The organism is Pseudophaeobacter sp. 1A16562, from assembly GCF_041008785.1.
Classification (GTDB): domain Bacteria; phylum Pseudomonadota; class Alphaproteobacteria; order Rhodobacterales; family Rhodobacteraceae; genus Phycobacter; species Phycobacter gallaeciensis_A.
In genome coordinates this window covers 56,567-112,295 of the sequence record NZ_JAXGFT010000009.1, presented here as the reverse complement: position 1 = coordinate 112,295, position 55,729 = coordinate 56,567, and the positions used below count along the sequence as shown (strand labels likewise).

The window sequence follows — 55,729 nt, the reverse complement described above, 5'->3', positions numbered from 1 at the left end:
GGGCGATATAGGACGAGAAGTCGGTCGCTGCCAGCGGTGTGCGCACCTTGTTGACGGTGGTCCAGCCCAGAGCCTCGGTCGCGGCTGCGATCGATTCTTCCTGGGTCCAGCCCCAGGTGTAGTCGGCGGTCAGGTGATAGGCGTGACGGTCGGTGCCATAGAGGTTCTTCAGCACCGGCGCCAGGGCGGCACCCGACATGTAACCGTTAAAGAAGTGACGGAAGCCGTTGGCTTTCTTGTCTTTACCGGTGGTGTCGTTGGAGTGGGTCAGACCCGCCATAAAGATCACGCCGGCTTCCTGGCATAGGCCCTGAACCGCGATGGCAACGCCCGAGGACGAGCCGCCGGTGATCATCACCGCGCCGTCTTTTTCGATCATCGACTTGGCCGATGCACGGGCGGCGTCGGATTTGGTCTGGGTGTCACCGGTGACGAATTTGACTTCCTTGCCCAGGATGCCGTTCCCTTTCAGCGCCTTGGAGCTGAAGGTGTTCATCATGCCGCCGTCGCCGCCACCGTTCAGGTGCTCGACTGCCAGCTGGTATGCGCGCAGCTCGTCTGCGCCCTCATCGGCGTAGGGGCCGGTCTGCGGCACGTTGAAGCCGAGGGTGACGGTGCTGCCGGTCGGCTCGTTGGTGTAAGCGGCTGCGGACGACGCAGTGAAGATCGTCGGAAGCGCAACGCCAGCGCCCATCATGGCACCGGACTTCAGTACCCCGCGACGCGAGACATCAGATTTGGACATGTAATCCTCCCTTAAGATTTTAACGCCTAGCAGCTCCTCACTTCCGCTCGGCGTCGGCACGGTTTTCGTGCAAAATCAGTATGAGGGCAGCTTGTAAAATCGCGCAATAAATCCCTTGTAAAGCAGGCTTATTCTGTAAATAAATGAACAGTATTCCACGGCATTCTGTAAAGAAACTTATGCCGCGCCGCGGAAAGCCCTTGAAATAGCGGCCTTTTGGGAAAGACCTGTAAAATGGCACGTGACACTCTGACCGGCAGCAGAATCCGCGAACGGCGGCTCATCCTCGGGATGCGTCAGGCGGAACTTGCCCGCGCCGCCGGTATTTCGGCCTCATATCTCAATCTGATCGAACACAACAGGCGCAGAATCGGCGGCAAACTGCTGGTCGGGATCGCGCAGGTTCTGGGGGTTGAACCTTCGATGTTGAGCGAGGGCGCCGAAGCGGCGCTGATCGCCAGCCTGCGCGAAGCGGCAGCAGACAGCGGCGTGCCGGTGGCAGAACTCGACCGCGCCGATGAATTCGCGGGCCGTTTCCCCGGCTGGGCCGAGGTGCTGGCGACAAGTCATCGCCGCATCGCCACGCTTGAGAGGACGGTGCAAACCCTGTCGGACCGGCTGACCCACGATCCGCATCTGGCGGCCTCGCTGCACGAGGTTCTGTCGACGGCTGCTGCGATCCGCTCGACCGCGTCGATCCTGGCAGAAACCGGCGAGCTGGAACCGGAATGGAGTGACCGGTTCCACAAGAACCTGAACGAGGATTCCCTGCGTCTGGCCGAAAGCAGCCGCGCCTTGGTGAGTTTCCTTGACGAAAGTAACACAAGCGCTGATCGGCGCGGGGTGCCGCATGAAGAGGCCGAGGCTTTCTTCCTCGCGCAGGGTTATCATTTCCCGGGGCTGGAAACCGGCACCGCCAGCCCGGAGGAGCTGGTGGCCCGGGCGCCTGAGCTGGTCAGCGATGCGGCAAGGCTGATCGCCCGCAGCGCGCTGGAGCAATATCAGCGCGACGCGGTTGCACTGCCGCTGGATCCATTGCGGTCGGCGCTGGACAAGGGGGGCATTCGTCCCTCGGCCCTGGCCGCGCAGTTTGACTGCGATCTGCCCACGGTGCTGCGCCGTATCGGTCTGTTGCCATTCGAAGTGCTGGGTCAGGAGGCCGGGCTGGTGATCTGCGATGCCTCGGGCTCGATCTTGGTGCGCAAACCGGTGACCGGATTTGCACTGCCGCGTTTTGGCGCCTCATGCCCGCTCTGGCCGATTTATACCGCGTTGGCGCGCCCGCACGTGCCGGTACGCCGCAACGTGGTGCAGCAGGGGCGCTCGGCGCTGGCGTTTAAATGTTTGGCGGTGGCATGGGATCACGTGACACCGGATTTCGACAGCGATCCGCTCTATCACGCGGTGATGCTGATCCTGCCGCAAAGCGAAGTGCCGGAAGGCGCGCAACCTGTGGGCGCCAGCTGCCGGATCTGCCCGCGCCGGGGATGTCCGGCCCGCCGCGAGCCGTCGATCCTGAAGGAAGAGTTTTGACAGCAGCGGGGCTGCGCGGCTACTCTAACGTGAAACGGGCATGTGCGCCGGGACCGTTATGGGTCCGGGGAGCGGCGCTGGGAGGACCTTCTGCCAATGAGCAGACACGTAATTCTGATCGAGGATGAGCCGAATATCACTGAGGCGATCCGCTTTCTTCTGACGCGCGATGGCTGGCAGGTTGATGCCTACGCCGATGGGACCGGCGCTGTCGAGGTGATCCGCGAGGCGCAACCGGATCTGGTGATTCTGGACCTGATGCTACCGGGCAAAAGCGGGCTGGAGATCATCCGCGAGCTGCGTGAGGTTGACGGGTTTGCCTCCTTACCGGTTCTGATGCTGACCGCCCGCGGCCAGATGAAGGACCGGGAAATGGCTGAACGCGCTGGCGTGACCCGGTTCATGACCAAGCCCTTTTCCAACTCCGAGGTTCTGACAGCCGTGCGGGACCTGCACGCTCAGGCCAGCCAGGGATGACCCCGAGCGGTCGGATTTGGCCCCCAGCAGGAGGCAGCCTTGGCTGCCGCCCTGACCGGGGGCGATCATGATCCGGGGCGACGGGGCCGGGCGGCAGGATGAGATCTCTGCTCCCTTTGTCGAGCGGCGCACCTATCGCCGTCGCCGCCTGATGGATATTGCCCGACTGTTGCCCATCCTGGGCGCCTTGCTGTTCCTGATGCCTTTGATGTGGCCCGACCCCGATCCCTATCCTGCGCCGGGCAGCCATGGGGGTATGGCGATGTCCTCGGCCATCATCTATATCTTTGTGGTCTGGGCGATTCTGATCGCGGTCAGCCTTGCCTTTGGAGAAGCGGTGCGCCGCTGGGCCGAACACTGGACCGCAGGCGGGCATTCCGAAGCTGAGCCCTATCAGGCACAGGACGCGGCGGTTGGTTCTGGGACAGAGCAGGGCAGCGCAGAGGCTCCGCGCGACTGATGGCCTCACTCAATGTTCTGGTCCTGGTCTGTTTTACCTATGTTGCGCTGCTATTCCTTGTGGCCTTTCTTGCGGACCGGATGGCCAGCCGGGGGCGCAGCGCCGCCTGGATGCGCTCGCCGCTGACCTATACGCTGTCACTGTCGATCTATTGCACCGCCTGGACCTTTTATGGCGCGGTGGGATACGCAGCGCGCTCGGGGCTGGAATTCATCACCATCTATCTGGGGCCGACGCTGGTCATGCTGGGCTGGTGGTGGGGTTTGCGCAAACTGGTGCGGGTCGGGCGCAGTCAGCGCGTCACCTCCATCGCCGACCTTCTATCGGCGCGCTATGGCAAGTCCAACACGCTGGCCATCGGCGTGACCATCTTGGCCGTGATCGGGGTGACGCCATATATTTCACTGCAATTGCAGTCCATTACCCTGTCTTTTTCAATCTTCGCCGAGGCTGATCCCCTGCGCGGATATAACGAGACCAAGACGGTATTCTGGGTCTCGGCGGGCCTTGCCGTCTTTGCCATCCTGTTCGGCACCCGTAACCTCAATGCCAACGAGCGCCACCACGGGGTGGTGACGGCGATTGCGCTGGAGGCGGTGGTCAAGCTGGTCGCCCTGCTGGCAGTGGGGATCTTCGTGGTCTGGGGCATCGCTGGCGGGCTGCCCGAGACCTTTGCGCGGATTGATGCCTCGCGTATTGGCCAGTGGCAGGTGGACGGGGGCCGCTGGGCCACCATTACCTTCCTTGCCGCTGCCGCCTTTGTCTGCCTGCCGCGCATGTTTCAGGTCATGGTCGTCGAAAACGAGGACGAGCGTCATCTGCGCATAGCGGCCTGGGCATTTCCGACCTACCTGCTGCTCATGTCGATGTTCGTGGTGCCCATCGCCGCCATCGGGCTTGAGCTGCTGCCGACGGGGGCGAACCCGGATCTTTTCGTTCTGACGCTGCCGCTGCATCAGGGGCAGCAGAACCTTGCGATGCTGTCTTTCCTTGGCGGTTTTTCCTCGGCAACCTCGATGGTGATCGTCGCGGCGATGGCCCTGTCGACCATGGTGTCGAACCATATCGTGATGCCGATCTGGCTGCGGCTGCAGGGCGCGGCGGGGGCCTCGGTCTCCGGGGATGTGCGTGATGTGGTGTTGTTTACCCGCCGTGTGACCATCGCGGTGATCATGGCGCTGGGGTACTTCTATTACACGCTGTCCGGCGGCGGCGCGGCTTTGGCAGCGATCGGCCTGATTTCCTTTGCCGGGGTGGCGCAGATGCTGCCGGCGCTGGTGGGCGGCTTGTTCTGGCGCGGCGCCACCCGCAGCGGCGCGCTGGCTGGGCTGACCGTCGGCTTTGGCATCTGGGCCTATACCATGCTGCTGCCGACCCTTGGCGGCGGTGTTCTACCCGATGCGGTGCTCGCCGAAGGTCTGTTCGGCCTGTCATGGCTGCGCCCGCACGCCCTTTTCGGGATAGAGGCGCTCGACCCCACGGTGCATGCCGTCCTTTGGTCCATTGGGCTCAATGCCGTGGTGTTCTGCATCGTGTCGCTGGCCAGTTTCCCGAGCCCGATGGAGCGGCTGCAGGGCGCGCAATTCGTCAATGTCTTCGATCATTCATCCGGCCCGCGCGGCTGGACCGGCTCGGTGGCGCAGAGCGAAGACCTGATGGTGATGTCGCAAAGGATTCTGGGCGCCACCGAGGCACAGGCATTCTTCCAGCGCGAACTGGCCCGGCAGGGCGGTCGGGGCAGCCTTCCAGAGCCGACGCCGGTGTTCCTTGAACGGCTGGAACGCGAGCTGAGCGCGTCGATCGGGGCGGCCGCAGCGCACGCTATGATCGGTCAGATCGTTGGTGGCTCTTCCGTTTCGGTTGAGGATCTTTTGGCGGTGGCGGATGAGACGGCGCAGATGCTGGAATATTCGAACCGTTTGGAAATGCAGTCTGCCGAATTGTCCAGGACGGCGCGCAAGCTGCGGGAAACCAACGAAAAACTAACGCAGATTTCGCGCCAGAAGGATGCTTTCCTCAGCCAGGTCAGCCACGAATTGCGCACGCCGATGACCTCGATCCGGGCCTTTTCCGAAATCCTGCGGGACGATGATACCCTGGCGCAGGAGGGTAAGGCCCGATATGCGACCATCATCCATGACGAGGCGTTGCGGCTAACGCGCCTGCTGAACGATCTGCTGGATCTCAGCGTGCTGGAAAGCGGTCAGGTCAGCCTCAACATGACCCGTGGCACGCTTAAAGAGGTGCTGGATCATGCGGTTTCCACAGCCGTAGCGGGATTTGATACCCCAATGCGGGTGCTGCGGGATCCTGCAAGTGAAGATATTAAGATTTCATCGGATCTGGACCGGCTGGCGCAGGTCTTTATCAACCTGATCGCCAATGCCCAGAAATACTGCGATGCGGAACATCCGGAGCTGAGCATCCACGTGTCCCGCGAGGGCTCGCAGGTGCTGATCGATTTCATCGACAACGGCAGCGGCATTCCGCCCGAGTTCCAGCAGATGATTTTCGAGAAGTTTTCGAGGGTTAGCCCGGAGCGGGCTGGCGGAGCCGGACTGGGACTGGCGATCTGCCGCGAGATTGTGCAGCGGCTGGATGGCGATATTTCCTATCTTGCAGGCGCCTCTGGTGGTGCCTTCCGGGTAACCCTTTCCGGTATCCGTGAAAAAGCCGCATAAAGCCCAGAAATAAAGATCTTGGTAACCCTCCGTAGTCTAAAACAGAGACAACAGGCGCTAAGGGTTCAGGTTCACGACGTATGTCTGACACGACGACACAGGATTCGACAGGAAGCAAGCCAGGGGTTCTTGCCCGCAAGCTGGCGGCAACCAAAGAGGGGTCGGGAGCATTCAGCAGTTCGCTGACGCTCAAGGCGCTGCGGCGGTCGCTTGCGCGCGCAGCGGCCGAGCTGTGCGAACTGCCGCTTGCGGTTCTGGCCGCACGCCAGGTGAACCGTGCGTCGGATGAACTGCCCGAGATGCTGTCTGACAAGCATCTGTTGGTTGTTCTGGACGGCCCTGATGGCCGTCTTGGCGCTGCGACAATGGACGCCGCCCTCGTCACTGCTCTGATCCAGAAGCAGACCATTGGTCAGGTCATGGGGAAAACCCCTACAGAGCGGCATTACACACCGACCGATGCTGCGATGACGGCCGATTTCCTCGAAAGCGCCTTGAAAAAGGTGGTCGTGATGTTGGAAGGCCAATCCGACCAAGCCATCTTCTCTGGCTATCAGTTTGGCGCCCAGGTCGAGGACCTGCGCAGTCTGGCCCTGGGGCTTGAAGCCGACGATTATCGCGTTCTGACCCTGACTGTTGATCTGGCCATCGGCGCCATGCAGGGCGAATTGAACCTGATCCTGCCCGAACCCACGCCCGAGGAACTGGGCAAGGGGGGCGGCTCCGGTCCGTCCCTTGGGCGCAACCTTGGGGCCATGCGGGCCGAATTGTCCGCCGTTCTTTGCAAGATGCGGGTGCCGCTCAACGAATTTTCCGGATTGAAGACTGGCGATCTCCTGCCGCTGGATCAGGCATTCCTTTATGAAACGGATCTTCAGGCGGTGAGCGGTCAGTCGATCGCTCAAGGGCGCCTTGGGCAGTTGAATGGAGCGCGCGCGGTGCGCCTCAATCAGCCGCGCACCAAGCTGGTGAATGACATGGAAGCGGATCAAGCCGGGTTTGCAGATGGTGTCGGGGCTGACGCCATGCCTGCCGCCGCTGACGAAATGCCCACGCTTGATCTTGGCATTGCAGCCGAGGATCTGCAGGACCCCCTGGACAGCGGCATGGGCGGCGGTGGTCTCGGTTCCGGTCTGGGTGGTGATTTCGATACCGGCGGTCTGGGCGATATGAACAACCTTGGTGGTGACCTCGGCTCCGATATGGGGGGAGATCTGGGTGCGGACCTGGAGAACGATTTTGCGGCAGCCCTTGGTGGAGGGGATCTTGGCGGCAACTTCGGCGGGGATCTGGGCGGTGGCCTCGGAGGCGATTTGCCCGCGTTGCCGGACACCGGGATGGATGAGTTCAACCCGGATGATGCTGCGGCGGAAATCTCCAAACTGGCTGGACTTGGCTCTGGCTGACAAGGCGATCACGGCAGGCGCAGCTGAACTGCGGTCTCCCGATCCGTTCGCAACAGGATGAGCGAAACATGAGCCCGGCATATTTAGATGCCGGGTTTTGCTATTTGGGGGCACTCCTCGCAAATGCCAGAGGGGGGCATGATCCGCAGTTCGCCCCTCGATGTCAGAGCAATGAAAAAGACCCCAGCCGTAGGGCTGAGGTCTTTGAGTGTTGTGAGTGATGGTCTTAATAGTTGGGGGTGGGAAATAATTCTTTGATCTGTCTCGCGTCGGCTCAGGACTTGCCCGCAGCCTCAAGCGCAGGACGCAAACCATCCAGCGCGTAGCCCGCTGCTGCGGTTTTGCCGAGGATCTCATCCGCCGACATCTCCTGCGCCTGACCCAGCGCCCAGACTACCGAAGAGCGGGTGCCCGATGCGCAATAGGCTAGCACCTGACCCTCGGCGCCTTCGTAGAGTTCACGCTGGCGCGCGACGTTTTCCGGCGTCATGGTCTGGTGGGTCAGCGGCAATTCTTCAAAGCGCAGCCCGGCAGCCTCGGCCGCAGCGCGGATGGCGGCGGCCTGATGGCTCGGCTGAACCTCGGAATCGGGGCGATTGCAGATCACCAGTTTGAAACCGGCTTCGGCGATTGCGGGAATGTCTTCGACCGAAATTTGCGGCGAGACGGCGTAGCGGGGCGTTATGTCACGAGCTTGCATGGGCAATCCTTTACGCCTTTGCGGCCATCCGGTCCAGTTGCACGCCGATCGGCGCCGAAGCCAGCATACCGGCCGACATGGCAGCAAGGAAAATCAGCCCACCCCAGCCGTTGTAGGTCAAAGACGCGAGTGCCGGACCCGGGCACAGACCGGCCAAGCCCCAGCCCATGCCGAACAGAACCGAGCCGGTGATCAGCCGGTGATCCAGTTCCGGACGCGGAAGGGTCGGGAAATCGCCGCCCACCAGCGGTTTGCGGCCATGGGTCAGACGCCAGGCAAAGAACATCGGAATAACGGCGCCGCCCATCACGAAGGCCAGTGTCGGGTCCCAATTGCCAAAGACGTCCAGCCAGCCCTGCACCTTGGTGGTGTCGGTCATGCCGGAAATGAAAAGTCCGCCGCCAAACAGGCTGCCTGCGATAAGAGAAAGAAGAATACGCATCAGATCAGCCCCAGAACGTGACGGAAAATGGCCAGGGTCAGACCACCGGCCAGAATGTAGAAAACGGTGGCAACGATGCCGCGCAGGGACAGTCGGGAAATTCCGCATACCCCGTGGCCGGAGGTGCAGCCATTTGCGATACGGGTTCCGACGCCAACCAGAAGGCCGGCCGCAATGATCACACCAACATTGGTGGTCATATGGGTGTCGATCTCAACGTTATAGATCGGCCAGAGGATCAGCGGGGTGACGATCACGCCGACCAGAAAAGCCAGCCGTTCCCACAGGGTGTTCCAGCCGCTGCCATCGATGAGCCCGCCGAAAATACCGCTGGCGCCCATGATCCGGCCATTACCCAAAAGGTAGACGGCACCGCCGAGGCCGATAATACCGCCTCCGACGAGGCCCCAGATCCAGTCTGTTTCCATTGTTCGCGTTTCCTTGGTCTTTGCGCTGCGGATATTCGTGCTGACAGCGCGTGTTTTGAAGCTGCAGCGCCGGGCCAACAGGGGCGCGGCGCTGCAACCGGGTTTCTGGTGTTAGATCTTGTTGACCGGGATTTTCAGGAAGACATCGCCCTGATCGTCCGGCTCGGGCATCTGGCCTGCGCGCATATTGACCTGCAGCGACGGCAGGATCAGCCGGGGCATACCCAGCGTCGCGTCGCGGGCGTCGCGCATCGACACGAAGTCTTCGATGCTTTTGCCCTGACCAATGTGAATGTTCAGCGCTTTCTGCTCTCCGACCGTGGTTTCCCAGGCGTATTCGTCCCGGCCCGGCGCCTTGTAGTCGTGGCCGACGAAAATGCGAGTTTCATCGGGCAGGGCCAGAATCTTCTGGATCGAGTTGAACAGCGTTTCGGAAGAGCCGCCGGGGAAGTCGCAGCGTGCGGTACCGAAATCGGGCATGAACAGCGTATCGCCGACAAAGGCGGCATCGCCGATGACATAGGTCAGGCAGGCCGGTGTGTGACCGGGGGTGTGCAGCACTTCGCCGCGCAGCTGGCCGATCATGAAGGTATCACCTTCCTTGAACAGCTGATCGAACTGGCTGCCGTCGCGCTGGAATTCGGTGCCTTCGTTGAAGACCTTGCCGAAGGTATCCTGTACGATGGTGATTTTCTCGCCGATACCGATCTTGCCGCCCAGGCGCTCTTGCAGATAGGGCGCGGCCGACAGGTGGTCGGCGTGCACGTGGCTTTCCAGGATCCACTCGGTTTTCAAACCTTCCGCGGTGATCCAGTCGATGATTTCATCCGCTGAGCTGGTGTCGGTCCGGCCCGCCGCATGATCGAAATCCAGAACCGAATCGATAATGGCACAGGCGCTGCCGTTGGGATCGCGGACAACATAGGAAACAGTATTGGTCGCTTCGTCGAAGAAGGCTTTGACGATAGGATTCATGATGGGGCTCTCCCTTGCGTTTCACTATACATATGTTGAAATCAGAATGTGTTTCAACCCTTCGCGTGTGGTTAACTTAGCTGTCCCGGCGGCAGGGCGGTGTTGATCTGGCTCAATCGCGTCCCGAACCGGGTCCTGTAGGGGCGCAAAACATCTATCCGGGACTGCTGTTTTTGCCGGTATTTTGGCCGGTATTTTGCCTGTCTGCTGTGCAATTTGCCCGATATTGCGCCAACCTCCGCCGATGATGACTCAAATCAAGGAGTTTTGCTGTATTTCTGTTTCAAACCCCTGCCAGAATGTTCCGCACGACAGGGAGGATGAAACATGACAGACGCAGTTTTGCTGCAGAATGCGCAGCATCTTGAAAAACAGATTCGCACCGCATCGGGGCCGGCACGTGAACGGCTGGTGGATGAATTCTTCAGCGCGCTGACCCGGCTGCGCGCTTCGGGCTCGGCCATTCCAGGCACCCTGCGCCGGGTTAAGGCCAAGCTGGAAGAAGAAGCGGTGGAAAATCAGTTCGACAATATGCCGGTCTGAGCTGCCACCACGCGGAGCGGTCATTTCAAAACTTGTAAGCAACGAAAAAGCGGATCCTTGGTAGGGTCCGCTTCAGGTGTTTTGCAGGTTCTATTGCAGGGGGCCTTAGAATGCGTGCAGGGAGTGCACGCAGGGCAGGCGTCAGGATAGGAAAATTCCGACCATGACCAGCATCAGCCCGATCACCGACAGCAGCAAAGCGCCAAGGTTCAGCGGTAGCACTGATTGAACCACGGCGCGCAGCGCCTCGTCGTCCAGTTTCTGTCGCCGCGCCTTTGTGACGCGCAGGATGCACCAGACCAGCCCCAAGAGACCGCCTACGGACAGGGCCGCACCTACCCAGACAAGGATTTCAAACATGCCAGTCTCCTGCGGTTTGCATGCTGCTGCGGGTAGCGGATTGGCCTTGTGGATGCAAGATGCTTGCAGGCTGAGACAGGTATCAGGGGCCCGCGCAGCGCGCAAAACATCGCCCGAAGGCACAATGGCGGGCTTTCCCGGCTTGCGGTGATCAGGCCGGACCGCTATCCCCTTTTATCGACCGCAATGACATGCCTTGCTGACGGAGCCGCACATGGATCTGACCGAAGACGAAAAGAGTGAAAACTACCGGGTGACCGCCGGGGAACTGCGCCAGTTCATCGAACGTTTCGAACGTCTGGACGCAGAAAAGAAGGACATCGCCGAACAGCAGAAAGAGGTGATGGCCGAAGCCAAGGCGCGCGGCTATGACACCAAGGTCATGCGCAAAGTTATCGCCCTGCGCAAGCGGGACAAGGACGACATCGCCGAAGAAGAGGCGGTGCTGGACATGTATAAAGAAGCGCTTGGCATGTAACTGCCAGCCGCTTTGCAGATTGAATTCTACCGCGCATCTCCTTTGGGTGCGCGGTTTTTCTTTGGTCCCTGGTATCAGCGCCGCAGGGCGCCGCACGGAAGCCGCCCGCAATGCAAATCGCTTCAGGTATGAAATTTTAAGCTTGAAATACTTTGCGCGCTGGCGGATATTGCCAGCAGCACTGCAAACAGAACCGAATTGAGGAGACAGGCAATGCCCGCAATCAATGTGCACCCCGAAGGCTGGAAGCCGGCCAAGGGCTATGCCAATGGCATGGTCGCCGAGGGCAAACTGCTGTTCGTCGGTGGGCAGATCGGCTGGACCGCAGATCAGGTCTTTGAGGCAAAAGACTTTATCGGTCAGATGAGCCAGGCGCTGCGCAATATCCTCGATGTGGTCGAGACTGCGGGCGGCGCGGCCAGCGATATCACCCGGCTGACATGGTATGTCACCGACAAGGCGGAATATATGGCGCATCAGGCCGAAGTGGGCAAAGCCTACCGTGACGTGATGGGCTATCACTTCCCAGCCATGACGATGGTTGTGGTCTCGGCGCTGGTCGAGGATGAAGCCAAGGTCGAGATCGAAGCCACCGCGGTTCTTTCGAACTGATCTCTCTGCCGGGCCAGATGCCTTTGGTTTTTGGCCCGCCGACACACAATTTGGTGAATTCGGTTGGAAATTCGCCCGGGATACCCCAGATCTGTCCCCGACAGATGAGGGGAGTCACAGATGCGGATCAATGCCGATTTTTCACAGCGTGTCGCGGTTCATTTTGACGATATTCCCTGGGTGCAAAGCCCGGCTGCCGGGGTCGAGCGGAAGATGCTTGACCGGATCGGCGAGGAAGTTGCCCGCGCCACGACCATCGTGCGCTTTGCGCCGGGCTCATCCTTTTCTGCGCATACTCATGACGGCGGCGAGGAATACCTCGTGCTGGACGGCGTATTTCAGGACGAAGCGGGGGACTTCCCGGTTGGTTCCTACGTGCGCAACCCGCCCACATCCCGCCACGCGCCAGCAGCTGCAGATGGCGCGATGATCCTGGTGAAACTGCACCAGTTCGCCCCCGAAGATCGCCAGACTGTTCATGTCGACACCACTGAGGCGCAGGATCCGCATCTGCCGCTTTACTCCGATCCGCACGAGGATGTGTGTTTGGTGAACTGGGCCCCCGGGCTGGAAGTCTCCTTCACGGCCGAGGGCGGCGCTGAGCTGTTCGTGCTGGAAGGAAGCTATCAGGACGGGGATGAAACCTTTGGCCGCTGGGACTGGCTGCGCCTGCCTCCGGGCGGGCAACTGGATGCCAAAGCGGGTCCAGATGGAGCGCGTGTCTGGATCAAATCAGGGCATCTGACCGAGATGGTGAAAAACTAAGCAAGCGTCTTTCGTAATATAAATCAACAGCATGTCGGCCATTTCTCAGAATTGGCCGATATTTTTTGGCCCGTCAAAAATTTTACCAGTTGATAAAAAAACAAACTGTGGCACTCTGACTTGCAGAAAAATAACAGTCAGGGAGACACCCAATGGCGAGTAGCCATCAGGCATCCGGGATCCAGGCTGGACGTTTGTCCGCCCCAGAGATCGCCGAGAATTTCGGGGATCTGCATGCCCCCTATGATCAGCACGAAGCCGCCGTTGCCGCGGATCGTTGCTATTTCTGCTATGACGCGCCCTGCATGACGGCCTGTCCGACCTCGATCGATATTCCGCAGTTCATTCGCGAAATTCAGGCTGGGCATCCGACGTCAGCGGCCAAGACCATTCTGGATCAGAACATCCTTGGCGGCATGTGCGCTCGCGTTTGCCCGACCGAGACCCTGTGCGAAGAGGTTTGCGTGCGCGAAACTGCCGAAGGCAAGCCGGTCGAGATTGGCCGTCTGCAGCGCTATGCCACCGATACGCTTATGGCCAAGGGCGAGCATCCCTTCACCCGCGCCGAGGCGACGGGCAAGCGTGTTGCGGTTGTCGGCGCTGGTCCTGCGGGCCTGTCGGCCGCGCACCGTCTGGCGATGCTCGGTCACGACGTCACCGTCTATGACAGCAAGGACAAGGCCGGCGGTCTGAACGAATTCGGTATTGCCGCCTACAAGTCCACCAATGATTTCGCCGCGCGCGAAGTCGATTGGCTGCTGCAGATCGGCGGTATTTCAATGGAATACGGCAAAAAGCTCGGGTCGGAGCTGTCGCTTGAGGCGCTGAAAGGCGACTTTGACGCGGTGTTCCTGTCCATCGGTCTTGGCGGCGTCAACGCGCTGCGCAGCGAAGGCGAAGACAAGGATGGCGTGCGCGATGCAGTGGACTTCATCGCCGATCTGCGTCAGGCTGACGATCTGACCACGCTGCCCGTGGGTCGTAATGTCGTGGTCATTGGTGGCGGCATGACAGCGGTCGATGCCGCTGTGCAGTCGAAACTTCTGGGCGCCGAAAACGTCACCATCGCCTATCGCCGTGGCCGCGATGCCATGGGCGCCAGCCGGTTTGAACAGGATCTGGCGGCCTCCAAGGGCGTCAAGCTGATGTTCAACGTGATGCCCAAGGCGATCCATGGCAACGGTGCCGCTGCCGAGATTGAGCTGGAATACACAGAGGTCAAGGATGGCCGCGTAACCGGCACTGGCGAGACCCTGCGCCTGGCAGCGGATCAGATCTACAAGGCGATTGGTCAGACCCTTGAGGGCCAGCCCGACGGGCTGGAGATCGACGGTGGCAAGATCAAGGTCTCGGAAACCGGGCGCACCTCGGTTGCCGGTGTCTGGGCCGGGGGCGACTGTGCCTCGGGTGGCGAAGACCTGACCGTGACCGCCGTGGCCGAGGGCCGCGATGCCGCAATGGACATTCATTCCAGCCTGATGGGCTAAGCCAGCCCGCTGTCGCGGTAGGGACAGCAGGCGAGCATGAAAAGGAACAGATAAATGGCTGATCTGACAACTGAATTTCTGGGGATCAAATCTCCGAACCCGTTCTGGCTGGCCTCGGCGCCGCCGACCGACAAGGAATACAACGTCCGCCGCGCCTTTGAGGCTGGCTGGGGCGGTGTGGTCTGGAAGACCCTCGGTTCCGAAGGCCCGCCAGTGGTCAACGTCAACGGGCCGCGTTATGGCGCGATCTGGGGCGCGGACCGGCGTCTGCTAGGTCTCAACAATATCGAGCTGATCACCGACCGCAGCCTTGAAACCAACCTTGAGGAAATCACCCGGGTCAAGAAGGACTACCCGGATCGTGCGGTGATCGTCTCCATCATGGTGCCTTGCGAGGAAGAAGCCTGGAAGGCGATCCTGCCCAAGGTCGAAGCCACCGGTGCGGATGGGATCGAGCTGAACTTCGGCTGCCCGCACGGTATGGCCGAACGTGGCATGGGCTCTGCTGTGGGGCAGGTGCCGGAATACATCCAGATGGTCACGGAATGGTGCAAGAAATACTATTCCAAGCCGGTGATCGTGAAGCTGACGCCGAACATCACCGATGTGCGCTTCCCGGCCCGTGCGGCCAAGGCAGGCGGCGGCGATGCGGTGAGTCTGATCAACACCATCAACTCCATCGTCTCGGTTGACCTCGACAACATGGCGCCCGAGCCGACCATCGGCGGCAAGGGCACCCACGGTGGCTATTGCGGCCCGGCGGTAAAGCCGATTGCCATGAACATGGTTGCGGAAATCGCCCGCGACCCGCAGACACATGGCCTGCCAATCTCGGCCATCGGTGGCGTCACCACCTGGAAAGATGCGGCTGAATTCATGGCGCTTGGCGCGGGCAACGTTCAGGTCTGCACCGCGGCGATGACCTATGGCTTCAACGTGGTGAAAGAGATGATCTCGGGCCTGTCCACCTGGATGGATGAAAAGGGCTACACCTCGACCCAGGACTTCATCGGCATGGCGGTTCCGAACGTGACCGACTGGCAGTATCTGGATCTGAACTATGTCGCCAAGGCGAAGATCAGCCAGGATGACTGCATCAAATGCGGTCGCTGTTTTGCCGCCTGCGAAGATACCTCGCACCAGGCCATCGAGATGAGCGAAGACCGCACATTCACGGTGAAAGATGACGAATGCGTCGCCTGTAACCTGTGTGTCAACGTCTGCCCGGTCGAAGGCTGCATCACCATGGAAGAGGTGCCCGCCGGTCAGGTCGATCTGCGCACGGGCAAGGTGGTGTCGGATCAATACGCCAACTGGACGACGCATCCGAACAACCCCTCGGCCACGGCTGCTGAGTGAGCTTTCGCTCTTAACAATCTGATAACAAATAAGGAGGGGCGTCCGGTGCGGGCGCCCCTTTTGCTGTTTCGGGTGGTGCGACGTGGTTTAACCCGTTGGCGTCAGCATGCGTCGATAGAAGGTATCCAGAAACGCAGGTGCTGCCTCGAACGGATCTTCTTCTCCCATCAGGGTGCGGACCTGAACGTCGAAATCCGCATAGTGCTGGGTCAGCGACCAGATCGAAAAAATCAGATGTTTGGGGTGGCTTGGTTGCAGTTTACCTTCGTCCATCCAGCCTTGGATCACGGCGGCTTTTTCCTCGACCAACTGTTTCAGATCGGTCGAAAGCGCCTCCAGCATACGCGGCGCGCCTTGCACGATTTCATTGGCAAACAGGCGGCTTTCGCGGGGGAAGTCCTGGCTCATCTGCAATTTGCGCTGCACATAGGCCAGCATTTCCTCCAGCGGCTCACCCTCGGGATCCAGTTCCCGCAAGGGATCCAGCCAGGTATCCAGAAGTTCCGAGAGCAGCGCGGTAAAAATCGCCTCTTTCGAGGGGAAATAGTACAGCAGATTTGGCTTCGACAGCCCGGCCTCACCCGCGATCTGATCCACGGTGGCGCCACGGAAACCATGGGTGGAAAACACCTCAAGCGCGGCGTCGAGGATGGCGGCGCGATTCTTTTTCTGAATGCGGGTTGGGGATCTGTCCTTGGGCATTGGCGGGTTTTCTGTCCTTGGGTGTCCGGGCGTCGGAAGAACGCCTCTATTTCACACATTTCACCTGTAAACCAAGTGTTTTCCCAGTCCTTGTGACGCAATTTCTTGACTGACTGCGCCCTCATGGTAGCTTGAGTTTGACCAGTTGGTCAAATCCGGTCCGAAAAGACTTTGACCAACGCTTCAAAGCCACCAAAATGGCGCCAAGCCAAAAATAGCCCGCAAAACAGACGGGACCAACAGGAAGGAAGCTGCGATGACGTCGCTTGGACAGAATCTGAAGATCAATGGCGATCGGCTGTGGGACAGTCTGATGGAGATGGCCAAGATCGGCCCCGGCGTTGCGGGCGGCAACAACCGTCAGACCCTGACCGATGAAGATGCCGAAGGGCGCGCCCTGTTCCAGAAATGGTGCGAGGATGCCGGATGCACCATGGGGCTCGATCAGATGGGCAATATGTTTGCCCGCCGCGAAGGCACCGATCCCGATGCGCTGCCGGTCTATGTGGGTTCGCACCTTGATACCCAGCCAACGGGCGGCAAATACGACGGCGTGCTTGGTGTTCTGGGCGGCCTCGAATTAATCCGCTCGCTCAACGATATGAATATCAAGACAAAACACCCCATTGTGGTGACCAATTTCACCAATGAGGAAGGCACCCGTTACGCCCCGGCGATGCTGTCGTCCGGGGTTTTTGCGGGCATCCATACGCAGGACTGGGCTTATGACCGCGAAGACGCGGAAGGCAAGAAATTCGGCGATGAGCTGAAGCGGATCGGCTGGCGCGGCGACGAAGAAGTTGGTGCCCGCAAGATGCACGCCTTCTTTGAACTGCATATCGAACAGGGCCCGATCCTTGAGGCCGAAGGCAAGGATATTGGCGTTGTCACCCATGGGCAGGGGCTCAGCTGGACGCAGGTGACGATCACCGGCAAGGATGCGCACACCGGGTCGACCCCGATGCCGATGCGCCGCAATGCCGGCCTTGCCATGGCGCGGGTGCTGGATGCGGTGGACGAAATCGCATGGTCCCATGCGCCGCATGCGGTTGGCGCGGCAGGTCATATCGATGTCTTCCCCAATTCGCGCAACGTGATCCCCGGCAAAGTGGTTTTCACTGTCGATTTCCGCAGCCCCGAGCTGGAGGTGATCGAGGATATGGAACTCCGCCTGCGGGAGCAGGGACAGGAAATCGCTGATGCCATGGGCGTTGAGATCGAATTCGAGAAGGTCGGCGGCTTTGATCCGGTGAAATTCGATGATGCCTGCGTGACGGCAGTGCGCAGCGCCGCCGAGCGGCTGGGCTATTCCCACCTCGACATTATCTCGGGCGCCGGCCATGATGCCTGCTGGATCAACCGCGTGGCACCGACCGCAATGGTCATGTGCCCCTGTGTCGACGGGCTAAGCCACAATGAAGCCGAAGAGATCAGCAAGGACTGGGCCGAAGCAGGGGCAAACGTCCTGTTCCACGCCGTGGTCGAAACTGCTGAGATCGTGGAATAATCCGGTGACCCTCAAGCCCATGTTCCGGACCCTGCTGTTGCGGCGGATGGTCCTACGGTGATCGGCGCCGACCTCTCCATCCCCGATCGGATCAAACATCTGATCGAGACGGAGGTCGCCGAATTCCCGATCACCAGTAACGTGGGCTTTGAAACCCTTGCCGCCTTTCGCAGCGCGCTGTGCGAGCCGGAAGAGGTCACCGTCAATTTTTCCGGCGGCCTGACACAGGACTGTTGGGCCGTCACCCAGCCGAATGGCGACTACCGGGTGATATATCTGCCGCTGGCGGGCTACTTCTCGCTTTGCGTTGAATCTGTTTTCGGCCCGCTCGACATCGGCGTACACGGACATGCAATCGGTTGTTTCAGTTCAGTCTGAAACGGATCGAACATATAAATAACAGGGAGTTAGAAACCATGAGTAAAGTCATCAAGAACGGGACCATCGTCACGGCTGACCTCACCTACAAGGCCGACGTGCTGATCGAAAACGGTGTGATCACCGAAATCGGCCCCGATCTGAAGGGTGACGAGCAGTTGGACGCGACCGGCTGTTACGTGATGCCGGGCGGGATCGACCCGCACACCCATCTGGAAATGCCTTTCATGGGGACCTATTCCTCGGATGATTTCGAAAGCGGCACCCGCGCAGGTCTGGCGGGCGGCACCACCATGGTTGTCGACTTTGCCCTGCCGAACCCGGGCGAAAGCCTGCTGGATGCGCTGAAACGCTGGGACAACAAATCGACCCGCGCCAACTGCGACTATTCCTTCCACATGGCCGTGACATGGTGGGGCGAGCAGGTCTTTGACGAGATGAAGACCGTGATCGAAACCCGCGGCATCAACACCTTCAAGCATTTCATGGCCTATAAAGGCGCGCTGATGGTGAACGATGATGAGCTGTACTCCTCGTTCCAGCGCCTGTCGGAACTGGGCGGTATCGCCATGGTGCACGCTGAAAACGGCGATGTGGTGGCCGAGCTGAGCGCCAAACTGCTGGCCGAGGGCAACAACGGCCCCGAGGGGCACGCTTATTCCCGCCCGCCGCAAGTCGAGGGCGAGGCCACCAACCGTGCCATCATGATCGCCGATATGGCCGGTGTGCCGCTTTACGTGGTGCATACCTCCTGCGAGGACAGCCACGAGGCCATCCGCCGCGCCCGCATGCAGGGCAAACGCGTCTGGGGTGAGCCGCTGATCCAGCACCTGACGCTGGATGAAAGCGAGTATTTCAACCAGGACTGGGATCACGCCGCCCGCCGGGTGATGTCGCCGCCGTTCCGCAACAAAAAGCATCAGGACAGCCTCTGGGCGGGCCTTCAGTCCGGCTCGCTGTCGGTGGTGGCCACCGACCACTGCGCCTTCTCGACCGAGCAGAAACGCTATGGCGTGGGCGATTTCACCAAGATCCCGAATGGCACCGGCGGCCTTGAAGACCGTATGCCGATGCTGTGGACCCATGGTGTTGAAACCGGCCGCCTGACGCCGAATGAATTCGTGGCTGTCACCTCGACCAACATCGCCAAGATCCTGAATTGCTATCCGAAAAAAGGTGCGGTTCTGGTGGGCGCCGATGCCGATCTGGTGGTTCTGGACCCGAACAAGACCAAGACCATCAGCGCCGAAACACAGCAGTCCTCCATCGACTACAACGTCTTCGAAGGCAAGGAGGTCAAAGGTCTGCCGCGCTTTACCCTGACGCGCGGCCATGTCGCCGTCTACGACGGGGAGATCCGCACGCAGGAAGGCCACGGCAAATTCGTCGAACGTGAGGCCAACACCACCGTCAACAAGGCGCTGTCGACCTGGAAAGAGCTGTCCGCGCCGCGTCCGGTGGAACGGTCCGGTATTCCGGCAACCGGCGTGTAATTGGTATCAAACAGGAGACGGGCCTCCGCACATGGTGGCCCGGCCTCCCGTCCTATTAAGGCAACGACATGAACAACGAAACGACTACCCAGGCCGGATCCCCCCAGGCCGTCGTCGAAGCGCGCAACCTGGACCTGGTGTTTGAAACCAACGACGGGCCGGTGCAGGCGCTGAAGGATGTAAACCTCACCATCAACAAGGGCGATTTCGTCAGCTTCATCGGCCCCTCGGGCTGCGGCAAGACCACCTTTCTGCGGGTGATGGCGGCGCTGGAACACCCGACCGGTGGCAGCATCACGGTTAACGGCATGACCCCGGATGAGGCGCGCCAGAAACGCGCCTATGGCTATGTGTTTCAGGCGGCGGGTCTTTATCCCTGGCGCACCATCGCCAAGAACATCAAACTGCCGCTTGAGATCATGGGATACTCAAGGGAAGAGCAGGACAAACGCGTCGCGCAGGTTCTGGAACTGGTGGAACTTTCCGGTTTTGGCGGCAAATACCCCTGGCAATTGTCCGGCGGGATGCAGCAGCGGGCCAGTATCGCCCGGGCGCTGGCCTTTGATGCCGATATACTGTTGATGGACGAACCCTTTGGTGCGCTGGATGAGATCGTGCGCGATCACCTCAACGAACAGCTGCTGAAGCTTTGGGCGCGTACGGACAAGACCATCGGTTTTGTCACCCACTCGATCCCCGAGGCGGTGTACCTCAGCACCAAGATCGTGGTGATGTCGCCGCGTCCGGGCCGGATCACCGATGTGATCGAAAGCACCCTGCCAAAGGAACGGCCGCTCGATATTCGTGACAGTCAGGAATTTATCGACATCGCGCACCGGGTGCGCGAGGGTCTGCGCGCGGGGCATTCCGATGACGCATGACCGCACGTTGATCCCGAATGGGGAGGGCAGGGCATGAAAAGCTTTTTTGCCGTTCTCACCGTTGTCGCCGCTATCATTGCCTTCTGGTATGCAGCCTGCGTTCCGATGAACATCAAGGGCGTTCTGGATCAGGCAGAACGGGCAGGGGCCGAAATCACCCCGGCGACTGCCAAGGAACGCCGTGACATGGGCACCTTTGGCCTGGTGGCGCAGAACACTTTTGCCATTGGTGACACCTGGGCGCAGGACCGCCCGCGCCTGCCCGCGCCACATCAGGTCGCGGTGGAGCTGTGGAAAACCACGGTGCAGAAAAAGGTCACCTCAAAACGCAGCCTGATCTACCACGGGCAGGTGACGCTCTCCGCGACGCTGCTTGGTTTTGCCATCGGCACGGGCCTGGGGATCCTTCTCGCCGTGGGTATCGTGCATTCCAAGGTGATGGATATGTCAGTGATGCCTTGGGCCATTGTCAGCCAGACCATTCCGATTATCGCTCTGGCACCAATGATTATCGTGGTGCTTTATTCCATAGGGGTGCAGGGGATCTTGCCAAAAGCGATCATCTCGGCCTATCTCAGTTTCTTCCCGGTCGTTGTTGGCATGGTAAAGGGCCTGCGCAGCCCCGATAGCATGCAACTCGACCTGTTGAAGACCTACAGCGCGAGCACATCGCAGGGCTTCTGGAAGCTCCGGTTGCCGTCCTCGCTGCCGTATCTCTTTGCTTCGCTCAAGATCGGCATCGCGGCCTCGCTGGTGGGTGCCATCGTCGGGGAACTGCCGACTGGTGCGGTTGCGGGCCTTGGCGCGCGGCTTCTAGCGGGCAGCTACTATGGGCAAACAGTGCAGATCTGGTCGGCGCTGTTCGCAGCGGCCATTCTTGCGGCGCTTCTGGTGGCGCTTCTGGGTCTGATCGAACGGGTTGTTCTTAAACGCATGGGGATGAGCGCATGATCGAAGTTGTTTTTGCTGCTCTGGTCTGGATTGCGGGCTGGTGGATCAACAGCCGTTTGGCCAATAGTCCCGCGGCCAAGACGCAAGCTGTGAAGCTGGCCGTTCCGCTGATCTTTGGCGTGACCGTGCTGATCGTCTGGGAACTGCTGGTACGAGGGCTTGAGGTTTCCATGGTGATCCTGCCTGCGCCTTCGCTGATCGCGGCGCGTTTTGCCACCTCGATCCCGATCCTGTGGCAGGATTTCTCCCAGACCTTCATCAAGGGGGCTTTGTCCGGCTACATCATGGGCTGCGTGGCTGCGCTGCTGATGGCGGTGGCTGTGGATCGCAGCGACTTCCTGCGCCGGGGGCTGCTGCCCGTGGGCAACTTTGTCGCGGCCCTGCCGATTGTCGGTACCGCGCCCATTCTGGTGATGTGGTTCGGTTTTGACTGGCAGTCCAAGGCGGCGGTTGTCGTGGTCATGGTCTTTTTCCCGATGCTGGTGAACACGGTTGCCGGTCTTCGGGAAACCTCGGCCATGCAGCGCGACCTGATGCAGACCTACGCGGCGAGCTATTGGCAGAGCTTTTTCAAGCTGCGCCTGCCGGCCGCGCTGCCCTTCATCTTCAACGGGTTGAAGATTTCCACGACGCTGGCGCTGGTGGGGGCAATCGTTGCGGAGTTCTTCGGCTCGCCCACCGTGGGCATGGGCTTCCGGATTTCCACCAGCGTCGGCCAACTGGCGCTGGATATGGTCTGGGCCGAAATCCTGGTGGCCGCGCTGGCCGGGTCCGCCTTTTACGGCGTGATCGCACTGGTCGAGAAAACACTGACCTTCTGGCACCCTTCGCAGCGGGGCTGAAGAGTGATCCACCACCCGGAAATACGTCTTCGGGTGGTGGCAAAAACGGCGCTGCGGCCCATGGTTGAACGGTAAAAATGCCGTGGATAGCATGGGCGCAGCGCGCTGCTTAATCCTTGCGCGCGGGCAGCGATGCCCAAGTTTGATATAGAAAAAAACTTTGAACAAATGGTCAAATTCGCGCAAGCTCTATCCATAACAACAGGGAGAACCTACCAATGAAACACATTCTGACAGCCGCCGCGCTGGCGCTTGGCGCAGCCGGAGCCGCGCAGGCAGCCGACGACGTTAAGCTGCAGTTGAAATGGGTGACACAGGCACAGTTCGCTGGCTATTACGTGGCGCTCGACAAAGGGTTTTACGAAGAAGAAGACCTGAACGTCACCATCCTGCCTGGCGGCCCGGATATCGCTCCGACGCAGGTGATCGCAGGTGGTGGCGCTGATGTGACCGTCGAATGGATGCCTGCCGCGCTGGCAGCCCGCGAAAAGGGCCTGCCGCTGGTCAATATCGCACAGCCGTTCAAGTCCTCGGGCATGATGCTGACCTGCTGGAAAGACACCGGCATTTCCGAGCCTGCGGACCTGGCCAACAGGACCCTGGGCGTGTGGTTCTTCGGCAATGAATTCCCCTTCATGAGCTGGATGAGCAAGCTGGGCATCTCCACCGAAGGTAAGGGTGAGATGGGCGTCGAAGTGCTGAAGCAGGGTTTCAATGTGGACCCGCTGCTGCAGCGTCAGGCCGACTGCATCTCGACCATGACCTATAACGAATACTGGCAGGTCATTGACGCAGGCGTCTCCCCGGATGAGCTGGTGACCTTCAAGTACGAAGATCAGGGCGTCGCGACGCTGGAAGACGGTCTTTATGTGCTCGAGGAAAACCTCAGCGACGAAGCCTTCACCGACAAGATGGAGCGTTTCGTGCGCGCCTCGATGAAAGGCTGGAAATACGCCGAGTCGAACCCGGATGAAGCGGCCGAGATCGTGCTGGACAACGACGCCTCGGGCGCACAGACCGAAATGCACCAGAAGCGCATGATGAGCGAAGTTGCCAAGCTGACCGCAGGTAGCAACGGCGCGCTGGATGTGGCCGACTATGAGCGTACGGTTGAAACCCTGCTGACAGGCGGTTCTGCCCCGGTGATCACCAAGACGCCCGAAGGCGCCTGGACCCATGCCATCACCGATGCAGCCCTGAAATAAGGCTTTTCGGGCACGGCCCGGATTAAAATGACCCGCCGCTGCGCTCTGCAGTGGCGGGTTTTTTCATGCCTGTTTGGTTGAAGCCTGGGCTGGCGCCTCAGGATTGTTCCAGGAACCCGCCGTAAAGCCCCTGTTTGAAAACCAGCCCTTTGCCCGCCTGCCTGGTGAAGCCGATCACTTGGCCGAGGATGATCGTGTGATCGCCCGCGTGATGGGCGCTGTGGGCGGCGCAGTCAAACCGCGCAATCACTCCATCAAGGTGTGGTGTCCCATCCTCGGCGGCTTGCCAGTCAACCGGGGCAAAATCATCGCCGCTGCGGGCGAAATGGATCGCCAGATCCAGCTGGTCCTGCGCCATGACATGAATGGAAAACCGCTGCGCCGAGACAAAGGCATCGTGCCGCAGGGAACTGCGCGCCGGGCACCAGAGCAGCAGGGGCGGATCCATCGACACCGAGGTGAAACTGTTGGCGGTGATCGCCAGCGGCCCGTTTTCCGTCAAGGTGGTGATCACGGTGACGCCAGTCGCGAAACATCCCAGTGCGTCGCGATAGGCCCGGAGGGTCTCCGGGCCGGGGGTGATTGTGGTTTCCGGCATGTCGCGCGCCTTCTGTCAGGTCTTGCTCCCGACCTGCCATGCGTCGCCCTGTTTGTCCACAGGGTTCAGGTCCTGCAAAAGGCGACCGTGCTGGCGTGTCTGCGCGACCACATCCCTCAGCGTGGTAAACCCGCGTGCCTCCAGCATCGGCAGCATCCGGCACAGGACCTCGGCCGTGGCGCGGGCATCGCCAAGCGCGGTATGCCGCAGCGCCGCCGGGATGGTCACATCCAGCCTCTCACAGAGTGCATCCAGCGTATGCGGCACCGAGGCGCCGAACAGGACCGCGCTCAGCAGCACCGTATCCAGTACCGGGTGATCCCATGTCAGGCCGCTTTTCTTGGCGGCGCGGCGCAGGAATGCCATGTCAAAGGGCGCATTATGCGCGACGATTACCGCGTCCGTCGCGAAATGATGGAAGGTGGCAGAAACGCTTGTGATGTCGGAGGCGTCTTTCACCATGGCATCGGTGACACCGTGCACCCGGGTGGAGGCCGCCGGGATCGGCGCGCCGGGATTGACCAGAAGGTCCAGAGTTTCACCTTCGACGATGCGGCCGCGCAGAACCCGCAGCGCACCCAACTGCACAACGTGGTCCTTATGCGGCAGCAGACCGGTGGTTTCGGTGTCAAACACGGCAAAAGACAGATCGGACAGGGGCCTGTCCTCGATCCTGCGCGTCGCGGGATTGAGCAGGGCAAAGTCATAGATTAGCGGGCGGGCGGCCTCGGGTGGGATTTCCGCCTCGGCGCTGTCAAAGATCACGACATAGCCATGCGAATCCCCGAGCGGTTTCAGCTGTACGCCATAGGTCTGGCGTCCATCGGTGCCGGTGATACGGGCGCTGACCTCCTTGCCGGTGCGGATCATCTTCTTATGGGCGGCCTCCAGCAGGTCGCGTTCGAGGTAGTCACCCAGCGAGGCGCCAAGGCGGGCAGGGGCGATCTGGGACAGAACCGCCGCGGCCTGCGCGTCATATAGAACGATCCGGTGATCGGGCGCCGCCATCACGGTAGCAACGGGAACCTCGGAGAGTAGCGTTGTCAGCCGGGCCTTTTCCGCCTCCAGCCGCGCGGTCTCGCGGGCGATGGCCTCGGCGGTGGATAGGGTCGCAGCGCCCAGCTGCCCAGCCAGATCCGAGGCCGCCGGGGCCAGATCGCCAAGGTAGCGTGCGGTGTTTTGATCCAGCGCGGAGGTGACGCCACCATGGGCCCGTGCGCGCAGATGCGCGGCCAGCCGTTCGATCGGCTTGGCGACGTTTTCATCAAACAGCAGCCAGATCCCGGCGCAGATCCCAAGGATGGCAAAGAGGCTGAGCGCGCCGGAAAACATGAAGGCATCCAAAAGCTCTGGCGCGGCGGCCCGGGTATAACCGATCCACAGGGCGACCACGACGGCGGCGATTGCGGCAAGCGCGATCAGGCAGAAAAACAGGAAGATCCGCAGTCTGAGGCTCAGCCGTGTCAGCATCAGACCGCTCCGCAGAATGTGGTCAGAAGACCGTCGTTTTCGGGCGGGGTGATCCAGTCAACTGCCGCATCATTGGTCCCAAAGGCGCTGCCCGAGGCCACCACGGCGCGGCGCCAGCCGGTGCAGTCCAGCCGCGCGGTCAGGGTGCTGACAGGGGACCAGCGGCCAAAGAAATAGACCTCGGCCAGGTATTGTCCGGGCAGCTCGGCATGGCTTTTCGCGCTGGCCACATCAACCGCGGCGAACCGTTCAGTATAGGGCACAAGATAGGTCCAGGGCCGGTAAAGGCTGCGGTTCTGACCGGTTTCAGCCACCACGACCCCATCGGGCAGGGACGCGCGGGTGCGATCGTACCAGCCGTATTCCGAAGCAATGGTAACGCCGATCATTGCCAGGGCAGCGGCTACAGGCGCCAGCCATTTTGGCAGCCGTCCACCGCTGATCCGTCCCGCCAGCATGACGACGCCTGCCACGGCAATACCGGCAAAAATCACCGCGATCAGTTCCAGAAACATCCGTGTTCCTCCCTCGTTGCTGGCCTCAGCCCAGCATCCCCTTGCCGTGTCCCAGCGCCGATTGCATGGTCTTTACCACAACAAAGGCATCGCGCAGATGACTTCGCTCAAAATCCGACAGATCGGAGGGCGCCAGGAAGTTGTCGGGCGCTGTACCGCTGCGAATCTGGTCCGCCTGATGGGTCAGCCGGGTTTCGGCAATCAGATCATAGGCATCCAGCAGATCCCGCGCGCCGGAAGGGCTAAGAACCGAGGTCAGCGCCGCCGCCTCCAACCGGGCGCGGGTGTTCACCGGGGTGAGCCGCGCCTGCAAGGCATAGATCCGCCCTAGGTCCACCACCGGCACCACGCCGTTGTGTTTCAGGTCCAGCGTATTGCGATGCTCACCCGAGCGGATAGTGGCAATCCCGCGCAAGAGACCAAGCGGCGGCGTGTGTTTCAGCGAATTCGAAATCATATGGGCGGTAAAGATGGAGTTGGCACTGGCCGCCTGTAGCACTTCCTCTTGCAGGCCGTCGAACAGATCACGGCTGCCGCCGATGGGGCGCAGGTCGAACATCACCGAGGCCAGCATCTGCGCCATGGGATCGGGGGTCTTGATCCAGCCCTCGAAATATTGCCGCCATATGCGCAGGGGCTGACGCCAGCGCGGGGTGGTCGCCATCATGTCGCCGGGGCAATAGACATAGCCGCAGGTATTGAGCCCGTCGCAGACGAAACGCGCCAGCGCCTCGAAATAGGGGGAGTCATCCTCTTGCATGGCATCATCGATCATCAGGCAGTTGTCCTGATCGGATACGCCGGTCTGTTCCTGCCGCCCCTGCGATCCGCAGGCCAGCCACAGGTAAGGCACGGGCGGCGGGCCAAGGCGCTCTTCGGCCAGCGCCAGCAGGCGCCGGGTGGCGGCATCGGCGATATCGGTGATCAGGCGGGTGACCACCTCGTGCCGGTTGCCGCCAGCCACCAGTTGCAGCAGCAGGGCCGGAATGCGGTCGCTGACCCTGGCCATGGCAGCGGCATCCGGAGCGCTGGCGATTTCGGCAATCATCTCGGCCGAGCTCATCGCCTGAAGGCGCGTCAGGTCGGTCTGGGTGACGATCCCCGACAGCTTGCCCGCATCCACCACGGGAACATGGCCGATCCGATGCTCCATCATCGCGTGCAGCACATCGGATGCGATGGCTGAGGAAGGCAGCGTCAGTGGATCGCGCGTCATGATCCGCGCAACGGGGGTGGAGATGGGCAGGCCCTCTGCCAGAACCTTTTCGGTCAGGTCGCGGTTGGTGAGAATGCCTTCCAGCGTGTCTCCATCGGTCACGCAGACTGAAGAGATATGATGCTCCCGCATCAATTGCGCGGCGCTTTGACAGGTGAGGCCGCTGGAGCAGGTGATCGGCTGAGTGGCCATGAAATCAGCAACCCGGCGGGTGGCAAGGCTGCTTTGCGCAGGTCCGCCCGGGCGGCGACGGTCGAAAAAGCGCGCCACCTTGGGTTCGGCCTGCATCAGCGCATCGAAATCGGCGCGCGGCAGGAGCAAAAGCGCGCTCTCGGCGTTGGCAGAGGCGGTGGTAACAGCGATGCCGTCCCGGGTGAGACCACGCTCGCCAAAGGAATTGCGTGGCCCCAGGATGGAGACGGCCATACCGTTCTCGTCAAAGACTTCCACCTCGCCGTGATGCACGAGGTAGAGACCCTGCATTGGCGCACCAAGGGCATAGATCTCTTCGCCCGCATTGGCGTGGATCACCTCGAACTTCGGCGCAAGCTGCGCAAGGCGCGCGGCATCTAGGCTGTCATAGGGGTGCACCGTCTTCAGGAACTGGATCAGACCGTCTGGGGAAAGGGGCATGTCAAAAGCCTGTTGGATAAGCCGGGATAAAAGTCATCCTGCCCGAGTGTGCCCGGACAGGATGGTGAGGAAAAGAGGGCGGGCCAGAATACCGAGGGAGGCGGCCCGCCCGGGGAGGAAACCCTCGATCAGTGGTCCTGGGCAGCCCCTGCACCGCGCGGGATGCGGACGCTTTCCACCAGCTCTTCGATCTCGGCCGGGATGGCGTCGGTCGATTTGGACACGAAATAGGCCACCGCAAAGTTCACCATCGCGCCAACCGCACCAAAGGAGGTGGATTTGATGGTGCCCAGCAGCGGATCTGCATCCGTGAAGCTGTTGGTGCCAGGGATGAAGAACCAGCCCTTATGCAGGAAGATATAGATCAGCGTGACCAGCAGACCTGCGATCATGCCTGCAACCGCGCCTTTGTTGTTCACCTTGGTGAAGATGCCCATCATCAGCGCCGGGAAGATCGAGGCCGCCGCCAGACCAAAGGCCAGCGCCACGGTCTGCGCTGCAAAGCCCGGAGGGTTGAGGCCCAGATAGGTGGCCACCGCGATGGCAACCGCCATGGCAACACGGGCCGAAAGAAGCTCGCCTTTTTCCGAGATGTTCGGATTGATCGAGCCCTTGATCAGGTCGTGCGACACCGCCGAAGAGATCGCCAACAGCAGACCCGCCGCAGTAGACAGCGCCGCCGCCAGACCGCCTGCAGCCACCAGACCGATCACCCAAGAGGGCAGGTTGGCGATTTCGGGGTTGGCCAGCACCAGGATATCCCGGTTGAACTTGGTCAGCTCATTACCCTGCCAGCCGTTCTCCTCGGCTTTGGCCTGCATCTCGGCGTTCTTGTCGTTGTAATACTGGATCTTGCCGTCGCCGTTCTTGTCTTCCCAGTCCAGCAGGCCGGTTTTCTGCCAGGTGGCCATCCAGTCATAGCGGGCGTCATTCTCGATCTGCTCGACCGAGACCGCTTCGCTGTTTGTGCCATTGGGCCACATCATGTCGGTGATGTTGAGACGGGCCATGGCGCCAACAGCCGGGGCAGTCAGATACAGCAGCGCGATGAAGACCAGCGCCCAGCCTGCGGACCAGCGTGCATCGGACACCTTGGGAACGGTGAAGAAGCGCATGATCACGTGCGGCAGACCGGCTGTACCGATCATCAGCGACAGGGTGAACAGCACCATGTTCAGCGTATCGGCGTGGTGGGCGGTATATTCATTGAAACCCAGCTCGCGCACGATGGCGTCGAGTTTCGCCAGAAGAGGCTCACCCGAGGCAACGTGATCGCCAAAGAGACCCAACGCCGGGATCGGGTTGCCGGTCAGTTGCAGCGAGATGAAGATGGCCGGAATTGTATAGGCCATGATCAGCACGACATATTGCGCGACCTGCGTATAGGTCACGCCCTTCATGCCGCCGAAGACCGCATAGGCGAAGACCACACAGGCACCGATCAAGAGACCGGCGGTGTTGGAGACCTCAAGGAAGCGACCAAAAGCGACGCCCACGCCAGTCATCTGACCGATCACGTAGGTGGTGGAGGCGACGATCAGGCAAATCACCGCCACGATACGCGCGGTCGGGCTATAGAAGCGATCGCCGATGAATTCCGACACGGTGAACTTGCCGAACTTGCGCAGGTAAGGCGCCAGCAGCAGCGCCAGCAGCACGTAGCCACCGGTCCAGCCCATCAGGAAGGAGGAATTGTCATAGCCGGTAAAGGCGATGAGGCCCGCCATCGAGATGAAGGAGGCTGCCGACATCCAGTCCGCTGCCGTGGCCATGCCGTTGGTGACGGGATGCACACCCCGGCCGGCCGCATAGAATTCAGATGTGGAGCCAGCACGGGCCCAGATCGCGATGCCGATGTAGAGCGCAAAGGACGCGCCCACGAACAGCAGGTTGATGGTAAACTGATCCATGATCATTCCTCCTCGACGCCGAATTCACGGTCGAGACGGTTCATCCGCCAGGCGTAGAAAAAGATCAGGCCCAGGAAGACCAGGATCGATCCCTGCTGGGCAAACCAGAAGCCCAGGTCGGTGCCGCCGACGGCGATGCCCGAGAGCATCGGGCGCAGCAGAATGCCGAAACCGAATGAAACGACAGCCCAGATCACCAGGCTGATGAGAATGATGCGCACATTGGCCTGCCAATAGCCCTTGTCGGCCTCGGCTGCCTTTGCGGCATTGGTTGTGTGGTCCGCCATGGCGGCTCCTCCTTGCTACGGGTTCTGCCTGCCTTGCGCCGGGCGCTGGGCAAGCCTTCTCTGTTTGCCTGCGTTGCCCGCGTTGAAACGGGCAGCCATCAGGCATTAGTCCTTTGGTCGCCAAAGCGAGCTTTGGCGGGTCCATCGGGTATTTCAGGGTTTGGGATGGCCCCCCGGCGGCCGCAGAGCCGACCGGGGATCCGGTTATTGGCCGGGCCTAGGGCGCGGCGGTCTTTACAATCTTTGCCAACCCTTCGGCGACCGCATCGATCTGGCCCATGGCGTCGATCTTCTGCAGCACGCCCTTGCCGTCGTAATAGGCGATCAGCGGGGCTGTCTGTTCGTGATAGGCCGCAAGACGGCTTGCCACGGTTTCGGCATTGTCATCGGCGCGCCGCTTCATCTCGGTGCCGCCGCATTTGTCGCAGGTGCCAGCAACTTTCGGCTGTTTGAACGTGTCGTGATAGCCTTCGCCGCAGCCGCCGCAGGTGTAGCGCCCGGCGACGCGGGTCACCATGGCATCGTCGTCGACCTCGAGGCTGATGGCAGCGTTGATCTTCTGACCGGTTTCGGACAGCAGCGCATCCAGCGCCTCGGCCTGAACGGCGGTGCGGGGGAAACCATCCAGAATCACGCCCTTGGCGCAGTCGGGTTCGCCCAGACGGTCGCGCAGGATGGCGATCACGATCTCATCAGAGACCAGACCACCGGATTCCATCACGGATTTCGCGGCTTTGCCGGCCTCGGTGCCTGCAGCCACGGCGGCGCGCAGCAGATCACCGGTCGACAGCTGCACCAGACCAAAGCTGTCTTCCAGCATGCGGGCCTGTGTGCCCTTCCCGGCGCCCGGAGGGCCGAGAAGGATCAGAACGGCAGGGCGGGTCATCACATTCGTCGACATGCGGTTACCCCTTGTTTGCGCGGTTGGCGATGAGATCGTCCACCACCGACGGATCGGCGAGGGTCGAGGTATCACCCAGCGAGGCAAAGTCGTTTTCGGCGATCTTGCGCAGGATGCGGCGCATGATCTTGCCCGAGCGGGTTTTCGGCAGGCCGGGTGCCCATTGGATCACGTCCGGGCTGGCAATCGGGCCGATCTCGGTCCGAACCCAGGTGCGCAGCTCCTTCAGCAGTTCGTCCGAAGGTTCGCGGTCGTTCATCAGGGTGACATAGCAATAGATGCCCTGTCCCTTGATCTCATGCGGGTAGCCCACCACGGCGGCCTCGGCCACTGCGGCATGCGCCACCAGCGCACTTTCGACCTCGGCGGTGCCCATGCGGTGACCGGAGACGTTGATCACATCATCGACGCGGCCGGTGATCCAGTAATCGCCATCTGCGTCGCGGCGGCAGCCGTCACCGGTGAAGTAATAACCCTTGTAGTCGGCGAAATAGGTTTTCTCGAACCGTTCGTGATCGCCCCAGACGGTGCGCATCTGACCGGGCCAGCTGTCCTTGATGCACAGTACACCTTCGACACCGTTGCCTTCGATCTCTTCTCCGGACTGCGGATCCAGAACCACCGGTTTGACGCCAAAGAAGGGCTTCATCGCCGCGCCGGGTTTCAGCGCATGGGCGCCGGGCAGGGGGGTCATCAGATGGCCGCCAGTCTCGGTCTGCCACCAGGTGTCGACGATGGGGCATTTGCCCTTGCCGACGACATCATTGTACCAGTTCCAGGCTTCCGGGTTGATCGGCTCACCCACTGTGCCCAGCAGGCGCAGCGAGGACAGATCGCATTTCTCGACCCATTCGTTGCCCTGACCCATCAGCGCGCGCAGAGCGGTGGGAGCGGTGTAGAACTGGTTGACCTTGTGCTTTTCGCAGACCTGCCAGAAGCGGCTGGCGTCGGGGTAGGTCGGCACGCCTTCAAACATCAGAGTGGTGGCGCCATTGGCTAGCGGACCATAGACGATATAGCTGTGGCCGGTAACCCAGCCCACGTCGGCGGTGCACCAGTAGATATCGCCATCGTGGTAATCAAAGGTGATCTCATGCGTCATCGCCGCATAGACCAGATAGCCGCCGGTGGTGTGCACCACGCCCTTGGGCTGACCGGTCGAGCCGGAGGTATAGAGGATGAACAGCGGATCCTCAGCGTTCATCTCGGCAGGCTTGCAGTAGTCGTTCGCCTCGATCGCCATCTCGTTGTAATCGAAATCGCGCCCGTCGATCCAGGTGGTCTGGCCGCCGGTGCGTTTCACCACGAGGCATTTCACCGTGTCCTTGCAATGCAGCAGTGCCGCATCTGCGTTGGATTTCAGCGGCGTCTTGCGGCCTCCACGGGGGGCTTCGTCGGCGGTGATGACAACCTTGGCGTCCGAGCCGTTGATCCGGGCCGCCAGCGCATCGGGGCTGAAGCCGGCAAAGACGATGGAGTGGATGGCGCCGATCCGGGCGCAGGCCAGCATGGCATAGGCGGCCTCGGGGATCATCGGCATATAGATCACGACCCGGTCGCCTTTGCGCACACCCATGGTTTCCAGGATGTTGGCCATCCGGCAGGTGCGGCGGTGCAGTTCCTTGTAGGTGATGTGCTGAGCGGCCTCGTTCGGGTCGTCCGGCTCGAAAATGATGGCGGTCTGGTCGCCGCGGGTCTCCAGATGGCGGTCGATGCAGTTGGCGGCCACGTTGAGCGTGCCATCGGCATACCAATTGATCGACACGTTGCCGAAGTTGTAGTTCACATCCTTCACCGAGGTGAAAGGCTTGATCCAGTCGATCCGTTTGCCCTGTTCACTCCAGAACCCTTCGGGATCTGCGATCGAGGCCGCATACATCTCTTCGTATTTGGCGGCGTCCACATGGGCGCGCGCAACAACGTCGTCCGACGGCGGATACACTTTGCCTTCAGGCTGCGTGGTCATCTGGTGTCCTCCCTGACTTCCCTTCAGTTTGTCACCGGACAGCCACGGGGGCCGGGTGTCAAACCGTTTCCTTCCTCGATGGCCATAATAGGGAAAGTTGAAAATTTGTGAATAAGGGGCCGGAAAGTAACGATTTGTTTGTGAATGAATTTCCTGTGCGCCTTGCGCCTGTAAATTTTCAGGGCAAAATCCCTGCAAAACCCAATTTTTACGGGTGATTGGGAGTCAACGATACCGGCACTCTGCCTGGGCGGGTATGGGGCTTCTGTGCAAGATTTCCGAAGGGAGGGGGTGGTTGCTGTCGATGCGGACATGCGGCAAATCGCGCGCGGATCCGCACGCCGTACCTTTTGCCGGGTTCTGAGGTGGGCTCACGGAGCTGTCAGCAAAACGTCCGGGCCGGGGCTTGGCAGTGCGCCGCCTTACAGGTAGCTTACTGCGCAAGCGTTCCAAAGGACAATGTCCACGACTGCAAGGAACGCAGAATGGGAGAGATACAACATGAATAAACTTCTGACTGCCGCCGTGGCGGCTGCCGCGGGATTTGCAATTGCCGGTGAGGCCGCTGCGACCGAATGGAACGTGTCGGTCTGGGGCAAACGCCGCGCCTTTACTGAGCATGTCGAGAAACTGGCCGAACTGGTCAGCGAAAAGACCGATGGCGCCTTTACCATGAACGTCAGCTATGGCGGCCTGTCGAAACCGCGTGAGAACCTGGACGGGATCTCCATCGGTGCCTTCGAAATGGCACAGTTCTGCGCCGGCTATCACCGCGACAAGAACCCGTCGATCACCGTGCTGGAGCTGCCGTTCCTGGGCGTGAACAACCTGGCCGAAGAAGTTGCCGTCAGCCACGCTGTCTATGCACATCCCGCCGCTGCCAAGGATCTGGCGCGCTGGAATGCCAAGCTGCTGATGACTTCGCCCATGCCCCAGTACAACCTGGTCGGCACCGGCGAGCCCCGCGACGAGCTGGCTGAATTCGACGGCATGCGTGTGCGCGCAACCGGTGGTTTGGGCAAGGCCTTCGAAGCCGTGGGCGGGGTCCCGACCTCGGTGCCCGCGACCGAAGCCTATAACGCGATGGAATCGGGCGTTGTTGATACGGTTGCCTTTGCGCAGCACGCGCATCTGTCCTTTGGCACCATCAACAAGGCAGACTGGTGGACCGCGAACCTGAACCCCGGCACCGTGAACTGCCCGGTTGTGGTCAACACCGATGCCTACGACATGCTGAGCGATGCCGAGCGTGAGGCGCTGGACAGCTCGGTTGACGAGGCGATTGCGCATTACCTCGACAACTACGGCAAGCTGCTGACCAAATGGGACAGCGTGCTGGAAGAAAAAGGCGTTGAGAAAGTCATGATTTCGGAAGAACAGCTGGCCGCGTTCCGCGCCAAGGCTGCCGACCCGATCCGTGAACAGTGGATCAAGGACATGACCGCTCAGGGCATTCCGGGCCAGGAACTCTATGACCTGGTGATGAAAACTCTGGAAGACACACGCGCGGGCAACTAAATCCCGCGTTGCAGGGGCAGGCCGGGACCACTCTCCCGGCCTGTTTTTGTTTCCGTTCTCTTGAAATGAAAGGTGGGGGCCATGGCGGGAAACGCCGCGGTATTGGAAGACGACAGTCTTGTCAGTCGTCTTGACAGACGTTTGTTGCAGGTCGAACAGGTGCTGGCGCTGATCAGCGGTCTGGCGGTCTTTTCTCTTATGGTGCTGGCAGTGGTTTCTGTGGGCGGGCGGAATGCCTTTAACGCCCCGCTGCCGGGGTATGTCGACTGGATCGAACAGGCGATGCCGCTGATCGCCTTCATGGGCATTGCCTATGTGCAGCGCGAAGGTGGTCATATCCGTATGGATATCGTGATTGGTGCCCTGCGCGGCCGGGCCCTGTGGCTGTTCGAACTGTTCTCGGTGCTGTTGATCCTTGCGTTGATGATCTGCCTCGTCTGGGGCAGCTGGGCGCATTTTGCGCGTTCGTTCGATTTCGCCGCGCCCCTGTGGAGCCGTGACAGCTCGATCGACATCGGTATTCCACTCTGGCCGGCCAAATTGCTGGCGCCGGTGGCCTTCTCGGTTCTGTGCTTGCGTCTTGTGCTGCAGGTTTGGGCCTATGGGCGGGCGCTGGTTCTGGGGCTGGACGCTCCGGCAGCAGTGCCGCTGATTCAGGATGCCGCCGCGCAGGCCGCCCATGAGGCAGAGATGCTGACCGGCCATGACGACGCGCCCGGCGACGGCGCCGACAGCCGAAACTCTCAAGGATAGGAAAAGCACATGGAACCGATTGAAATCGGCCTGTGGGTCACGGGTTTTCTGTTGATCCTGGTCGTCACCGGCATGCGCGTTGCCTTTGCCGCAGCTCTGGCCGGTCTGGTGGGGCTGACATGGATCTTCTGGGCCAAGTTTGGCTATGATCCCTCCCGCTTTACAAAGGCGCTGACCATTGCCGTTAAAACCGCCGGGCAGGTGCCGCATTCCAAGGTCTCAAGCCAGGCATTGTCGCTGATCCCGACCTTCATCCTGATCGGCTATCTGGCCTATTACGCAGGTCTGACCAAGGCGCTGTTTGAGGCAGCCAAACGCTGGATCGCCTGGTTGCCGGGCGGGCTTGCGGTTTCGACCGTTTTTGCGACCGCCGGCTTCGCCGCCGTGTCTGGCGCCTCTGTTGCGACTTCGGCGGTGTTCGCACGGATCGCGATCCCGGAAATGCTGGCCATCGGATATAACAAGCAGTTCGCGGCTGGCGTTGTGGCAGCAGGGGGCACGCTGGCCTCGCTAATCCCGCCCTCGGCGATCTTGGTGATCTACGCCATCATCGTTGAACAGGACGTGGGCAAGCTGTTGCTCGCGGGCTTTATCCCCGGCGCCTTCTCCGCAGTGATCTACGGGCTGCTGATCGTCGGCATCGCGATGATCTTCAAAACCGTCGGCCCACCGGTCAAAGGCTTCACTTGGAAGCAGCGGTTTGCGGCCCTGCCGGGCGCGCTGCCGATCATGTTCGTGGTCGTGATCATCATCTTCTTTGTCTACAATCCCTTTGGCGAAGCCTGGGGCACCCCGACAGAAGGGGGCGCACTCGGCGCCTTTGTGGTCTTCCTGATGGCGCTGTGGCGCGGCATGAAATGGGCCGAGCTCAAGTCGGCGCTGCTGGAAACTGCGAAACTGGCGGTGATGATCTTCTCGATTATCTGGGGCGTTCTGATCTACGTGCGCTTCCTCGGTTTTGCCGATCTGCCGGGCGCGTTTTCGGACTGGATCACCTCGCTTGAGATGTCGCCGATGCTGATCCTGATCTGCATCCTCTTGGCCTATGCGGTGCTGGGGATGTTCATGGACGCCATCGGGATGCTGCTGCTGACCTTGCCGGTTGTCTACCCGGCGGTGATGGCGCTGAACGGCGGCGAAGCCGTGTCGGCTGCGGATAGTGCATTCGGCATGAACGGCACCATGTGTGCGATCTGGTTCGGCATTCTGGTTGTGAAGATGGCTGAGTTCTGCCTGATTACACCGCCAATCGGGCTCAACTGCTTTGTTGTGGCCGGTGTGCGGGATGACCTGACGGTGCAGGACGTGTTCAAGGGCGTGACACCCTTCTTCATCGCCGATGCCATCACCATCGCGCTGCTGGTCGCCTTCCCGGGGATTGTGCTCTACCTGCCATCGCTGGCTGGATAAACGCAAACCGCAGCACAAAGAAAGCATGCCGTCCCTCATTCTGTGAGGGGCGGTTTTTTGTTTGAAAGCCGGAAAATGGGTAGCGGGTATGCCTTGGGGTACTGGCTTTTCCTGATTCGAAACGCCGGTGCGATCGTTAAATGTACGATAAATGAAACTGCGGTCGCAATGCGATCACTTTGCTGCCTGCTCATTTTTTGAGCGTTATCCTTTTGAAAAGTAAGTAGACATCCCAATCCACATGCGAAAGCGCGCTTGATTACGCCTTTTGGATGTTACAGCCACGCATCTGCACTTTTGATCGGAGAAACACAATTGTCTAAATCTTAAATATTGAAGGCGCTAATTCCGCAAATTCATCGTGAAAAATTGTATCACGATGAGATCTTGTAAATTGTAGTGAGGACAAACAATGGTGCGTGACACTCAGGATACCCTTGCAAAGTTTGCTTTGACGGGGAACGACCACGAACAATTGGTTCGGGCTGGCAAGATGGTCATGCCGATCCTTGATGATGCCCTCGAACATTTTTATTCGTTCGCGGTCGCAGATCCCGAGATCGCGCAATTCTTTCCGGACGACAGCGTGATGGACCACGCCCGGTCCGCGCAAAAAAAGCACTGGCAGCGGCTTCTGTCCGGTACCTTTGACGAGGCCTACTTCGCCTCAGCGGAACGTGTCGGCACGGTGCATTTCAAGATCCAGTTGCCCTTTTCGATGTACCTCTCCGGCTATTCGCGGGCCAATGCATATATCCAGCAGCGCTTGCTGGAACGCTCTGGGGCGCTTTTGGGTAAATTCGCCAAGCGTAAACATGGGGAAATCCTTGGCACATTGACCCGTGCCTTTGCCTTTGACACCTATCAGGTGATTGAGGCCTATTTCGCGGCGCAGAAGGCAGAACAGGACACGGCGTTTAAGTATCTGAGTGACGGAATTAAGCGGATGTCGGAACGGGATCTGTCGCAGAGCATCCCCGGCCCGGATGAAAGCGATTACCCCGCGCGGTATGATCAGGTGCGCCAGTCGTTCAACGAGTTGATGGGCTCTATGCGGGATATCATCGTTACCATTCAGGATTCGACCGGCAATCTGAACCGCGTAGCCAGCGAGGTGAGCCAGTCTGCTGGGGATCTGTCCCGCCGGACCGAAACCCAGGCGGCGACGCTGGAGGAAACCGCCGCGGCGGTGGAAGAGATCAACAACAGCATGCGGTCCTCAACAGAATCGACGTCAAAGACCGAAGAGGTGGTTCTCGTCACCCGGAACAACGCCGCAACAGGAAATGAGGTCGCCGAACAGGCGGTCCTGAAAATGCGCGAGATTTCGGAGTCATCGGTGCAGATTTCCCAGATCATCAGCGTCATCGACGACATCGCCTTCCAGACCAACCTGCTGGCGCTGAATGCCGGGGTCGAGGCGGCCCGTGCAGGCGATGCCGGTCGTGGCTTTGCCGTGGTAGCCTCCGAGGTGCGGGGACTGGCGCAGCGTGCCGCCAATTCCGCAAAAGAGATCAAAAGCCTCGTGACGTCCAGCACGCAGCATGTCGATGCAGGCGTCGCGATGGTGGATCAGGCGGGGGCCGCGCTTACCAGTATCGTTCAGGAGATTGAGACGGTTTCGGGGCTGACGGCAGATATCGTCAACTCGGCGCGGGCTCAATCGACAGGCCTGTCTGAGATTTCGGTTGGCGTCTCGCAGCTTGATACCGTGACGCAGCAGAATGCGGCCATGGTCGAGGAAACGGCTGCCGCCATCATGTCCCTGCAGCAGGATACACAGGTCCTGTCGGATCTGGTCGGAACCTTCCGGGTGTCAGGGAACGCACCAGTGCCTATCGGAGTCTCCAGGGCGGGCCTGTCGGAGGCTCCGTTGGAGTTGCTGCCGCGCGCAGTCGGGTACTGAGGCTCATGCCCGGCCTGTAGACCGTGGGGGGCGGAGAACAGCCCGAAAGAGGGCGCCCGTCAACCTGCGACGCTTGATCGGCGCGAACTCTGCGGACAAGCCTCGCAGGTTGACGGCGCTTGCCTCAGCGCAACGCGGCACGGCTGCGGTCCGGGACGAAGGCCAGGCATAACACTGCGAGTGCGCAGGCCAGCATCATGTAAAGCCCGGGGGCGGTTGCGATCCCGGTGCTGGCGATCAAGCTGGTTGCGATCATTGGCGTGAGGCCCCCGAACACGCCGACCCCCAGGTTGAACGCAACCGAATATCCAGACAGGCGATCCTCTTCGGGGAACATCTCTACGAACAACGCCGGGCCAGAGCCAAGCGGAACCGACAGCAGGGCGAAGGCAAGCACATGGAACAGCACGACCGGCAGCATCGCGCCACCAGATCGCAGCATCCAAAGGTGCATTGGCCAGCTCAAGAGACCCAGCCCCAATAGTGCCACGGCGATCCACGTGCGCCGGGCGAGGAACCTGTCCCCGACGATGGCGCCAAGCGGCATCAGGGGGATGACCAGAATCGTCATGGCGGTGTTGATGGTCAAGGCTGTGCTGCGCTCCACCAAGTTCTGACCTGACAGCCATTCCGGCAGGTAGACGAAGGTGATGTAAAAGCACGTCCCATAGCTGGCAGCAAAACCCAGCGCGAGGAGGGTTTCTTTCAGGTTGGTGGTGAAGGCCTGCAAGAGGGGAGAGGTTTCCTCGCGTGCGGCGTCATGTTGGCCGAAACGTTCGGATCCATGCAGGTTGCGCCGCATCAGGATGGCGGTAACGCCAAGCAATGCTCCGCCCAGAAACGGAAGGCGCCAGGCGCCGTCCTGCATGGTTTGCGCATCAAACAGGGTAGTGACCAGCGCGGCCGCGCCGACACCCAGGAGCGATCCAGTCATGGAGCCGATATTCGCCCAGCTGCCGGTAAGACCGCGCCGTCCCGTCGGTGCGGTTTCAACCAGATAGGTCGCAGAGGAGGAAAACTCGCCTCCGACAGAAATGCCCTGCAGGATCCGCACCAGAACCAGCAGCACCGGTGCCAGAACGCCGACCTGCGCATAGGTTGGCAGCAAGCCGAGCAACAGGGTCGGAAGCGCCATCATAGCTACCGAGATCTGCATGGTGCGTGCGCGCCCATAGCGATCTCCGAACCAGCCAAAGACCGCCGCCCCGAGTGGCCGCATCAGAAAGCCGGCCGCGAAGATACCGTAGGTAGCGATCAGGCCTGCGGTCGGGTCTTGGGATGGAAAGAACACCGGCGCGATAATGCCCGCCAGGTAGCCGTAAAGCGCAAAGTCGTACCATTCCACGACGTTGCCGATAAAGCCCGCCATAATGCGGTGCCTGAGTTCGGGGTCTTGAATTGCGCCGGTCTGTTGCTGCACGATCATCGGCCTTGATCCGCTCCTTTGGCGTGTTTCGACATCGCCCTTCTCTGCGGTGTCATGTTTCCAAGCATCTGCATTCAATCAAGCCTTTTCCTGAACCGCAGCGATGCAATGGTCATTCCCAGCACCGCAAAGCCGATCAACCAGGCCGCGTCGGGCAGAACGTCGGCCAATCCGGCATCGCGTAGAAAGACGCCGCGGATGATCCGCAGAAAATGCGTGACCGGCAGCAGATCGGCCAGGCGCTGCGCGCCTTCCGGCATGCCCTCGTAGGGAAACATGAACCCCGACAAAAGGATCGAGGGCAGCAGCACGAAAATCGTCATCTGCATCGCCTGAAGCTGGTTCTTGGCAATCGTGGAGATGACCAGCCCAAGCGACAGACTCGCGATGATGAAAAGCAGGGTCACCACCAGCAAGGTCCAGACCGACGCGGTGGTGGTGACCGAAAACAAGGCCCATCCAAGCCCGAGGATGATGGTAACCTGTATCAGGCCGATCCCGACGAAGGGCACGATCTTCCCGATCATCAGCTCCAGCGGACGGATGGGGGTCGCGATGAGCATCTCCATATTGCCCCGTTCGGATTCGCGTACGATTGCCGCGGCGGTGAACATGATCATCGTCATCGTCAGGATGATCCCGACCAGACCGGGCACGATATTGACCACGGTTCGTTGCTCGGGGTTGTAAAACAAGGCGACTTCAAAGGTGGGGGTGGGACGGGTCGATGGTTGGCGCAGCAGCGCCTCAAGCGGCATGGTGCGCAGGGACCGGATCGCGCCGGCCACCAGCGTGTCCGACCCATCCGCGATCCATTGGGCGACGGGGCGCGCGGTGGTGTCCGTTGCGCCCTGGGAAAACCGTGCGCCCACCGCCGGATTGCGGACAAGGCGCTGGCTGACGTCCTTCGGAATGATGAAGGCCGCTCGGACTTCGGCCCGCATGATCGCGCCTTCGGCCTCGGCCACCGTGGCGAACCGGCTTTCAAAGCGGACCACCTGCGTGGCCTCTACCATCTGCACCAGCGCGCGGCTGACGTCCGTATTGCTCTGATCGACGATGGCGGCGGGGATGTGGCGCACCTCCGTGTTGATCGCATAGCCGAACAGGACCAGCTGGATCAGCGGGATCATCACAATCATGCCAAAGGTCAGCCGGTCCCGACGCAGTTGCAGTAACTCCTTGCGGATGATGGCGAGGATATGTCGGTAGGAGATCACGCCGCCCTCTCCGCGGCTCTTTCCCCTGTGGCCAGCACGAACACGTCCTCAAGGTTGGGGCGCGTGAGCTGCGTTTGGATCTCCGCAAACTCCGCAACGGCCGCTGCCACCGTCGCTTGCGGATCATCGGTTTCCGGGGCGACAAGCACACGCAGCCGCGATCCGACCTGCGCCACCGACAAAATACCTGTGGTGGTCGAAAGATGGCGGCGAACGGGCCTCAGGTCCGGACCCGAGACTTCGATGACGCGCCCCTGCACACGCGCCATCAGATTACGCGGTGCACCTTCAGCCCGTTTTCGTCCCTGATCCAGGATCGCGATTTGGTGGCAGCGTTCGGCTTCATCCATCAGGTGGGTGGACACGATGATCGTGGTTCCGCCTTCGACCAGATCAAACAGCTGTTCCCAGAAACTGCGCCGTGTTTCCGGATCGACCGCGGCAGTGGGCTCATCCAGAAACAACAACTCGGGCCGGTGCAGAACCGTCGCGGCCAGCGCAAGACGCTGGCGCTGCCCCCCGCTCATCTCACCGGCAAATTTATCGGCCTGCGCGGCCAGATCGTAGGTATCCAGCAGCTCTTTGATCCGGGCGCGTTTTCGGCGGCCGCCGAAATCGTGGATATCGGCGATGAAGCCGAGGTTCTCCAGAACGGTCAGGTCGCGGTAATGCGTGAAACCCTGCGTCATATATCCGATGTGGCGTTTGAGCGGTTCTGCATTGCCCGGAAGCCGCGTACCCAGAACCAGAGCCTCACCGGCGGTGGGTTTCAGCAAACCAAGCAGCATGCGCATGGCGGTCGTTTTGCCCGATCCGTTTGGGCCCAGCAGGCCGTAGACCGTACCTTTGGTGATCTTCAAATCAACCTTGTCGACCGCCGTCTTGGTCCCGAACATGCGGGTCAGCCCATGGGTTTCCACGACAACTCCGCTCATGGCAGATAGGCCGTCACGGGCAATCCGACCGGAAGATCACCGGCCTGCGGTGGCATGTCCACTTCGGCCATATAGACAAGGCGGCTGCGCTGTTCCTTGTTCAAGGCGTAATAGGGCGTGAAGGCAGGCTCGGACTTGATCCAGCGGACGGTGCCGGAAAAGCGGCCCTCGATCCCATCGACCTCAACCTGCACTTCTGCGCCGATCTTGAGGCCTGCCCGGGCGGGTTCCGGAACATAGATTCGGGCAAAGGGTCGATCATCCGTCAACAGGATTGCCACCGGGCTGCCCATCGGCACACGCTCTCCAAGGCTCCAGGGCAGGTTGTCGAGAATGCCATCACGGGATGCGACGATTGTGAGGTTCTGCAGCCGGATCCGCTCGGCAGCGACCTGCGCATCGGCTGCTCTCAGCTTGGCCTCGGCAATGCGAATGTCCTCTTCGCGCGCGCCGGTTTCGATTTCCAGCAAGGTCTGTTCGGCGCTTTGCAGTTCCGCCAGGGCGGCATTGCGCCGCGCGATGTCCTGATCAAGGCTGGCCTGCGTGATCGTCCCGCGTTTCAGCAACTGGCTGTTGCGCTCGACCGTACTCTGCGCCTCGTGATAGACGGCCCGGGTTCCATCGACCCGGGATTGTGCAATCGCGATTTCTTCCTCGCGCGCGCCGGTTTGCAGCCGCTCCAGATCGGCCTGCGCCTGCGCCCGGTTTGCCAGCGTCACATCAAGGTTGGCTTGCGCCAGCCTGTCATCAAGTTGGACTAGAACCGTCCCCGCCGTCACGCTCTGACCTTCGGCGACGGGCAATTCGGTTATGATCTCGTTGGCGGTCGCGGTGAGAGCAACGCGTTCGCGCGCAAGCACGCCCAGCGCCACATGCGTATCGGGTCCCTGACAAGACGGAATTAGAAAAGGCAGGGCGAAGAGCGCCCGTGTAGCCTGCACCATGAAACTCATCATTGCGATGCCGGTCTCCCCGTCATGACAGTCTCAGCCAGTCTGCACATGTTTTGAACGTCAGGTACATAGGCGCGACCATAGGAACGGCGGCAGCTGCGATCCCTGATTTATGTCAAAGCGTAGGCGCAGGACCGCTTTATCGTCGGTCGGGAATTGGAGGCGATCCCAGTTTTTTGGTGGTCTCCTGGGATAAGGCCGCGTCGGTAAAGGGACAAAACATGGCAATGCGGAACATCGTGATGCCGATTGCACCGGGGCGCTATGACCCGTCAAGCCTGAGCCGGGCCATCACCCTGGCCAAGCGTCTGCCCTGCCATCTGGATGTGGTCTTTCTGCTTCCGGACCCGAAAGAGACATTCATCTATACGGGCATTGAGCCGACCGAACAGGACGGTCCTTTGTCCGACATCCGAGACCGCATGGAAGATCACGGGCGCAGCGCGGCCGAGGCGTCGCGCCGGTTGTTTGCCAAGCTACGTAAGGAGGCCGGGTTGGAGCTGCGGCAAAAACCGTCGCTCGCGTCGACTGCCAGCGGCGCATGGCACCGGATCAAGGGGGAGCCGCAGGAGTTGATCACCCCCCTGGCCAGACGCGCAGATGCGACGATCTTTACGCCTGAGACCGCCAGATACACTCTGATGGCGGATAATGTTCTGGAGGCTGCCTTGTTGCGGTCAGGGCGCCCGGTGCTCTATCTGCCGGGGGAAGACGGCCAGCAGGCAGATATGTCCCGCGTCATGATTGCCTGGGATGGCAGCAGCGCCTGCGTGCGGGCGATCTCGGCCTGGCTCGCCAGTGGTTTGCCGTTGCAGGAGGTTTTTCTCGTGCACGCGGCGGACCCGCATGAGGACCAGCCGAACAGCGACAGTATCCGCGACCATCTTGCCTGGCACGGTGTTCCCTGCACGGTCGAGACCCGCCGCAAGGGCGCCGAGCCCGTCGGTGCCGTGTTGGCAGAAGCCGCAGTCGATCTGCACTGCGGGCTGATCGTCATGGGTGGATATGGTCATTTCCGCAGCTGGGAGGCGATTTTCGGAGGCGTCACGCGCTATATGATACACCATGCCCAACGTTCTCTGTTTATGATGCATTGAGATGAGCGAGACCGCAGCAGATATCCGGACACCCTCGCCAAGCGACAGCACAGGCGTGCAGGGAGCCGTCTCCCGCATTGACGGCTCCGTCATTGAGGTGCGCTTTGCAGAGGGCGATTTGCCAGAGATCAATAGCGCGCTTGAGGTACAGTGGGACCGCCCGAGCAAACTGTTGCTGGAGGTGCAACAACACGCCGACCCGACCCATGTGCGCTGCGTTGCCATTCATGAAACGGCGGGGCTGGCTTGCGGAATGCCTGTCCTGGCGACCGGCAGCCCGATCACTGTGCCAGTTGGAGAGCAGGTGTTGGGCCGTATGATCAATGTGGTCGGAGAGACGATCGACAAGGGGCCGGACCTGCCCGAAAGCACGCCACGCCGCGGCATTCACCGGCGCGCGCCGCTATTGTCGGTACAGAATGCAGGCACCGAGGTTTTTTCGAGCGGGATCAAGCTGATCGACCTTCTTGCTCCGCTTGCACGCGGCGGAAAGGCCGCCATGTTCGGTGGCGCCGGGGTTGGCAAGACTGTTCTGATCATGGAACTGATCCGCTCCATCGCTGACCGTTACAAGGGGCAATCGGTCTTTGCTGGGGTCGGTGAGCGGTCCCGCGAGGGACATGAGCTGTGGCTCGACCTCAAACGCTCCGGCGTGATCGACAGAACGGTTCTGGTCTTTGGTCAGATGAACGAGCCACCCGGTGCGCGCTGGCGCGTGGCGCTCTCTGCCCTCACCGTTGCCGAGTATTTCCGAGATGAAATGGCGCAGGACGTCTTGTTCCTGATCGACAATGTTTTTCGCTTTGTTCAGGCCGGTTCAGAGGTCTCGGGTCTGCTGGGGCGTTTGCCGTCGCGCGTGGGCTATCAGCCAACGCTGGCGACGGAAATCGCAGAGCTGGAGGAACGGATTGCCTCGGTCCGCAGCGCAGCGGTTACCTCGATCCAGGCGGTCTATGTTCCGGCCGATGATTTTACCGATCCGGCGGTCGCGGAAACCTTCACCCATCTCGACAGTGCCATCGTGCTCAGCCGGGACATGGCCAGCGAAGGTCTGTATCCCGCGATTGATCCGCTCGCCTCAAGCTCATCGCTCCACGATCCCCTGATTATCGGTCAGCGCCACTATGATACGGCCGAGCGGGTACGGCGCCTGATCGAGCAGTACAGGGAACTGCAGGAGATCATCTCGCTGCTCGGGATCGACGAGCTGAGCGCGACGGACCGGCAGGCCGTCGGGCGCGCGCGGCGCCTTATCCGGTTCATGACGCAGCCGTTTGTCGTGACCTCACAATTTACCGGACGGGCCGGGGTCTCGGTCAGTCTTGAAGACACGCTGACCGGATGCGAGTCCATTCTGGACGGCGAGACCGACGATTGGGACGAAAGCGCGCTTTATATGGTGGGCACGCTGGAAGACGCCCGGGCGGCGCAAGCCAAGTTGCGGCAGAGCACATGAAACTTGTCGTCGCCACCCCTACGGAGATTGTCGAGGAGGTCGATGACATCGTCTCGGTCCGTGCAAGCGACGATACCGGCGCCTTTGGTATCCAGCCCGGACATGCGGATTTCCTGACGGTCCTGCCAATTTCGGTTGTCAGCTGGCGGACCAAGACGCGTTCCGGAGTGGTTGTCATCCGGGGCGGTATCCTCACGGTGCAGGGCGGGAGCAGGATCGACATCGCCGCCCGCGGCGCCTGGCGCGAGGATCAGCTTTCCGATCTCGGGTCCAGCGCGATTGCGGAATTGCAGCGCGAGGACAGCGACGAAGATGTGACGCGCAAATCCGAACACCGCCTGCATCTGGCCACGATGCGCCAGATCGAACGGTTGCTGCGGGGCGCGCGCAAGGAGACGACCACGCCACGACTGGACGCCGGGGCCAGCCTGGGGGCAGGGGAGGCGCGATCATGAGCGATCCGGACAACAACGAACGCGATGAAATGCTGAAGGTCATCCGCACAACCCAGGACCGGCGCCAGAAATGGCAGGAGGAGGGCGAACGTCCCCTGTGGAAGAACCTTTCGATGATCGGCGCGCTGGGCTGGCTCATCGTCGCGCCAACGCTGCTCGGCGTTTTTTTGGGCCGGTGGCTTGATAGCAAGCTGGGCACCGGTGTTACTTTCAGCGGCGCCCTGACATTTGCGGGCGCCTGTTTCGGCTTTTTCCTTGCATGGCACAGGATGAATGAGAAATGACATTATACCTTTTGTTGAGCCAACTCCTGAACCTGCTTCCCTGGCTGCTTGCGGGCCTTGTCCTGGGAGCTGTCTATTTTGTCCTTTTAGGGCGGACGGTTGCAGCAATCGAAGCTGATGCGGGATGGCGCCGCGCGGCGGTGTTCGTTGGCCTGCGGTTGGTGCTGGCAACCGGGGCATTCGCATTGGCGGCCATGCAGGGCACGGCGCCGCTGATCCTGACGCTGCTGGGGTTCATCGCGGCGCGCATGATCGCCATCCGGCGGGTCAAAGGACAGGGCTGATGGACACGAGCCCGCTGCTGCCCGATATCCTGTTTCACATCGGCCCGGTGCCGATCAGCCGCGCCGTGGTCACGACCTGGGCGTTGATGCTGGCCATGGCAGCGTTCCTGCGCATCGCGTTACGCAGACCCGCCCATGATGCCGGCCCTGTTCAGGCGGCGCTCGAAGTTGTGCTGCTCGCTATCGTGAAACAGCTGCGCGAGATCCTCGGGCGTGATCCCTGGCCCTTCCTGCCGCTGCTTGGGTCACTATTTCTGTTCCTCTGCCTTGCCAATCTTGCGGCTGTGCTGCCCGGTGCCACACCGCCCACCGGACATATTGAGACGCCCGCCGCGCTGGCATTGATCGTCTTCCTGTCGGTGCATTTCTACGGTCTGAAGATTCGCGGCACGGGGCCATATCTGCGGCACTATCTGGAGCCGAGCCCGCTTCTTCTGCCGCTGAATATCCTGTCGGAGCTGACGCGGACCTTTTCGCTGATGATCCGCCTGTTCGGCAACATGATGAGCCACGAGTTCGTCCTGGCCATCGTGGTGTTTCTGACCGGCCTACTGGTTCCGGTCCCGTTTCTGCTGCTCGGGATCCTGATCGGGATAATCCAGGCCTACATCTTCACCGTTCTCGCCGCCGTCTACATCGCTGCCGCTGTCGGCGCGGTCGAGACATAAGGAAAGGGAAATCATGGACTATATCGAACATGTCAGCGTCATCGGAGCGGCGGTCGCCGTGTCATTTGGTGCGATCATGCCCGCCTACAGCGAGGGGCGTGCCATCGCTGCGGCGATGGAGGCAATTTCCCGGCAACCAGAGGCCGCCGCGACATTATCGCGGACGCTGTTTGTCGGCCTCGCCATGATCGAAACCATGGCGATCTACTGTCTCGTCATCGCGCTGCTGCTTCTTTACGCCAATCCGTTTGTGGGCTGAGAATGCAGATCGACTGGTGGACACTGGGACTTCAGACGGTCAACTTCCTGATCGTCATCTGGCTTCTGAGCCGGTTCCTTTATCGTCCGATCCGCAGGATCATCGAAGAGCGTGAAGCGGCGGACAAGGCCGCAAGCGATGCGGCCAAGGACAAACTGGAAGAAGCGCAGGCCGTCCGGCGCACCTATGAGGACAAGACTGCGCAGCTTGCCGCAGAGCGGCAGGAACGGGAAGCCGCCTTTCACAAATCCCTAGAGGCCGAAAGGGATAAACGCCTTGAGGCGGCGCGCAAAGAGGCAGCGCAGCTGCTGACGGATGCGCGTGCAAAAATCGAAGAGGACAAACATCAGGCGCTGCAATCGCTCAAACATCAGATTGAGGCGCTTGCGACAGATCTGGCGCGGGTGGCGCTTCGTGGTCCCTGTACAGTTTCGGAAACGCTTGCGCAGGTTCAGGCCCATCTTGACGGTCTGGCACAGGTCGATCTCGACACGCTCAAGGTCGACCTGCAGGCCAAGGATGCTGCAATGACCGTGGTGATGGCTCATGGCCTCTCGGATGAGGAGAAGGCGGCCTGGAATGCCTGCCTGTCCAAGTATTTCGGGGCGGACGTAGCCGTGGTTTTCACTGAAAAGGCCGAGATCCTTGGCGGGGCGGAATTGCATTTCCCACATGCCGCCCTGCGGTTTTCCGTGGCCGACCGGCTGAAACGCGCCGCGCAGTCGCTGGAGGTCTGAGCCATGGTTCTGGAAACCCCGCTTTCTGATTGGATATCCGGCGCCCGCGACCGGCTGGAGCAGACCCGTCTTGCGCCTGAGCTGGAGCAGGTCGGACGCGTAGAGCAGATCGGGGACGGTGTCGCGCATGTTTCGGGATTGGGGCAGACGCGTCTTGATGAGCTTTTGCGTTTTGAGGATGGCAGCATGGGAATGGCGATGACCATCGCCGAAGACAGCCTGGGCTGCGTGCTGCTGTCGCCCTACGAGGAAATCACCGCAGGCAGCCGGGTCTTCAACACTGGAACCATCGCACGGGTTCCGGTTGGCGATGGGCTGCTGGGGCGTATCATATCACCGCTTGGAGAACCTCTGGATGGTGGGCCGCCGGTTGTCGCGGCGCGGTATGATCCGATCGAAAAACCTGCGCCTGGCATCGTTGATCGTGATCTTGTCACCGAACCCTTGCTGACTGGCCTGACCGTGGTCGACGCGATGATTCCCCTTGGGCGGGGGCAGCGCCAGCTCATCATCGGGGACCGGAAGACGGGGAAGACCTCGATCGCGGTCGATACGATCATCAATCAGCGCGACACCGATGTCGTCTGCATCTACGCCTCCATCGGGCAGAAAAGCTCGACCGTGTCGCGCGTGGTCGAATCCATCCGCGCGCATGGGGCAATTGATCGCTGCATCTTCGTTGTGGGGGCCGCTGATGCCGCGCCCGGGGCGCAGTGGATCACCCCCTTTGCGGCCTGTAGCATCGCCGAATATTTTCGCGACCGGGGCCAGCATGCGCTGCTGGTGATGGACGACCTGACCAAACATGCGATGGTCTACCGACAATTGTCGCTTCTGCTGCGCAAGCCCCCGGGGCGCGAGGCCTATCCCGGCGATGTCTTCTACCTGCATTCGCGTTTGCTGGAACGGGCTGCGAAACTGGCGCCCGATCTTGGTGGCGGCTCGCTGACGGCCCTGCCGATTGCGGAAACGCAGGCCGAGAACCTGACCGCCTATATTCCCACCAACCTGATCTCGATCACCGATGGGCAGATCATCGTGGGGCAGAAACTGTTCTATGAGGGGCAAAAGCCCGCGGTGAACGTCGGATTGAGTGTCAGTCGCGTCGGTGGCGCCACGCAGGCCAAGGCGATCAAGTCTCTCGCCCAATCGCTGAAGCTGGACTACGCGCAATACCTTGAGCTGGAAATCTTCACCCGTTTTGGTGCGATGGTGGATGACAAGACTGCCAGAACCATCGCTCATGGCCGTCGGTTAAGGGCGATCCTCGCGCAGCCCGAGTACCAGCCCTTGCCGCTGTCGCTGCAGGTTGCCCTGTTGCTGGCCATATCCGACGGCATGCTGGATGAGATGCCGCTGCCGGATATTCCCAAGTTTCGGGAGATGCTGGCGCAGCGCCTGCCAAGCCAGCGCCCCAATGTGGTAGCCGAAATAGACAAAACGCATGCGCTTTCTGATGAGGCGCGCGATGCGCTGCGTGAGTTCGCGAGGTCCTGCGCGGATGAGTTCAACCGCATCCACCGCGCTGAGGGCGCGTCAGGTGGTTGAACTTGCCCGCATAGAGGCCCGGCTCGAAAGCCTCGGGCAGCTTGGCGTTCTGGTCACGGCGATGCGATCCATGGCGGCTGTGCGGGCACGCGAAGCTCAGGAGGCGCTGATCGGCACACAGGCTTTCTGTGCCACGGTGGACCGCGCGATCGCGAGCCTCAGCCAATTGCCCGGGCGCAAGACACCAGACGAGACTGGCGCGCCAGTCCTGCTGGTGATCACCTCGGAAAACGGATTCGTGGGCGGCTTCAACACGCGCATCATGGAGCATGTGCAAGAGATCCGCATGCCAGAAGAGAGGCTTGTGCTGATCGGGCGGCGTGGTCAGATCCTTGCGGGCGAGATGCACATGCAGCCGGAGATCGCGCTGCCGATGACTTCGCGGGTGAGCGGTGTGACGCAACTTGCGCGGCGGGCGACCAACCGGGTGATGGGAGCGACACACGCGCGGGTGGTCTTTGCCCAGCATGAGAAAAGCGGCACCTACGCGGTCGTGCATCGCTCTGTCCTGCCGCTCGCGGCAGATCCCCCGCAGAAAGCCGCTGCTGCGCCGCCGTTGCACCATTTGCCCACGCCGGAGTTGCTGGACCGGCTCGCGGGGGAATATCTCTTTGCCGAGATCGCCCATGCATTGATGGAAAGCCTTGCCTGTGAAAACAATGTGCGGCTGCTGACCATGGATGCGGCGACGCGCAATATCGACTCCCGTTTCGACAAGTTGCGCAGAGAGGAACGGCAGGCCCTGCAGGAGCAGACGACATCGGACATGCTCGATGTCATCGTTGGCTCCGAGGCGGTCGAAGGCAAATAACGCCGACAGGGTTAAGCCCGCACCCAATCCCAGGCGGCATCAAGCGCATCGCCATCGAACACCTTGACTTCGCCCTTCATCAGGAACGCGCTGAGCTTGAGGCACCAGACGACCCAATCGGGCGCGCCGACAAGCGCGAGACGTTCAAAATCCGAGGCATGCTTTAGCCCGAAAGACATGTCGTCCCAGGCGGCCCTGATATCCCACCCTTCAAAATCGCTGTCCGCGAAGAACAGGAGGCGCAGTTTGCCGTAGGTGTCAAAACGCGCTTCGAGTTCGGGCAACAAAGTGGTGTAGTCCTCTTCGTGCAAAAGTCCGGAGGCCCGAATACCGACGACGGGCCCGTCGCTTTCTTTCATGATTTTGAGCATCGTCCTGCGGTCCTTTCTGCATTGCGTCTGTTTGGCGGGCATCGCCGATGGCGGGTTCGCTCCGGCGCGCCGTCAGATTTCGAAACTCTGATGCATGGTCGGAAACTCTATCCGCTCCGATTTAAGGCCCTTTGCAAAGGTTTTTCGTGCGTCTTCTTCCCCGTGGATCAGGAAGGTAATGTCGGGCGTGCGGTTCTTTTCATGCCAGGCGCGCAGTTCCTTTTTGCCTGCATGGGCGGAAAATCCGTTGATCGTGTGGATGCGAGCCCGGACCGGGATGTGATCGCCGAACAGTTTCACCGACTGAGCGCCGTCGATGATGATACGCGCGAGCGTGCCCTCGGCAGCGAAGCCGACGAAAATGACGCTGCATTCTTCGTGGGCGAGGTTGTGCCTCAGGTGTTGCCGGACGCGACCCCCCGTGCACATGCCCGACCCCGCCATGATCACCGCGCCAGAGTGTATGTGGTTGAGCTGCATCGATTCTGCCGTCTCACGCGTGAATTCCAACTCGGGCAGTGAAAAGGGATCTTGCCCCGACCGGATCTGCTCCGCGATTTCGCGGGTCATCGCCTCGGGATGGTTGCGAAAGATCTTTGTGGCCGAAATCGCCATCGGGGAGTCGAGAAATACCCTCAAATCCTGTGGCAGGATATCCCGTTTGATGCCTTCATTCATGAAGAAGAGCAGCTCCTGCGCCCGCTCCAGGGCAAAGGTTGGAATGATGACATTGCCGCCCCGTGCCTGCGTGTCAGCGATGGCTTCGAGCAATTCATCCACCGAGGCCTCAAGCGAGCGGTGATCGCGATCGCCATAGGTGGTTTCCATCACGATGATATCCGCATCACCCGGCGGCTGAGCATTACTCAGGAACGGCCTGTCCGATGGGCCGATATCGCCCGAGAACAGGATGCGGCGATTGCGCCCGTCCTCGGTGACGCTAAGCAGGATGCTGGCCGAGCCGAGGATATGGCCCGCCTCATAGAAGATGGCGCTTGCGTCGTGCCCGAGGCGGATGGGCACGCCGTAGTCAGCGATGCGATTGAAGTGGTCAAAGCTCATGACCGCGTCGAGCGTGTCATAGAGCGGCTGATGTTTGTGCCCTTTCTCGGAGTGCCGCTGCCGCCGACGCGCCTCTTCTTCGTGTAGATTCGCGGAATCGAGGATGACCAGCCGGGCCAGATCCCGGGTTGCGGCAGTACAGATGATGTCGCCCCGGAAGCCCCGGTTCACCAGCAGCGGAATGCGTCCGCAATGATCCAGATGCGCATGGGTAAGCAGCAGGACGTCTATAGAGGCAGGGTCGAAGCCGAAGTCGCCGACATTCTCTTCCTTGAGTTCGTGGCCGCCCTGAAACATGCCGCAATCCACCAGGATCTTGAGGTTGCCAACTGTCACCAGATGGCAGGACCCGGTGACGGTACCAGCGGCGCCGTGAAACGAAATCTGCATCCTCTATTCCTCCTGATCGACGATGGATTTTCCGGCACGGGCGTACCAGCGTTGGATGTCCTCCCAGATTTCCTCGGCCGTTTCGGCGAACCAGAAAAGGTCCCGGTCCTCGGGGGCGATGACACCCTCATCGACCAAAAACTCGGGATCAAAGGCGCCGCGCCAGTAGTCTTCCCCGACCAGGATCAGCGGCATCGGCGCGATCTTCCGGGTCTGGATCAGGGTGAGGGCCTCAAAGAACTCATCAAGCGTGCCATAGCCGCCGGGAAAGATCACTAGGGCTCGTGCCCGGAGCAGGAAATGCAGCTTTCTGATCGCGAAATAGTGGAACCGGAAGCAAAATCCGGGAGTCAGATAGGGGTTTGGGAACTGCTCGTGCGGCAGGGTAATGTTCAGTCCCACGGTTGTTGCGTCCATATCATGCGCACCGCGGTTTGCGGCTTCCATCAGGCCTGGCCCTCCGCCCGTAACCAGTGCCAGCTTGTCGCCGTTCGTTTGCTCCTGTGCCCCGACGATGCGTCCGAATTCACGCGCCACCTCGTAATAGTGGCTTTTGTCGAGAAGGCGCCTTGCGATCCTCAGATCGCGTTCGAGGCCCGAAGGCCAGTGCTCTGCAGGACCGTTCTGAACCGCCTCGAGCTCTGCCACCTTGCGCTGGGCGGCTTTCGGCTCCGGGATCCGGGTGCTTCCGAACACCACAATGGAGTGTTTGATCCGATGGTGCTCAAGGAGCCGCTCTGCCTTGAGATAGTCCAACTGCAGCCGGACGCCGCGGGTGTCTTCACTTTGCAGGTAATCGATGTCCTCGTCCGCGCGCCTGTACTCTGGTGACCTCATGATCGCCTGGACCAGAGACAGAGCCTCCGGGTCTTCATGAGAGGGCTTCGGGGTTTTCCAAGGCAGGTCCGTTTGCCGCCGCTCGGGGTGCGCCGGCTCCGGTTTATGCGATTGTTTCGATCTGTGTTTCACCCTGTGCCTCCGCAGGGCGCCCGCTCTGTCGGGCGCTGGGGCATTATCGCAGCCCACAGGTCCAGCACGTTGACAAAGATCAATGGCGTGGAGCGTTCATGTGACCGCTCTTTTAGCCATGGAGACGTAGACGCCCGGCGCTGGGCCACGCCCACATGGTCGCCTGAAATGGCAACGAAATCCAGCCACAAACGGGTCTAAAAATTGAGCATCTAAGGGGGGTATGGCGGAGAGACAGGGATTCGAACCCTGGAGACGGTTTCCCGCCTACACACTTTCCAGGCGTGCGCCTTCGACCACTCGGCCACCTCTCCGTGAGGCGCACTTCTGATGTATTTCGGGGGGGATTGCAAGACCATTTTCGGCAAAAAATCCAATGTTTTTCGAGGGGCGAAATGTCCGGTTCTAAGGCACCTCAGGATGGCCTGTCTGCAATGCTCGCAGAGGGCAATTCCTGCCATGTTCGGGGCGGTTGTTCGCCGCGAAATCTGGTTTGGGGCAGGGGGGGCGACGTTCACGGCGCTGTGGGTTTCCCGTGGCTCCCTGTTGCCTCCGGTGAAATGTGCTACACCCCAGCCCTGTCGAATCGTGTATGACTGGGCACCCCGGCCTGCGCCGAAGGCAGGCCGGATTGAGGATGGAGCCAAGGCTGTGAATACCAAGCTGGAACAAGCAGCGCGTCTGAGTGTGGCGCCAATGATGGACTGGACCGACAGGCACTGTCGTTACCTGCATCGCCTGTTGAGCCGTGAGACACTCCTATATACAGAAATGGTCACCGCACCTGCGCTGGTGCGGGGTGGGGCCTTGCATCTGCTGGCCTTCAATCCCGAGGAGCACCCGGTGGCGCTGCAGCTGGGCGGGTCCGAGCCGCAGGAACTGGCCGAGGCCGCGCGGCTTGGCGAAGAGGCGGGCTATGATGAGGTGAACCTCAATTGCGGCTGTCCCAGCGATAGGGTGCAATCCGGTGCCTTCGGGGCGGTTCTGATGCAGACGCCGGATCTGGTGGCGGAGTGCTTGGCGGCCATGCGCGGTAAGGTGCAGGTCGATGTCACCGTGAAATGCCGCATCGGCGTTGATGAGCAGGAACCGCAGGACATCCTGCCGGTGTTTCTGGAGAAAATTCGCGCTGCGGGTTGCCGACGCGTGACGATCCACGCGCGCAAGGCCTGGCTGCAAGGGCTGTCACCCAAGGAAAACAGGGATATCCCGCCGCTGGATTACGATCTGGTGCATCAGATGAAGGCGGCGTTTCCCGATCTGCATATCTCACTGAACGGTGGCATTGCCTCCCTGGACGCGGCGCGGGAACATCTGGACCGGGGTCTTGATGGTGTCATGGTCGGACGCGCGGCCTATCACCAGCCCGCCGATATTCTGTCGGCTGCCGACCCGGTGATCTATGGCACCGGCGAGCCGCGCGACGCATCCGCCGTGGTGAATGAGATGCTTCCCTATATAGAGCGGCAGTTGAGAGATGGCGCGCGGCTGCATCAGATTACCCGACATATGCTGGGTCTTTTTGCCGGTAAACCCGGCGCGCGTGCATGGCGGCGGATCCTCTCCGAGGGCGCGAACCGTCCGGGGGCCGGTCCTGATCTGGTGTTGGAAGCGCTGTCACAGGTGGCAGGGCGCTCTGCCGCCTGAGGCATCAGTCAGCCGGAGACCGGTGAACCATCAATCCTGTGCTGACTGACCGCTGTACGCGGGCGGCGTTATTTGCGCTCCAGTCGGGCAGCGCGACCGCCACGGCGTTTGGTCAGCCCGGCGGCACGCCCCGGCAGTTCTTCCATCACCGCAGCGCGTTCATCATTGCTCATCCGCGACCACTGGGTAATTTCGTCAATCGAGCGGTAGCAGCCAGTGCAGATCCGCTCTGCGGGGTGAACCACACAGATCTTGATGCAAGGCGACTGGATTTCGTCGCGTTTCCAGACCTTGTCGCTCATGCCGTCATCCATTGCCCAAGTGCCTCATCCGATCCAGCGCTCCCTGCAGGATATAGGAGGCGGCGACATGGTCGATCACCTCGGAGCGGCGTTTGCGGGACGTATCCGCCTCCAGCAGGGCTTTTTCGGCGGCAACTGTGCTCAGCCTTTCGTCCCAGAAGCCGATCGGCAGTTCGGTCAGTCGCGTCAGGTTGCGGGCAAAGGCGCGGGTGGATTGGCAGCGTGGTCCTTCGCTGCCATCCATATTGCGCGGCAGGCCGAGCAGGATGCCGCCTACCTCGCGTTCCTTGATGATCTCCAGCAGGCGCGCGCTGTCGAGGGTGAACTTCTTGCGCCGGATGGTTTCCAGCGGTGTGGCCACC

At 60.9% G+C, this 55,729-nt stretch carries 57 protein-coding genes and 1 tRNA gene (2 of these 58 cut by a window edge); 33 read left to right on the top strand and 25 right to left on the bottom strand.

Annotated elements, in window-relative coordinates:
- A protein-coding gene (locus SM764_RS13985; protein WP_368948060.1) for a substrate-binding protein crosses the window boundary here: on the bottom strand, nucleotides 1-745 show its 5' portion. It extends 602 nt beyond the left edge of the window; 745 of the gene's 1,347 nt are visible here — the first part of the coding sequence; it begins with the start codon at nucleotides 743-745; its stop codon lies off the left edge, out of view.
- Nucleotides 746-979: 234 nt separating this feature from the next.
- On the opposite strand from SM764_RS13985, the gene SM764_RS13980 reads away from it, so the two are divergent.
- From SM764_RS13980 to SM764_RS13960, 5 genes are all read left to right on the top strand, one after another.
- Nucleotides 980-2,278: a short-chain fatty acyl-CoA regulator family protein gene (locus tag SM764_RS13980; RefSeq protein WP_369002061.1), complete on the top strand. Its 1,299-nt coding sequence runs from the start codon at nucleotides 980-982 to the stop codon at nucleotides 2,276-2,278.
- Between the two features lie 96 nt (nucleotides 2,279-2,374).
- Nucleotides 2,375-2,755, top strand: coding sequence for a response regulator transcription factor (locus SM764_RS13975; protein ID WP_065270541.1), 381 nt, complete (start codon nucleotides 2,375-2,377; stop codon nucleotides 2,753-2,755).
- 67 nt (nucleotides 2,756-2,822) lie between these two features.
- On the top strand, nucleotides 2,823-3,215 hold the full coding sequence (locus tag SM764_RS13970; RefSeq protein WP_274829036.1) for a hypothetical protein: 393 nt from the start codon (nucleotides 2,823-2,825) through the stop codon (nucleotides 3,213-3,215).
- Complete coding sequence (locus SM764_RS13965; RefSeq protein WP_274835930.1) at nucleotides 3,215-5,896, top strand: sensor histidine kinase; 2,682 nt, start codon at nucleotides 3,215-3,217, stop codon at nucleotides 5,894-5,896. Before SM764_RS13970 ends, SM764_RS13965 begins: the two co-directional genes overlap by 1 nt.
- Before the next feature lie 80 nt (nucleotides 5,897-5,976).
- A complete protein-coding gene (locus SM764_RS13960; protein ID WP_065270538.1) occupies nucleotides 5,977-7,302 on the top strand; it encodes a FliM/FliN family flagellar motor switch protein in 1,326 nt (441 codons plus the stop codon).
- A gap of 274 nt (nucleotides 7,303-7,576) precedes the next feature.
- Here the strand turns inward: SM764_RS13960 and SM764_RS13955 are convergent, their stop codons facing one another.
- The 4 genes from SM764_RS13955 to SM764_RS13940 form a co-directional block, all read right to left on the bottom strand.
- Nucleotides 7,577-8,002 (bottom strand): protein tyrosine phosphatase family protein, encoded by a 426-nt coding sequence (locus SM764_RS13955; RefSeq protein WP_274833420.1) that lies wholly within the window; start codon nucleotides 8,000-8,002, stop codon nucleotides 7,577-7,579.
- A gap of 10 nt (nucleotides 8,003-8,012) precedes the next feature.
- Nucleotides 8,013-8,444: a DUF6691 family protein gene (locus SM764_RS13950; RefSeq protein WP_065270536.1), complete on the bottom strand. Its 432-nt coding sequence runs from the start codon at nucleotides 8,442-8,444 to the stop codon at nucleotides 8,013-8,015.
- On the bottom strand, nucleotides 8,444-8,872 hold the full coding sequence (locus tag SM764_RS13945) for a YeeE/YedE family protein (RefSeq protein ID WP_065270535.1): 429 nt from the start codon (nucleotides 8,870-8,872) through the stop codon (nucleotides 8,444-8,446). The genes SM764_RS13950 and SM764_RS13945 overlap by 1 nt, the downstream gene beginning before the upstream one ends.
- Nucleotides 8,873-8,983: 111 nt before the next feature.
- Nucleotides 8,984-9,847 (bottom strand): MBL fold metallo-hydrolase, encoded by an 864-nt coding sequence (locus SM764_RS13940; RefSeq protein WP_369002060.1) that lies wholly within the window; start codon nucleotides 9,845-9,847, stop codon nucleotides 8,984-8,986.
- A gap of 327 nt (nucleotides 9,848-10,174) precedes the next feature.
- Here SM764_RS13940 and SM764_RS13935 point away from each other — a divergent pair, with 327 nt between their 5' ends.
- A complete protein-coding gene (locus tag SM764_RS13935; protein WP_369002059.1) occupies nucleotides 10,175-10,390 on the top strand; it encodes a hypothetical protein in 216 nt (71 codons plus the stop codon).
- A 141-nt stretch (nucleotides 10,391-10,531) separates the two neighbouring features.
- On the opposite strand, the gene SM764_RS13930 is transcribed toward SM764_RS13935, so the two are convergent.
- A complete protein-coding gene (locus SM764_RS13930; protein WP_369002058.1) occupies nucleotides 10,532-10,750 on the bottom strand; it encodes a hypothetical protein in 219 nt (72 codons plus the stop codon).
- A gap of 214 nt (nucleotides 10,751-10,964) precedes the next feature.
- Between SM764_RS13930 and SM764_RS13925 the strand changes: the two genes are divergently transcribed.
- From SM764_RS13925 to preA, 5 genes are all read left to right on the top strand, one after another.
- Entirely contained in the window at nucleotides 10,965-11,228 is a 264-nt protein-coding gene (locus tag SM764_RS13925; RefSeq protein ID WP_065270531.1) for a DUF2312 domain-containing protein, read from the top strand.
- 213 nt (nucleotides 11,229-11,441) lie between these two features.
- A complete protein-coding gene (locus SM764_RS13920; protein WP_065270530.1) occupies nucleotides 11,442-11,840 on the top strand; it encodes a RidA family protein in 399 nt (132 codons plus the stop codon).
- A gap of 120 nt (nucleotides 11,841-11,960) precedes the next feature.
- On the top strand, nucleotides 11,961-12,605 hold the full coding sequence (locus tag SM764_RS13915; RefSeq protein WP_369002057.1) for a cupin domain-containing protein: 645 nt from the start codon (nucleotides 11,961-11,963) through the stop codon (nucleotides 12,603-12,605).
- A gap of 152 nt (nucleotides 12,606-12,757) precedes the next feature.
- On the top strand, nucleotides 12,758-14,092 hold the full coding sequence (locus tag SM764_RS13910) for an NAD(P)-dependent oxidoreductase (protein WP_368948067.1): 1,335 nt from the start codon (nucleotides 12,758-12,760) through the stop codon (nucleotides 14,090-14,092).
- Between the two features lie 54 nt (nucleotides 14,093-14,146).
- The gene (preA, locus tag SM764_RS13905) at nucleotides 14,147-15,451 is read left to right on the top strand and encodes an NAD-dependent dihydropyrimidine dehydrogenase subunit PreA (protein WP_274829050.1); all 1,305 of its coding nucleotides are present in this window, start codon (nucleotides 14,147-14,149) and stop codon (nucleotides 15,449-15,451) included.
- Nucleotides 15,452-15,538: 87 nt separating this feature from the next.
- Here preA and SM764_RS13900 read toward each other — a convergent pair whose 3' ends face one another.
- Entirely contained in the window at nucleotides 15,539-16,153 is a 615-nt protein-coding gene (locus tag SM764_RS13900; protein ID WP_347508784.1) for a TetR family transcriptional regulator C-terminal domain-containing protein, read from the bottom strand.
- A gap of 256 nt (nucleotides 16,154-16,409) precedes the next feature.
- On the opposite strand from SM764_RS13900, the gene SM764_RS13895 reads away from it, so the two are divergent.
- From SM764_RS13895 to SM764_RS13865, 7 genes are all read left to right on the top strand, one after another.
- Entirely contained in the window at nucleotides 16,410-17,660 is a 1,251-nt protein-coding gene (locus SM764_RS13895; protein ID WP_065270525.1) for a Zn-dependent hydrolase, read from the top strand.
- A 57-nt stretch (nucleotides 17,661-17,717) separates the two neighbouring features.
- Nucleotides 17,718-18,038: a hypothetical protein gene (locus SM764_RS13890; protein WP_274833427.1), complete on the top strand. Its 321-nt coding sequence runs from the start codon at nucleotides 17,718-17,720 to the stop codon at nucleotides 18,036-18,038.
- Between the two features lie 38 nt (nucleotides 18,039-18,076).
- Nucleotides 18,077-19,531: a dihydropyrimidinase gene (hydA, locus tag SM764_RS13885; protein ID WP_065270523.1), complete on the top strand. Its 1,455-nt coding sequence runs from the start codon at nucleotides 18,077-18,079 to the stop codon at nucleotides 19,529-19,531.
- A 68-nt stretch (nucleotides 19,532-19,599) separates the two neighbouring features.
- Nucleotides 19,600-20,412, top strand: coding sequence for an ABC transporter ATP-binding protein (locus SM764_RS13880; RefSeq protein ID WP_065270522.1), 813 nt, complete (start codon nucleotides 19,600-19,602; stop codon nucleotides 20,410-20,412).
- 33 nt (nucleotides 20,413-20,445) lie between these two features.
- Entirely contained in the window at nucleotides 20,446-21,363 is a 918-nt protein-coding gene (locus SM764_RS13875; RefSeq protein WP_369002056.1) for an ABC transporter permease, read from the top strand.
- Complete coding sequence (locus tag SM764_RS13870; RefSeq protein WP_274829054.1) at nucleotides 21,360-22,205, top strand: ABC transporter permease; 846 nt, start codon at nucleotides 21,360-21,362, stop codon at nucleotides 22,203-22,205. The genes SM764_RS13875 and SM764_RS13870 overlap by 4 nt, the downstream gene beginning before the upstream one ends.
- A 218-nt stretch (nucleotides 22,206-22,423) precedes the next feature.
- A complete protein-coding gene (locus SM764_RS13865; RefSeq protein WP_065270519.1) occupies nucleotides 22,424-23,410 on the top strand; it encodes an ABC transporter substrate-binding protein in 987 nt (328 codons plus the stop codon).
- 97 nt (nucleotides 23,411-23,507) lie between these two features.
- Here the strand turns inward: SM764_RS13865 and SM764_RS13860 are convergent, their stop codons facing one another.
- From SM764_RS13860 to acs, 8 genes are all read right to left on the bottom strand, one after another.
- Complete coding sequence (locus SM764_RS13860) at nucleotides 23,508-24,008, bottom strand: flavin reductase family protein (RefSeq protein ID WP_368948074.1); 501 nt, start codon at nucleotides 24,006-24,008, stop codon at nucleotides 23,508-23,510.
- Between the two features lie 15 nt (nucleotides 24,009-24,023).
- A complete protein-coding gene (locus tag SM764_RS13855; RefSeq protein ID WP_369002055.1) occupies nucleotides 24,024-25,478 on the bottom strand; it encodes a 3'-5' exonuclease in 1,455 nt (484 codons plus the stop codon).
- Nucleotides 25,478-25,993, bottom strand: a complete 516-nt coding sequence (locus SM764_RS13850) for a hypothetical protein (protein ID WP_369002054.1) — start codon at nucleotides 25,991-25,993, stop codon at nucleotides 25,478-25,480. Before SM764_RS13850 ends, SM764_RS13855 begins: the two co-directional genes overlap by 1 nt.
- 25 nt (nucleotides 25,994-26,018) lie before the next feature.
- Entirely contained in the window at nucleotides 26,019-27,842 is a 1,824-nt protein-coding gene (locus tag SM764_RS13845; protein WP_369002053.1) for a DUF294 nucleotidyltransferase-like domain-containing protein, read from the bottom strand.
- A gap of 128 nt (nucleotides 27,843-27,970) precedes the next feature.
- Nucleotides 27,971-29,752 carry a sodium:solute symporter family protein gene (locus tag SM764_RS13840; RefSeq protein ID WP_274829061.1) on the bottom strand — a complete coding sequence of 594 codons (1,782 nt, stop codon included), beginning with the start codon at nucleotides 29,750-29,752 and terminating at the stop codon, nucleotides 27,971-27,973.
- A gap of 2 nt (nucleotides 29,753-29,754) precedes the next feature.
- Nucleotides 29,755-30,039 carry a DUF4212 domain-containing protein gene (locus SM764_RS13835; RefSeq protein WP_065270513.1) on the bottom strand — a complete coding sequence of 95 codons (285 nt, stop codon included), beginning with the start codon at nucleotides 30,037-30,039 and terminating at the stop codon, nucleotides 29,755-29,757.
- Nucleotides 30,040-30,256: 217 nt separating this feature from the next.
- Entirely contained in the window at nucleotides 30,257-30,940 is a 684-nt protein-coding gene (locus tag SM764_RS13830; RefSeq protein ID WP_065270512.1) for an adenylate kinase, read from the bottom strand.
- Between the two features lie 4 nt (nucleotides 30,941-30,944).
- Nucleotides 30,945-32,906, bottom strand: coding sequence for an acetate--CoA ligase (acs, locus tag SM764_RS13825; RefSeq protein ID WP_369002052.1), 1,962 nt, complete (start codon nucleotides 32,904-32,906; stop codon nucleotides 30,945-30,947).
- A gap of 501 nt (nucleotides 32,907-33,407) precedes the next feature.
- On the opposite strand from acs, the gene SM764_RS13820 reads away from it, so the two are divergent.
- From SM764_RS13820 to SM764_RS13805, 4 genes are all read left to right on the top strand, one after another.
- Nucleotides 33,408-34,424, top strand: a complete 1,017-nt coding sequence (locus SM764_RS13820; RefSeq protein ID WP_065270510.1) for a C4-dicarboxylate TRAP transporter substrate-binding protein — start codon at nucleotides 33,408-33,410, stop codon at nucleotides 34,422-34,424.
- Nucleotides 34,425-34,505: 81 nt separating this feature from the next.
- The gene (locus SM764_RS13815) at nucleotides 34,506-35,177 is read left to right on the top strand and encodes a TRAP transporter small permease subunit (RefSeq protein WP_274829066.1); all 672 of its coding nucleotides are present in this window, start codon (nucleotides 34,506-34,508) and stop codon (nucleotides 35,175-35,177) included.
- Nucleotides 35,178-35,186: 9 nt separating this feature from the next.
- Nucleotides 35,187-36,587 (top strand): TRAP transporter large permease, encoded by a 1,401-nt coding sequence (locus SM764_RS13810; protein ID WP_065270508.1) that lies wholly within the window; start codon nucleotides 35,187-35,189, stop codon nucleotides 36,585-36,587.
- A 412-nt stretch (nucleotides 36,588-36,999) separates the two neighbouring features.
- Nucleotides 37,000-38,493: a methyl-accepting chemotaxis protein gene (locus SM764_RS13805; RefSeq protein ID WP_368948080.1), complete on the top strand. Its 1,494-nt coding sequence runs from the start codon at nucleotides 37,000-37,002 to the stop codon at nucleotides 38,491-38,493.
- 124 nt (nucleotides 38,494-38,617) lie between these two features.
- Here the strand turns inward: SM764_RS13805 and SM764_RS13800 are convergent, their stop codons facing one another.
- From SM764_RS13800 to SM764_RS13785, 4 genes are all read right to left on the bottom strand, one after another.
- Nucleotides 38,618-39,919 carry an MFS transporter gene (locus SM764_RS13800; RefSeq protein ID WP_274829071.1) on the bottom strand — a complete coding sequence of 434 codons (1,302 nt, stop codon included), beginning with the start codon at nucleotides 39,917-39,919 and terminating at the stop codon, nucleotides 38,618-38,620.
- A gap of 74 nt (nucleotides 39,920-39,993) precedes the next feature.
- A complete protein-coding gene (locus tag SM764_RS13795) occupies nucleotides 39,994-41,139 on the bottom strand; it encodes an ABC transporter permease (protein WP_065270505.1) in 1,146 nt (381 codons plus the stop codon).
- Entirely contained in the window at nucleotides 41,136-42,074 is a 939-nt protein-coding gene (locus SM764_RS13790; RefSeq protein ID WP_369002051.1) for an ABC transporter ATP-binding protein, read from the bottom strand. The genes SM764_RS13795 and SM764_RS13790 overlap by 4 nt, the downstream gene beginning before the upstream one ends.
- Entirely contained in the window at nucleotides 42,071-43,030 is a 960-nt protein-coding gene (locus SM764_RS13785; protein WP_369002050.1) for an HlyD family secretion protein, read from the bottom strand. The genes SM764_RS13790 and SM764_RS13785 overlap by 4 nt, the downstream gene beginning before the upstream one ends.
- A 218-nt stretch (nucleotides 43,031-43,248) precedes the next feature.
- On the opposite strand from SM764_RS13785, the gene SM764_RS13780 reads away from it, so the two are divergent.
- Genes SM764_RS13780 through SM764_RS13735 form a run of 10 tightly spaced genes read left to right on the top strand, consistent with a single transcriptional unit; the run spans nucleotide 43,249 to nucleotide 50,626 of the window.
- Nucleotides 43,249-44,124 (top strand): universal stress protein, encoded by an 876-nt coding sequence (locus tag SM764_RS13780; RefSeq protein WP_369002049.1) that lies wholly within the window; start codon nucleotides 43,249-43,251, stop codon nucleotides 44,122-44,124.
- 1 nt (nucleotide 44,125) lies between these two features.
- Nucleotides 44,126-45,580, top strand: a complete 1,455-nt coding sequence (gene atpD, locus SM764_RS13775; RefSeq protein WP_369002048.1) for a F0F1 ATP synthase subunit beta — start codon at nucleotides 44,126-44,128, stop codon at nucleotides 45,578-45,580.
- Nucleotides 45,577-46,035, top strand: a complete 459-nt coding sequence (locus tag SM764_RS13770) for a F0F1 ATP synthase subunit epsilon (protein ID WP_369002047.1) — start codon at nucleotides 45,577-45,579, stop codon at nucleotides 46,033-46,035. The genes atpD and SM764_RS13770 overlap by 4 nt, the downstream gene beginning before the upstream one ends.
- Nucleotides 46,032-46,319 (top strand): AtpZ/AtpI family protein, encoded by a 288-nt coding sequence (locus SM764_RS13765; protein ID WP_065270499.1) that lies wholly within the window; start codon nucleotides 46,032-46,034, stop codon nucleotides 46,317-46,319. The genes SM764_RS13770 and SM764_RS13765 overlap by 4 nt, the downstream gene beginning before the upstream one ends.
- Nucleotides 46,316-46,603 carry an N-ATPase subunit AtpR gene (locus SM764_RS13760; RefSeq protein WP_369002046.1) on the top strand — a complete coding sequence of 96 codons (288 nt, stop codon included), beginning with the start codon at nucleotides 46,316-46,318 and terminating at the stop codon, nucleotides 46,601-46,603. Before SM764_RS13765 ends, SM764_RS13760 begins: the two co-directional genes overlap by 4 nt.
- Complete coding sequence (gene atpB, locus SM764_RS13755) at nucleotides 46,603-47,271, top strand: F0F1 ATP synthase subunit A (RefSeq protein WP_369002045.1); 669 nt, start codon at nucleotides 46,603-46,605, stop codon at nucleotides 47,269-47,271. Before SM764_RS13760 ends, atpB begins: the two co-directional genes overlap by 1 nt.
- A 13-nt stretch (nucleotides 47,272-47,284) precedes the next feature.
- Entirely contained in the window at nucleotides 47,285-47,530 is a 246-nt protein-coding gene (locus SM764_RS13750; protein WP_065270496.1) for a F0F1 ATP synthase subunit C, read from the top strand.
- Nucleotides 47,531-47,532: 2 nt separating this feature from the next.
- Nucleotides 47,533-48,267 carry a F0F1 ATP synthase subunit delta gene (locus SM764_RS13745; RefSeq protein ID WP_369002044.1) on the top strand — a complete coding sequence of 245 codons (735 nt, stop codon included), beginning with the start codon at nucleotides 47,533-47,535 and terminating at the stop codon, nucleotides 48,265-48,267.
- Nucleotides 48,268-48,270: 3 nt separating this feature from the next.
- On the top strand, nucleotides 48,271-49,815 hold the full coding sequence (locus SM764_RS13740) for a F0F1 ATP synthase subunit alpha (protein WP_065270494.1): 1,545 nt from the start codon (nucleotides 48,271-48,273) through the stop codon (nucleotides 49,813-49,815).
- Nucleotides 49,769-50,626, top strand: coding sequence for a F0F1 ATP synthase subunit gamma (locus tag SM764_RS13735; RefSeq protein WP_369002043.1), 858 nt, complete (start codon nucleotides 49,769-49,771; stop codon nucleotides 50,624-50,626). Before SM764_RS13740 ends, SM764_RS13735 begins: the two co-directional genes overlap by 47 nt.
- 11 nt (nucleotides 50,627-50,637) lie before the next feature.
- Here the strand turns inward: SM764_RS13735 and SM764_RS13730 are convergent, their stop codons facing one another.
- The 4 genes from SM764_RS13730 to SM764_RS13715 all read right to left on the bottom strand — a co-directional run bounded on the left by SM764_RS13730 (nucleotide 50,638) and on the right by SM764_RS13715 (nucleotide 53,732).
- The gene (locus tag SM764_RS13730) at nucleotides 50,638-50,997 is read right to left on the bottom strand and encodes a SpoIIAA family protein (RefSeq protein WP_369002042.1); all 360 of its coding nucleotides are present in this window, start codon (nucleotides 50,995-50,997) and stop codon (nucleotides 50,638-50,640) included.
- Between the two features lie 72 nt (nucleotides 50,998-51,069).
- Complete coding sequence (locus SM764_RS13725) at nucleotides 51,070-52,449, bottom strand: MBL fold metallo-hydrolase RNA specificity domain-containing protein (protein WP_369002041.1); 1,380 nt, start codon at nucleotides 52,447-52,449, stop codon at nucleotides 51,070-51,072.
- Between the two features lie 3 nt (nucleotides 52,450-52,452).
- Nucleotides 52,453-53,286: an LOG family protein gene (locus SM764_RS13720; protein WP_369002040.1), complete on the bottom strand. Its 834-nt coding sequence runs from the start codon at nucleotides 53,284-53,286 to the stop codon at nucleotides 52,453-52,455.
- A 356-nt stretch (nucleotides 53,287-53,642) separates the two neighbouring features.
- A tRNA-Ser gene (locus SM764_RS13715) sits at nucleotides 53,643-53,732 on the bottom strand.
- Nucleotides 53,733-54,069: 337 nt separating this feature from the next.
- Here SM764_RS13715 and dusA point away from each other — a divergent pair.
- A complete protein-coding gene (gene dusA, locus SM764_RS13710) occupies nucleotides 54,070-55,065 on the top strand; it encodes a tRNA dihydrouridine(20/20a) synthase DusA (protein WP_369002039.1) in 996 nt (331 codons plus the stop codon).
- 68 nt (nucleotides 55,066-55,133) lie between these two features.
- On the opposite strand, the gene SM764_RS13705 is transcribed toward dusA, so the two are convergent.
- Together SM764_RS13705 and ruvX are read right to left on the bottom strand one after the other, a co-directional pair.
- Nucleotides 55,134-55,367 carry a DUF1289 domain-containing protein gene (locus SM764_RS13705; protein ID WP_065273486.1) on the bottom strand — a complete coding sequence of 78 codons (234 nt, stop codon included), beginning with the start codon at nucleotides 55,365-55,367 and terminating at the stop codon, nucleotides 55,134-55,136.
- 4 nt (nucleotides 55,368-55,371) lie between these two features.
- On the bottom strand, nucleotides 55,372-55,729 hold the 3' portion of the coding sequence (gene ruvX / locus SM764_RS13700) for a Holliday junction resolvase RuvX (protein ID WP_274829099.1). It continues 116 nt past the right edge of the window; the window shows 358 of its 474 coding nt (coding positions 117-474); its start codon lies beyond the right edge, outside the window; the stop codon is at nucleotides 55,372-55,374.

Coding starts and splice junctions, on each gene's coding strand:
- SM764_RS13750 (WP_065270496.1), top strand. CDS start 47,285: ATGGACTATATCGAACATGTCAGCGTCATCGGAGCGGCGGTCGCCGTG.
- SM764_RS13785 (WP_369002050.1), bottom strand. CDS start 43,030: ATGATGAGTTTCATGGTGCAGGCTACACGGGCGCTCTTCGCCCTGCCT.
- SM764_RS13880 (WP_065270522.1), top strand. CDS start 19,600: ATGAACAACGAAACGACTACCCAGGCCGGATCCCCCCAGGCCGTCGTC.
- preA (WP_274829050.1), top strand. CDS start 14,147: ATGGCTGATCTGACAACTGAATTTCTGGGGATCAAATCTCCGAACCCG.
- SM764_RS13760 (WP_369002046.1), top strand. CDS start 46,316: ATGACATTATACCTTTTGTTGAGCCAACTCCTGAACCTGCTTCCCTGG.
- SM764_RS13740 (WP_065270494.1), top strand. CDS start 48,271: ATGGTTCTGGAAACCCCGCTTTCTGATTGGATATCCGGCGCCCGCGAC.
- SM764_RS13860 (WP_368948074.1), bottom strand. CDS start 24,008: ATGCCGGAAACCACAATCACCCCCGGCCCGGAGACCCTCCGGGCCTAT.
- SM764_RS13930 (WP_369002058.1), bottom strand. CDS start 10,750: ATGTTTGAAATCCTTGTCTGGGTAGGTGCGGCCCTGTCCGTAGGCGGT.
- acs (WP_369002052.1), bottom strand. CDS start 32,906: ATGACCACGCAGCCTGAAGGCAAAGTGTATCCGCCGTCGGACGACGTT.
- SM764_RS13950 (WP_065270536.1), bottom strand. CDS start 8,444: ATGCGTATTCTTCTTTCTCTTATCGCAGGCAGCCTGTTTGGCGGCGGA.
- SM764_RS13865 (WP_065270519.1), top strand. CDS start 22,424: ATGAAACACATTCTGACAGCCGCCGCGCTGGCGCTTGGCGCAGCCGGA.
- hydA (WP_065270523.1), top strand. CDS start 18,077: ATGAGTAAAGTCATCAAGAACGGGACCATCGTCACGGCTGACCTCACC.
- SM764_RS13800 (WP_274829071.1), bottom strand. CDS start 39,919: ATGATCGTGCAGCAACAGACCGGCGCAATTCAAGACCCCGAACTCAGG.
- SM764_RS13850 (WP_369002054.1), bottom strand. CDS start 25,993: ATGTTTCTGGAACTGATCGCGGTGATTTTTGCCGGTATTGCCGTGGCA.
- SM764_RS13835 (WP_065270513.1), bottom strand. CDS start 30,039: ATGGCGGACCACACAACCAATGCCGCAAAGGCAGCCGAGGCCGACAAG.
- SM764_RS13920 (WP_065270530.1), top strand. CDS start 11,442: ATGCCCGCAATCAATGTGCACCCCGAAGGCTGGAAGCCGGCCAAGGGC.
- SM764_RS13955 (WP_274833420.1), bottom strand. CDS start 8,002: ATGCAAGCTCGTGACATAACGCCCCGCTACGCCGTCTCGCCGCAAATT.
- SM764_RS13790 (WP_369002051.1), bottom strand. CDS start 42,074: ATGAGCGGAGTTGTCGTGGAAACCCATGGGCTGACCCGCATGTTCGGG.
- SM764_RS13780 (WP_369002049.1), top strand. CDS start 43,249: ATGGCAATGCGGAACATCGTGATGCCGATTGCACCGGGGCGCTATGAC.
- SM764_RS13960 (WP_065270538.1), top strand. CDS start 5,977: ATGTCTGACACGACGACACAGGATTCGACAGGAAGCAAGCCAGGGGTT.
- SM764_RS13770 (WP_369002047.1), top strand. CDS start 45,577: ATGAAACTTGTCGTCGCCACCCCTACGGAGATTGTCGAGGAGGTCGAT.
- SM764_RS13965 (WP_274835930.1), top strand. CDS start 3,215: ATGGCCTCACTCAATGTTCTGGTCCTGGTCTGTTTTACCTATGTTGCG.
- SM764_RS13915 (WP_369002057.1), top strand. CDS start 11,961: ATGCGGATCAATGCCGATTTTTCACAGCGTGTCGCGGTTCATTTTGAC.
- SM764_RS13925 (WP_065270531.1), top strand. CDS start 10,965: ATGGATCTGACCGAAGACGAAAAGAGTGAAAACTACCGGGTGACCGCC.
- SM764_RS13725 (WP_369002041.1), bottom strand. CDS start 52,449: ATGCAGATTTCGTTTCACGGCGCCGCTGGTACCGTCACCGGGTCCTGC.
- SM764_RS13980 (WP_369002061.1), top strand. CDS start 980: ATGGCACGTGACACTCTGACCGGCAGCAGAATCCGCGAACGGCGGCTC.
- SM764_RS13845 (WP_369002053.1), bottom strand. CDS start 27,842: ATGCCCCTTTCCCCAGACGGTCTGATCCAGTTCCTGAAGACGGTGCAC.
- atpB (WP_369002045.1), top strand. CDS start 46,603: ATGGACACGAGCCCGCTGCTGCCCGATATCCTGTTTCACATCGGCCCG.
- SM764_RS13720 (WP_369002040.1), bottom strand. CDS start 53,286: ATGAGGTCACCAGAGTACAGGCGCGCGGACGAGGACATCGATTACCTG.
- SM764_RS13910 (WP_368948067.1), top strand. CDS start 12,758: ATGGCGAGTAGCCATCAGGCATCCGGGATCCAGGCTGGACGTTTGTCC.
- SM764_RS13970 (WP_274829036.1), top strand. CDS start 2,823: ATGATCCGGGGCGACGGGGCCGGGCGGCAGGATGAGATCTCTGCTCCC.
- SM764_RS13945 (WP_065270535.1), bottom strand. CDS start 8,872: ATGGAAACAGACTGGATCTGGGGCCTCGTCGGAGGCGGTATTATCGGC.
- SM764_RS13870 (WP_274829054.1), top strand. CDS start 21,360: ATGATCGAAGTTGTTTTTGCTGCTCTGGTCTGGATTGCGGGCTGGTGG.
- atpD (WP_369002048.1), top strand. CDS start 44,126: ATGAGCGAGACCGCAGCAGATATCCGGACACCCTCGCCAAGCGACAGC.
- SM764_RS13900 (WP_347508784.1), bottom strand. CDS start 16,153: ATGCCCAAGGACAGATCCCCAACCCGCATTCAGAAAAAGAATCGCGCC.
- SM764_RS13875 (WP_369002056.1), top strand. CDS start 20,446: ATGAAAAGCTTTTTTGCCGTTCTCACCGTTGTCGCCGCTATCATTGCC.
- SM764_RS13855 (WP_369002055.1), bottom strand. CDS start 25,478: ATGCTGACACGGCTGAGCCTCAGACTGCGGATCTTCCTGTTTTTCTGC.
- SM764_RS13935 (WP_369002059.1), top strand. CDS start 10,175: ATGACAGACGCAGTTTTGCTGCAGAATGCGCAGCATCTTGAAAAACAG.
- SM764_RS13810 (WP_065270508.1), top strand. CDS start 35,187: ATGGAACCGATTGAAATCGGCCTGTGGGTCACGGGTTTTCTGTTGATC.
- SM764_RS13765 (WP_065270499.1), top strand. CDS start 46,032: ATGAGCGATCCGGACAACAACGAACGCGATGAAATGCTGAAGGTCATC.
- SM764_RS13805 (WP_368948080.1), top strand. CDS start 37,000: ATGGTGCGTGACACTCAGGATACCCTTGCAAAGTTTGCTTTGACGGGG.
- SM764_RS13975 (WP_065270541.1), top strand. CDS start 2,375: ATGAGCAGACACGTAATTCTGATCGAGGATGAGCCGAATATCACTGAG.
- SM764_RS13820 (WP_065270510.1), top strand. CDS start 33,408: ATGAATAAACTTCTGACTGCCGCCGTGGCGGCTGCCGCGGGATTTGCA.
- SM764_RS13705 (WP_065273486.1), bottom strand. CDS start 55,367: ATGAGCGACAAGGTCTGGAAACGCGACGAAATCCAGTCGCCTTGCATC.
- SM764_RS13745 (WP_369002044.1), top strand. CDS start 47,533: ATGCAGATCGACTGGTGGACACTGGGACTTCAGACGGTCAACTTCCTG.
- SM764_RS13730 (WP_369002042.1), bottom strand. CDS start 50,997: ATGCTCAAAATCATGAAAGAAAGCGACGGGCCCGTCGTCGGTATTCGG.
- SM764_RS13840 (WP_274829061.1), bottom strand. CDS start 29,752: ATGGATCAGTTTACCATCAACCTGCTGTTCGTGGGCGCGTCCTTTGCG.
- SM764_RS13815 (WP_274829066.1), top strand. CDS start 34,506: ATGGCGGGAAACGCCGCGGTATTGGAAGACGACAGTCTTGTCAGTCGT.
- SM764_RS13940 (WP_369002060.1), bottom strand. CDS start 9,847: ATGAATCCTATCGTCAAAGCCTTCTTCGACGAAGCGACCAATACTGTT.
- SM764_RS13895 (WP_065270525.1), top strand. CDS start 16,410: ATGACGTCGCTTGGACAGAATCTGAAGATCAATGGCGATCGGCTGTGG.
- SM764_RS13735 (WP_369002043.1), top strand. CDS start 49,769: ATGAGTTCAACCGCATCCACCGCGCTGAGGGCGCGTCAGGTGGTTGAA.
- SM764_RS13830 (WP_065270512.1), bottom strand. CDS start 30,940: ATGTCGACGAATGTGATGACCCGCCCTGCCGTTCTGATCCTTCTCGGC.